Origin of the sequence: Janthinobacterium sp. PSPC3-1, from assembly GCF_049896105.1 — a bacterium.
Taxonomy (GTDB): domain Bacteria; phylum Pseudomonadota; class Gammaproteobacteria; order Burkholderiales; family Burkholderiaceae_D; genus Janthinobacterium.
This window is the reverse complement of the sequence record NZ_JAFCTQ010000012.1, coordinates 112900-169484: the sequence shown is the minus strand read 5'-3', so window position 1 is coordinate 169484 and position 56585 is coordinate 112900. Positions and strand designations below refer to the sequence as shown.

The following is a 56585-nucleotide window of genomic DNA, read 5'->3' as shown; positions in this document are numbered from 1 at the left end:
GCGAGGAGGCGGCGCAGATGCTGGGCGCCAACCGCTGGCGCGTGTTCTGGCGTATTACGTTTCCCCTGATCCGCCCGGGCCTGATCGCTGGCGCCGCCATGGCGTTTTTGATTTCCTTCGACGAAGCGGTGATTTCGCTGTTTGTGTCCGGCACCCAGGTGGTGACCTTGCCCGTGGAAATCTACCGCTATATCGAGTACCGCACCGACCCGCAGGTGGCGGCCCTGTCCGTGCTGCTGATCCTGGTATCGCTGGCGGTCACGGTGCTGATTGAAAAAGTGGTCGGCCTGCGCCGCGCCCTGTAGGACCACCATGCACGCGATTGTCTTGCAGCTGTTTCATGAAGCCAATGCCTTCCTGCCCGAGCGGGTCACGCTGGCCGACTTCCGGCGCCGCCATTATGTGGCCGGCGAGGAAGTGCGCCAGCGTTTCGGCGCCAGCAATAACTGGATGGGCGGCGTGCTGACCGCCCTCGATGATGCGGGCGCGCAGACCACCATCGGCCTGTGTGCGGCCGCGCATCCGGGCGGCATGGTCGACGCCGCCTCGTGGGCCGTAATCGAGGCCGATCTGCTGGCCTCGCTGGACAGCGCGCTGGCCGCGCAGCCGTGTGACGTGGTGCTGTTGCTGCTGCATGGCGCCTTGGTCGTCGAGGACCTCGACGATGCCGAAGGCCGTTTTTGTCAGGCGGTACGCCGGCGCATCGGCCAGCACGTCACGCTGGCCTGCACCCTGGATTTCCACGCCAACCCGGGCCACGCCTTGCTGGCCAGCGCCGACCTGGTGCTGGCCGGCCTGCGCTATCCGCACGACGATACGCGAAAACGCGGCGGCGAACTGGTACAACTGGCCTTGCGCCACCGCGCGGGCGAACCCCTGCGCAGCTGGCATTTCCGCTTGCCGCTGGCCGTGCCAATGCCGGCGCAAAACACCATGGACGAGGGACCGTTTGCCGCGCTGGCCGACTGGTGCCGGCGCCGCACGCAGGCTCATGGTGGTCAAGGCATCATCGATATCGGCTTGCTGGGCGGCTTTCCCTATACCGACAGCGACCGCGGCTGCACCAGCGTGCTGGTCACGGGCAGCGATGGTGATCTCGCCTGCGCCGCGTTTGCGGAACTGGCGGCGCTGGTCTGGCACCATCACGCCGCCCTGCTGGCGCCGTTTCCCGGCCCGGCCCGGCTGCAGGCCGTGCTGGACGATATGCAACACGGCAGCGGCACGCTGGTGCTGGCCGATGTCGGCGACAACCCGGGCGCCGGTGGCGCCGGCAACGATACGCGTCTGCTGTCGCTGCTGCTGGCGCAGCCGTATCCGTTTGCCGCCGGCATCCTGATCGATCCGCAACTGGCGCTGCGGGCGCAATCGGCCGGCGTGGGCGGCACGGTAAGCGTGGCCCAGCATGATGCGGTGGTGCTGCGCACCGGTCCGCTGGCCTACCGCAACACCGGCCCCATGATGACGGGCGAACTGGTCGACGGCGGCCTGGGCGCGGTGCTGCAAGTGAGCAACGGCCAACTGCTGGTATCGAGCGCCCGCATCCAGGCCTACGATAGCGCCGCGTTTAGCAGCCAGGGCGTCACGCTGGCGGATCAGCGCGTGATTTTAATTAAAACCTCGGCCCACTTCCGTGCTTCCTACAGCGCGCTGGCCAGCGCCGGCATCGTGCTGGCCGACAGCGGCGGCTGGGCCTCGCCCGACATGGCGCGCTTCGATCACACGGCGCGGCGGCGCCCCATCCTGCCGTTGGTGCCGCTCGACGCCGCCGCCTGGGATGCCGCCGTGCACTCTGAAATTCAACGCAATCAAGGACAGTCCGAATGAAGCAAGATCCCGAAGAACATGGCCCGGAGCAACTGACGCGCCTGGAACGCCAGTTGCGGCGCGAGCTGGACATGCTGTGCCTGCCCGCCAAGCCCTGGGTCCATCCGCGCAGCCATGACGGCCAGGCCGTCGTCGACGTTCTTGTCGTGGGCGCCGGCATGTGCGGCCTGACGGCCACCGCCGCCCTGCAGTTGCTGGGTGTCGACAAGGTCCGCGTGATCGACCGTGCCCCAAGCGGCGCCGAAGGGCCGTGGGTCACTTTTGCCCGCATGCAGACCCTGCGCTCGCCGAAAATCCTGGCAGGGCCGGCGCTGGGCCTGCCGTCGCTGACCTTCCGCGCCTGGTTCGAAGCGCTGTTCGGTACACCGGCCTGGGACCGGCTCGACAAGATCCCGCGCCCGATGTGGATGGATTACCTGAACTGGTACCGCGCCGTGCTGGGCATCCAGGTGGACAACGATACGGCCTTGACCGGCATCACGGGGCGCGACGACGGCATGCTGGACGTGATGCTGCACGGTCCGCGCGGCGACGAGCGCGTCACGGCGCGGCGCGTGGTGCTGGCCAATGGCCGCGATGGCCTGGGCGGCGCCTATGTGCCGCCGATCGCAGACGCCTTGCCCAAACGCTACTGGTCGCATACCTCGGACGCCATCGATTTCGGCGCCCTGCGCGGCAAGCGCGTGGCCGTGATCGGCGCCGGCGCTTCGGCGATGGACAATGCCGCTACCGCGCTGGAACAGGGCGCGGCCAGCGTCGACCTGTTCGTGCGCCGCACCGACATTCCGCGCATAAACAAATTGACGGGCATCAGCAACCCGGGCCTGGTGCACGGTTTCCTGGGCCTGGCCGACGAGTGGAAATGGAAGCTGCAATCGTATTCGATCTCGACCCACCCGCCGCCGCCGCGCGACAGCACCCTGCGCGTGTCGCGCCATGCCAACGCGCGCTTCCATGTCGGCAGCCCGCTGCTGTCACTGTCCATCGATGCCACGGGTGCGGTGGCGCTGGCCACGCCGAAGGGTCATTACCAGCTCGACCATATCATTTTTGGCACCGGCTTTTGCCAGGACCTGGCATTGCGCCCGGAGCTGGCCGCGCTGGCGCCGCACATCAAACGCTGGCAGGAACGCTATCCGGCCGGCGCCGAAGATGGCCCGGCGGAACTGCGCGAGTCGCCCGACCTGGGCCCCATCTTCGAATTCCAGTCCAAGGGCGCGCCGCAGCCGGGCCTGGCCAGCATCCACTGCTTCAACTATGCGGCCATGCTGTCGCACGGCAAGGTGTCGGGCGATATTCCGGCCGTCAGCACGGGCGCCCAGCGCTTGGCGGCCGGCATCGCCGAGCGTTTCTTCCAGGAAGATATCGCGCTGCACTACCGCGACATGGAAAACTACGACGTGGCCGAGCTGCAGGGCGACGAATGGACTGACGCCGACGCATGATGCAATCAATTACTACTATCGCTACCGACACAATGAGCAACGACGACCTGAGCCTCGATATTTTCTATGGCATCTCCTCCCCCTGGGCCTATATGGGCGCCGAACGGGCCTACCGCATCGCCGAGCAGCACGGCGTACCGGTGCGGCTGCGGCCGATCCGCATCATCCAGGACAATGGCGGCATTCCCCTGAGCCAGCGCCCGGACGCGCGCCAGCGCTATCACGCCACCGAACTGCGGCGCTGGAGCCGGCGCCTGGGCATCGCCCTGAACGTGACGCCGCGCTTTTACCCGTGCCGCACCATCGAGACGGCGGCCCAGGCCGTGATCGCCGCCACCCGCGCCGGCTTCGATGCGCGCGCCTTTTCGTTTGCCATCCAGCGCGCGCTGTGGGCGGAACAGCGCGATATCGCCGACGTGACAACCCTGCGCCAGATCGCCGCCACCACCCTGGGCGAGGCCGGCGCCGACCTGGTCAGCGAGACGCCGCCGGCCGGCGTGGTGGCCGAATGGCAGCAAAACCTGCTGGACGCGCAGACGCTGGGCATTTTCGGCACGCCCACCTATGTTGTCAGGGGCGAACTGTTCTGGGGCCAGGATCACCTGGACTTTGTGGACGAAGCACTGGAACGGGCCAGGCAGCGCTGAACCGCATGCAGGGCGGCTTTCAGCGGTCTTCAGGGGCGGCGCACCGGGTTTTCCGGGCGCCGCCCTTGTTTTTTGACATCAAGCACATGTTGCTCTACGGAATAGCATCTGTGCGGCCCCTGACGGCGATTTTTTTGCAGTAGAATGCAAGAAATTTACTGCTTTCCATGTGCGCCTATCGGTCACCGGGCCTTCCGCAGTTTCACTCTGAACAACGTTTATGTCCAAAAGCCTGCCGCAGAAGCCGATTGAAATCAAGATTTCCACTGTCGTTGCCGTCTCGGCCATCGTGCATGGCGCCGATACGCAGGCGCTCGATGCGGCCTTGCACGACATGACGGGCGGCGTGGCCGACTTTTTCGAGGACGACCTGGCGGTGCTCGACGTGGCCGACCTGGCGCCCGGCGACAGCCCCGTCGACTGGGGCGCGCTGGTGGCCCTGCTGAAAAAATATCGTTTGAACGCCGTTGCCGTGCGCAATGCCGCGCCGGAGATGCATGACGCCATCCTGGCGCAGGGCCTGAGCCTGGACAGTGGCAAGACGCGCGACGATGCGCCGGCCAAGGACGGCCCGACCCTGGCCGCCGAATCCGGCGCCGAAGCGCAGGTGATGGTGATCGACACGCCGGTGCGCGCCGGCCAGCGCATCTATGCGCGCGGCTGCGACCTGATCATCACGGCGGTCGTCAACAATGGCGCCGAGATCATCGCCGACGGCAGCATCCATGTGTATTCCTCGCTGTACGGGCGCGCGCTGGCCGGCGCCTCGGGCAATCCGCAGGCGCGCATCTTCGCGCTGGCGATGGAGCCGGAACTGGTGTCGATCGCCGGCGTGTACCGTACCTTCGAGGATGGCTTTACGCCGGAGATGAAGGGCGGGCCGGCGCAAATTCGCTTGGCTGGCGACAGAATAGAGATACACTCTGTCAAACCGGTCACCCCCGTCAACCGCTCTTGAGCTGGACAACTCCGAGAGATATCTGAAAAGGATTATTTGTGGCAAGAATTATTGTTGTGACGTCCGGCAAGGGCGGTGTCGGTAAAACCACCTCCAGCGCCAGTTTTTCCACTGGCCTGGCCCTGCGCGGCCACAAGACAGCCGTGCTCGACTTCGACGTGGGCCTGCGCAATCTCGACCTGATCATGGGTTGCGAACGCCGCGTGGTCTATGACCTGATCAATGTGATCAATAAAGAAGCGACCCTGAACCAGGCGCTGATCAAGGACAAGCACTGCGACAACCTGTTCATCCTGCCCGCCTCGCAAACGCGCGACAAGGACGCGCTGACCGAGGAAGGCGTGGAACGCGTGTTGAACGACCTGATCAACATGGGCTTCGAATTCATCATCTGCGATTCACCGGCCGGCATCGAACATGGCGCGCTGATGGCGCTGACGTTCGCCGACGAAGCGATCATCGTCACCAATCCGGAAGTATCGTCGGTACGCGATTCGGACCGCATCCTGGGCATTTTGCAAGCCAAGTCGCGCCGCGCGCAGACCGGCGCCGAGCCGGTCAAGGAGCACCTCTTGATTACCCGCTACGCGCCGAAACGGGTGGAATCGGAAGAGATGCTGTCCTACCAGGACGTGCAGGAAATCCTGCGCATCCCGCTGGTGGGCATCATTCCGGAATCGGAACAGGTACTGGCCGCCTCGAATCAGGGCAATCCGGCCATCCACTTCAAGGGCACCGACGTGGCGCAAGCCTACGAAGACGTGGTCTCGCGCTTCCTCGGCGAAGAAGTGGAACTGCGCTTCACCAACTATGAAAAGCCTGGTTTGCTCCAGCGCATTTTTGGGACGAAGTGACATGGCCTTGCTTTCTTTCCTGTTCCCCCCAAAACCGAAAACGGCCAGCGCGGCCAAGGAACGCCTGCAGATCATCATCGCGCGCGAACGCAGCGGCCGCGACGGCCCCGACTTCCTGCCCGCCCTGCACAAGGAATTGATCGAGGTTATCTCCAGGTACACCAAGGTCAACGCCGAAGACATCAAGATCTCGCTCGACCGCCAGGGCAACCTGGAAGTGCTGGACGTCAACGTGGTGCTGCCGGACGCGTAAGAACGGCCGGCAAGCTGCCGCCAGAAACAGCACTATAATCAAAGGGTTGGCGTTGAGTCAGCCCTTTTCGCGTTGTCCCCACGACGCCATTCACTCATGCCGCACTGGAGCCGACATTGAAAATCGAACGGATCACGATCCAGAATTTCCGTTGCTTTGAAAATGTGCAGCTTGCTTTCGATCGCCAACTGACGGTAATCGTGGCGCGCAACGGCCAGGGCAAGTCCTCGCTGCTCGACGCGATCAAGATCGCCTTGTGGCCTTATATTGCAGGATTTGATCTGGCAAGCATCACGCTCGATACCACCGGTATACAGATCGACGATGTATTGCACGAAAAAATGGCGGCGCATCAGATGGAATGGCGCTTGCCGTGTGTGATTGAATCCCATGGCACGGTTGAACCGATGAGTCATGAATCAGCTTATGCCGATCTGGAATGGCACGGCAAACGTGCCCGTGACAGCGTCAAGAAAACCAGCAAGACAAAAAATAATGCTTTTTCCGATGCAATAGCACTGTATGGGTATGCCCAGTATTTGGAGAATCGTATATTCGCCAATGGTCAAGTAAAAGTAGACAATCTGCCCATTCTGGGCTACTACGGCACAGGCCGACTCTGGAGCCAGAAAAAACTGGCCGGCAAATCTGAAAAACTGGACCAGGCATCGCTATCGCGCACCTGGGCTTATCGCGACTGTCTGGCGCCGTCATCGAGCTATACCGATTTTGCGCAGTGGTATACACGCGTCTTCAAGTCCCTGCGTGATGCGCAGATCCGCAATCTGGAAAAAAATCTCGCTCCCGATGCCGCCATCGCCGGCGATCTGATCGCACCCGTGCGCGCCGTGCAGCAAGCCATCGATACCATTCTGCAAGCCCATACCGGCTGGCACACGCTGGAATACAGCGCGGAACACGACGAGCTGGTGCTCGATCATGCGGAGCAGGGCAAGCTGAAGGTCAACCAGTTGAGCGACGGCATCCGCAATATGCTGGCGCTGGTGGGCGATATTGCCTACCGCTGCTACAAGCTCAATACCCACCATGGCGAACAGGCGGCCTTGCTGACGCATGGCATTGTGATGATCGATGAAATCGACATGCATCTGCACCCGGAATGGCAGCAAACCGTGCTGCCCGACCTGCAGCGGGCCTTTCCGAATATCCAGTTTATCGTCACGACGCACAGCCCGCAGGTACTGAGCAGTATTGATGCCAGGTGCATACGCCGGCTCGATTGGGAAAGGGACGAAGACAGCGGACGCAAGCGCATGGTGGTCAATCCCGTCGACCAGCAAACCATGGGCGTGGCCAGTTCGGATGTGCTGGCCAATGTGATGGGTATCGATCCGGTGCCCGATGTCGAGCCGGCACGGCAGCTCAGTCGCTATCTCGCATTAATCCAGCAGAATCTGCATGAGGAACCAGAGGGCAGACAACTGCGGAAAGAACTCAATGAGCATTTTGGGCCGGACCATCCGAAGATGCTCGATTGCGATCGCCTGATCCGCCTGCAGGCGTTCAAGCGCACATTGCCGCTGCGCGAGACGGGCGATGCGTAAGCTGGAACGCGGCTCGGCGCCAACCTGCCTGTCCAGGTATCGGCATGGGGCGAATAACTGGAATGACCTGACTGCCGACGACAGGAAAGAGCTATGGCAGAGCCTCGATGACATGCAAGGCCAGCGCTGCGCCTATTGCGAAGGCGAGCTGCGTGCCGACAAACGGCATATCGAGCATTTTCGCCAGAAGGGACGCGATCCCAAGGTTACTTTCCTGTGGTCCAACCTGTTCGGATCCTGCAATCGGTTCGAGAACTGTGGCAAATACAAGGATGAACTGCCACCGTACACTCCAGCCGACCTGATCAAACCTGACGAAGAAGACCCCGAGCATTTTCTCGTGTTCGTCAGCGATGGCAGCGTGGCGGTGCGGGCAGGATTGACGGCTGCGGAGACAAGACGCGCCAACGAGACGATTCGTATTTTCAACCTGAATGGCGTCTTGCGCGCCATGCGACGCAACGCCATCGCCTCGTATGTCGACCAGGGACTGGAAGTCATGCAGATGGTGGCGTCGGGCGAGTTGACGCGGGATGAGTGCAAAAAACTATACGAGAACGAACTGGCCGCGATCGAGAGCCGCCCCTTTTCGACAGCCATCCGGCACACCATATTACCAATATGATACGATCAGCTTGGCCGCACCGCAATCAGCTCCTGCGCCACCGCGGCGCAGGCGTTGACGTGCTGGTTGCCGATCTGGCGGAACACGGCGTAGCCGAGCGCGGCCGCCACGGCCTGGCCGGCGAAGGGCACGAAGCGGGCCACCTGCTTGCTGGCCAATTTGACGCCGCTGCGCTTGAGCAGGTGGATGATCAGTTCGCGCGTCACCAATTTCCCTACCAGCATGCCGCCCATGCCGATCGCCACGCGATAGGCCATCAGCTTGAACTGCGGGTTCAGTTTTTCGATCTGCTCCGGTGTCAGGCCGAATTCATGGTTGATATCGTTGATCAGCATCGACAGCAGGCCGACGTCCGACATCAGGTCGATGCCCGGAATCGGAATGGCCGAGGTGCCGGCCGACATCAGGGCGCGGCGGCCCACCAGGCGGCGGCAGCGCTCGCGCGCCTGCTCGATTTCGGCCAGGCTGCCCGGTATCAGATTCCAATCGGTGACGGTATTGTCTGGCATACGGTTTCTCCACGCGGTAAAGGCAAGCCCCAGTGTAGCGGAAAGGGACGCCCTTTCGATTTCACTGGACACAGTTGCAATCTCTGTTATATTTCATGAGAGCATTCCTTAACATTACGATAAGCAGCGCTGCCCGTCTGTTTGTTGTTACACATTCCAGCCAAATATGCGAATTGCCGTACTCGATAGCGACCATAGCCAGGCAGAACTAATCTGCCAGGTGCTCACTGCGACAGGACATGCTTGCCATGAATTCCAGAGCGCCAAGGACATGCTGGGGCAACTGCGCAAGGACAGCTGCGACATGCTGATCCTCGACTGGCAGGTCAGCGATCTCGATGGCGCCGAAGTATTGCGCCGTGCACGCGAAAAACTGGCGCCCAAGGCGCCGGTGTTGTTTATGACCAACAGCTCGGGCGAAGACGATATCGTCGCCGGCATCAAGGCGGGCGCCGACGACTACCTGGTGAAACCGCTGCGGCGCAGCGAACTGGCGCTGCGCGCCCAGGCCCTGCTGCGGCTGGCCTATCCCACCCAGAATAGCGCCGAGCAATTGCAATTTGGCAATTACACCTTTGAAACGCGCGCCGGCCGGCTGCTGATGGATGGCGAACCGCTCGACGTGACGCACAAGGAATTTGCCCTGGCGCTGCTGTTTTTCCGCAACCTGGGCCGGCCCTTGTCGCGCGCCTACATCCATGAAGCCGTGTGGCAACGCGAAACGGCCCTGCCGTCGCGCACCATGGATACCCACGTTTCGCGCGTGCGCAACAAGCTGCAACTGAAACCCGAGCATGGCTACCGGCTGGTGCCCGTCTACAGCTACGGTTACCGCCTGGAAAAGCTGAACGCCCAGCCGGCAAATGCCTGAGCCGCGGCGGGCCTGCTCAATCGGCGGGCACAAAGCGCTATAATGTCGGCATAAGTCATCCCACTGCCCTCACATGCAACTGTTAGCCGTCGGCCTCAATCACACCACCGCACCAGTGTCGCTCCGCGAACAGCTGGCGTTTTCGCCTGAGCATCTGGGTCAGGCCGTGGTCGCGGCGCGCACCTGGTTCCAGCGCATCGACTTGCGTGACAATGATGAAGCGGCAATTTTGTCGACCTGCAACCGCACCGAGCTGTATGCGGCCAGCCGGGTGCCGAATCCGCTCGACGCCGGCGCGCATTTCCTGGCCGACTATCACAAGCTCAGCTACAGCGAGCTGCGTCCCCACCTGTACATGCTGCCGCAGCACGACGCCGTGCGCCACACCTTCCGCGTCGCCTCCGGGCTCGATTCGATGGTGCTCGGCGAAACACAGATCCTGGGCCAGATCAAGGACGCGATCCGCACGGCCGATGAAGTGGGCGGCCTGGGCACGTATCTGCACCAGTTGTTCCAGCGCAGTTTTTCGGTCGCCAAGGAAGTGCGCAGCACCACCGAGATCGGCGCCCACAGCGTGTCGATGGCGGCCGCCGCCGTGCGCCTGTCGCAGCGCATCTTCGACAAGATCGCCGAGCAGAATGTGCTGTTCATCGGCGCCGGCGAAATGATCGAGCTGTGCGCCACGCACTTTGCGGCGCAGAATCCGAACAGCATCACGATCGCCAACCGCACCATGGAACGGGGCGAGGCGCTGGCCCACCGTTTCAACGGCAAGGCGATCCGCCTGGCCGACCTGCCGGAAAAGCTGCACCAGTTCGACATCGTCATCTCGTGCACGGCCTCATCGTTACCGCTGCTGGGCCTGGGCCTGGTCGAGCGCGCCATCAAGGCGCGCCGCCACAAGCCGATGTTCATGGTCGACCTGGCCGTGCCGCGCGATATCGAAACGGAAGTCGGCCGCCTGAACGACGTGTTCCTGTACACGGTCGACGACCTGGGCAAGGTGGTGCAGACGGGCCTGGAAAGCCGCCAGGCGGCCGTGGCGCAGGCCGAAGCCATCATCGAGACGCGCGTGCAATCGTTCATGACCTGGGTCGACGACCGCGCCATGGTGCCGGTGATCCAGGATCTGCATGAAAGCAGCGAAACCCTGCGCCAGATGGAAGTCGAACGCGCGCGCAAGATGCTGGCCAAGGGCGCCGATATCGACGCCGTGCTCGAAGCGCTGTCGAAAGGCCTGACGGCCAAGTTCATGCACGGCCCGCAACAGGCCCTGCACCGCGCGCAAGGCGACGAGCGCAAGCAACTGGCCACCCTGCTGCCGAAACTGTTCCGTCCACGCCGTTAGCGCAGAGCGCTGGCCGTCTGCCGGCCCGGCTTTCCAGGCGCGCCCACGTGCGCCCTCCCCGTTCACTTTTATCCCGAATTGCTATGAAACCATCCATGCTGTCCAAGCTCGATCAACTGGCGAACCGCCTGGTTGAACTCGACGAACTGTTGATGCACCAGGACGCCACCTCGAATATGGACAGCTATCGCAAGATGACGCGCGAGCATGCGGAACTCGGTCCGCTGGTGGCGCTGTACCATTCCTACCAGGAAGCGGGCAATGACATCGTCACGGCGCAGGAAATGCTGGCCGACCCCGACATGAAGGAATTTGCCCAGGATGAAATCGAGTCGGCGAAAACCACCATGACGCAGCTGGAACGCGAACTGCAGACCATGCTGCTGCCCAAGGACGCGAATGACGAGCGCAATATTTTCCTGGAAATTCGCGCCGGCACCGGCGGCGACGAGTCGGCCCTGTTCGCCGGCGACCTGCTGCGCATGTACACGCGCTTTGCCGAGCGCAACCGCTGGCAGGTGGAACTGGTATCGGCCTCCGATTCCGACCTGGGCGGCTACCGCGAAGTGATCGTGCGCCTGGTCGGCAATGGCGCGTATTCCAAGCTGAAATTCGAATCGGGCGGCCACCGCGTGCAGCGCGTGCCGGCCACCGAAACGCAGGGCCGCATCCACACTTCGGCCTGCACCGTGGCCGTGATGCCGGAAGCGGACGAGGTGGAAGACGTCAATATCAACCCGGCCGACCTGCGCATCGATACCTACCGCGCCTCGGGCGCCGGCGGCCAGCACATCAACAAGACCGACTCGGCCGTGCGGATTACCCACTTGCCGACCGGTATCGTGGTCGAATGCCAGGACGACCGCAGCCAGCACAAGAACAAGGCGCAGGCCATGAAGGTGCTGGCGGCGCGCATCAAGGACGTGCAGCTGCGCGAACAGCAGTCGAAAGAGGCGGCCACCCGCAAGAGCCTGATCGGCTCGGGCGACCGCAGCGAGCGCATCCGTACCTATAATTTCCCGCAAGGGCGCATGACCGACCACCGCATCAACCTGACCTTGTACAAGCTCGATTTCATCATGGATGGGGATTTGACGGAGCTGACCAATGCACTGGCGGCGGAACACCAGGCGGAATTGCTGGCGGCGCTGGGGGATTGAATTGATGCTGGTGGTGGTGTCGGATTACGCTCCGCTAATCCGACCTACGCTGCATCTCTGTAGGTCGGCTTGGCGCGCAGCGCCTAAGCCGACAAGTTTAAGTATAGGTTAAGCAGCAACATTTTCCGCCTGTGCGAAAATGCATGGCTGAAAATCCGATCCACCTTACCGTGTCGCCCATGAAAAACTCCCGCACCGTCTTACTGATTATCGCCGCCCTGTGCTTCGCCATGCTGGGCGTGGCCATGTATCTGCAGCATGTGATGAACATGGCGCCCTGCCCGCTGTGCGTGATCCAGCGCTATCTGTTCATCGCGATTGCGATTGGCTGCCTGATCGGCGCGGCTTCGAAAACACCGGCGATCGGCGCCACCATCGGCTTGCTGGCCTCGCTGGGTGGCCTGGGCGTGGCTGGCAAGCATCTGTATGTGCTGGCCAATCCGGGCTATTCCTGCGGCATCGATCCGGTGGAAACGGTGCTGAACAAGATTTTCACGGCGCAAACCATGCCTTTCATGTTTGAATCGTACGGCGCCTGCGAAAATGCGGGCGAGGCCTTTATGGGCCTGTCGATTCCGCAATGGGCGTTTGTCTGGTTCGCCATCTTCGCGCTCGGCCTGTTGTGGACCTTGCTGCGCCGCAAAAAATAAACGAAAGCACCATGTCTGAAACATTGATTCCCGCCGGCAGCACCGTCGGCGCCCTGCAGCAGCGTCCGCTACTCGACGCCGTCGATAACCGCATCCTGCTCAGCCATGCGCTGGGCCTGTCGCGCGTGGGCTTGATCACGCAGTCCGAACGCGTGCTGACCGGCGATGAGGCGCAGCGCCTGTCGAACTTGATGGAACGCCGTTTGCGCGGTGAACCGGTGGCCTATATCGTCGGCCAGCGCGAATTTTTCGGCCTGCCGTTTGCCGTCAGCGACGCCGTGCTGATACCGCGCCCCGATACCGAAGTGCTGGTGGAACTGGCGCTGGACCGCTTGCCGCCGGGCGGGCGCGTGCTCGACATGGGCACCGGCAGCGGCGCCATCGCCGTCGCCCTGGCCCATACCCGGCCCGACGCAGTGGTCACGGCGCTGGACGTCAGCAGCGCGGCGCTGGCCGTGGCGCGCCGCAACGCCAGCGCCAACGGCGTCAATATCACCTTCATGGCCAGCGACTGGTTCAGCGCGCTGGGCACGGAAAAATTCGATTTGATCGTTTCCAATCCGCCGTATATCGCCAGCGGCGACCGCCACCTGGCCGAAGGCGATTTGCGTTTCGAGCCGTCCGGCGCCCTGACCGACCATGCCGACGGCCTGTCGGCGCTGCGCACCATCGTCGCCGGCGCCGCGCGCCACCTGGCGCCCAAGGCCTGGCTGCTGATGGAACATGGCTACGACCAGGCCGCTTCGGTGCGCCAGTTGCTGAGCAACGCCGGTTTCAACCAGTCGCAAAGCTGGCGCGACCTGGCCGATATCGAGCGCGTGAGTGGCGCCCGCCACGGCTGACATATTTTCCACACCTTCTCACCCGCTTGACCGCGCAACGCGCCGTTGAGCGTCCAGTTTGCTAAAATATCAAGCGATTCCTGAGCCCGCCAGCACCTGTTTCCCCGGGAGCCAAGCGGGCGGCGCGGCGCTTTTTGGGAGGCCGCCGACGCAGTTGCGCATTTTCGGTTAATCTCAGCACCACATTTTTATTTGCTGTACAAGAAAGGAAGCTCAAATTGCCCAACCTGTTGACTCGCCGCCTGGCATTGCTGACCGAAGATGCCAACCGCGCGCTGCTGGGCGGATTGCGCGGCATCGAGCGTGAAACCCTGCGCGTCGATCACGCCGGCCATCTGGCTTCCACGCCCCATCCTGCCGCCCTGGGTTCGGCGCTGACCCACCCTGAAATCACCACCGACTACGCCGAAGCGCTGCTCGAATTCATCACCCCGGCCGAAGCCGACATCGCCGTCACGCTCGATAAACTCGACACCGTGCACCGCCATGCCTACAGCCGCCTGGGCGACGAACTGCTGTGGAGCCAGTCGATGCCGGGCCAGCTGCCCGATGAAGACCATATAGCGATCGCCAACTACGGCACCTCGAACATGGGCATGCTCAAGCATGTGTACCGGCGCGGCCTGGCGCTGCGCTATGGCAAGGCCATGCAATGCATCGCCGGCATCCATTACAACTACTCACTGGACGAAGGCCTGTGGCAGTTGCTGGCGGCCGATGCCGGCACCAGCACCACCACTGCGGCCACGGTAAAAGACGTGCAATCGGAAAGCTATCTGGCGACGATCCGCAATTTCCGCCGCTACAGCTGGCTGTTGATGTATCTGTTCGGTGCCTCGCCGGCGCTGGCGTCCGGCTTCTTGCGCGGCCGCCCGCACAAGCTCGACACCCTGTCCGATGACACCCTGTATTTGCCGTATGCGACCAGCCTGCGCATGAGCGACCTGGGCTACCAGAACGACGCCCAGTCGGGCCTGCGTCCGCACGAAAACAGCCTCGACGATTACGTCAACGCGCTGACGCACGCCGTCAACGACCCGTATGCGCCGTATGCTGAACTGGGCACCAAAAAAGACGGCGAATGGATACAGCTGTCGACCAACGTGCTGCAGATCGAGAACGAATACTATTCGACCATCCGCCCCAAGCGCGTGATCCGCACCGGCGAGCGGCCGATCCAGGCGCTGTGCCTGCGCGGCGTGCAATATATCGAAGTGCGCTGCATGGATGTCGACCCGTTCGAGCCGGTCGGCATCAGCCTGCCGACGGGCCGCTTCCTCGACGCCTTTCTGCTGTTCTGCGCCCTCGACGAGAGCGCGCCGATCTCAAGCGAACAGAGCGCCTGCTACACGGCCAACTTTGCGCGCACCGTCAAGGAAGGCCGCAAGCCGGGTCTCACACTGCGCCGCGACGGCAAAGAGATCGGCCTGCAAGCCTGGGGCCAGGAACTGCTGGCGCGCATCGCGCCGGTGGCGGCCTTGCTGGACGCGCGCCATGGCGGCACCGAACACGCCGACAGCCTGGCGGCGCAAGCGGCCAAACTGCTGGACCCGGACGCCACGCCGTCGGCGCGCGTGCTGCGCGAACTGCGCGCCAACGGCGGCTCGTTTGCCGCCTTCGGCCTGCGGCAAAGCGAGCGCCATGCGGCGTTTTTCCGCGAGCAGCCGCCAACGGCCGAACAGAGCGCATACTTCGACCAGCTGGCGTTTGATTCGCTGGCCGAACAGCGCGCCATGGAAGCGGCGCCGCAAGGCAGCTTTGACGACTATGTCGCTTCCTACCGCGCCAGCACCCTGTGTGCGCACTCCTGACTCTCTAACCTCCTGCAAAGCGCCCGATGCTGACCTTCTATAATGAATTGCACAGCCAGCATCGGGGCCGCTTCGAGATGTTTCGCGGTGAAATCGTGCCCTGCTTCGAGACCCCGGAACGGGCCGACATGGTGGTGGCCGAACTGGGCCGGCGCAACCTGGGCCGCATCGTCACGCCGCACGGCGTGCCGCTGACTTCCCTGGAACGCATCCACACGCCGCGCTACCTGCATTTCTTGCGCCACGCCTGGCACGACTGGCTGGCGCTCGACCCCGACAACGCCAACCGCGACGCCGTGCCGTCGGTCTGGCCGGTGCGCACCTTGCGCAGCGATATCGAGCCCGACAATTTCACGGCCAAGCTGGGCCTGTATTCGATGGACAACGGCACGCCGCTCACAAGCGGCACCTGGACCGCCGCCAAGACGGGCGCCGACTGCGCCGTGAACGCGGCCCACGCGCTGCGCCTCGGCGAACGGGCGACGTTTGCCCTGACGCGCCCGCCGGGCCACCATGCGGGCGCCGATTTTTTCGGCGGCTACTGCTTTCTCAATAACGCCGCGCTGGCGGCCCAGCACCTGCTCGACGACGGCGCGCGCCGGGTCGCCATCCTCGACCTCGATTACCACCACGGCAACGGCACCCAAAGCATTTTCTATGCGCGCAACGACGTGCTGTTCGTCTCCATGCACGCCGACCCGCGCCAGGAATATCCGTTCTACCTGGGCCACGCCGACGAGACCGGGATTGATGCCGGCCTCGGCTACAACGTCAACCTGCCGCTGCCGGCCGGCTGCCCCACCACGCAGTGGTTCACCACCCTGGAAACGGCCTGCCTGCGCATCAATATGTACGCGCCCGACGCGCTGGTGGTGTCGCTGGGCGTGGACACCTATGTCGGCGACCCGCTGTCGCATTTCGCCCTGCAAAGCGGCGATTACCTGCGCCTGGGCGAACGGCTGGCTTATCTGAACCTGCCGACCGCGTTTATCCTCGAAGGGGGCTATGCGGTCAAGGAGCTGGGCATCAATGTGGTCAATGTGCTGGAAGGGTTCGAGACGGCGGAATAGATTGCGGTGGTGTGTCGGGTTGCGCGCTGCGCGCTAACCCGACCTACCCGACCTACGTATGACAGCGTAGGTCGGATTAGGCCGCAGGCCGTAATCCGACACCATGGTTGGCTTATTACATATTCCGGAACAGCGCCATGAACGGCTGGCTCACCGTCAGCGTCTCCGGCCGCGTTTTCAGGCGCAGCAGGCCGCGCCCCATCTCGTCGCGCGATACCGACGCCACCGCCTTCATGTTGACGATGGTCGAGCGGTGGATCTGCTTGAAGACGGCCGGGTCGAGCGAGTCGAGCAGTTCGCGTATCGGTTTCCTCAGCAGGGATTCGCCGTCCGCCGTCATCACCGCCGTGTACTTGGTGTCGGACTGAAAATAGGCGATATCGTCGACCATGATCAGCTTGGTGTCCTTGCCGCTGCTGGCCGTCAGCCACACCAGCGGCGGCGCCTTGGCCACCGACGGCAAGGCGCCCGTCAATTGCTGCAACAATGCCGCCAGGGCCGCATCGGGCGCAGTTCCGGACATGGTTCCCTTGGCCGCGCGCGCCTCGATGCGTTCGCGGCAGGCCTGCAGGCGCGGCCGCGCCACCGGTTTCAACAGATAGTCGACGGCGCCCTTGTCGAAGGCGGCGATCGCGTACTGGTCATAGGCGGTGATGAACACCACCTGGGTCGATGGGCTGGCCTCAAACGCGCCGGCCGCCACTTCCAGGCCACTCAAGCCCGGCATGCGGATATCGAGAAACGCCACGTCGGGCTGGAAGGTGGCGATCGCTTCGAGCGCCGTGCCGCCGTCGTCGCAGGCGGCCACCACGCGCAATTCGGGCCACACTTCCGACAACAGCGTCAGCAGCGCTTCGCGCAGCAGGGTTTCGTCTTCGGCGACGACACAAGTGAAGGACCTAGCCATATGCCGCTCCCCTGGCCGCGCTGTCCGGCACTGTGATGGTGGCGGCCACGCCACCGGGGAAATTCGACACGATGCTGAACAGCGCCGCGTCGCCGTAGGTCAGGCGCAGCCGTTCGCGCACATTGCGCAGGCCGATGCCGGTGCCGCCGCCATGGTCGCTGAAACCCTGGCCGTCGTCGGCCACCGTGATGGCCACCGTGCCCTCGCCGGCGCGCGCCAGTATCCACACGGTGCCGCCGCCGCTTTTCGGCTCCAGCCCGTGCTTGATGGCGTTTTCCACCAGGGTCTGCAGCATCATCGGCGGCAGTTCCACCTGCTTCAAATACTGCGGCACTTCGATCTGCAGATTGAGCCGGCTGCCCATGCGGATTTTCAAAATGTCGAGATAGGCGCGGGCCCTATCCAGCTCGATGCCGATGGTCGACATGGCGTTTTCGGTGCGCGGCAGGGAGTGGCGCAGGTATTCGATCAGATTGCCCAGCATCTCGTCGGCGCGCGCGGGATCGGAGCGCGTCAGCAGCTGGGCGCTGGCCAGGGTGTTGTACAGGAAGTGCGGCTCGACCTGGGCGTGCAGCAGGCTCAGCTTGGCCACCGTCAGTTCCTTTTCCGTCACCGTCTGGCGCGCCTCGGCCTGCTCGCCGCGGCGGCGCTGCGCCACCCGGCGCGTGATCGCCCGCGTCACCGCTTCCGCGTTTTCCAGGTTGGTGCCTTGGTCGACCAGGAACCAGTCGGTCCAGGCGGTGCGCGCCGGCTCGCAGATCAGGGTCACGCTGCCCGCTTCGCCATTCGGCGTGACGGTGGCCAGGATCTGGTTCGGGCGCGGTTCAAGAAAATTGAGCAGATGCCAGCGCGGCGAACCCGCATTGGTATAGGGTGCCGGACGGCGCACGCGGGCCTGCACCTGCAGGCTGTCACGCGCGCTTTCCTGCATCTCGCTGCCCGGCAGTTCGCGGATGGCCGCGTCGATCAGGTCGAATGTTTCGCCGGCCTCGAACGGCACTTCGATCTGGCGCCGCTGGCGGCAGGACAGGGTGGCGCCATTGACCTGGCCGGCGATCAGGCGCACGCGGCGCACATGCGAAAACGCATTGAGGGCGGCAAAGGCGCCCAGCAGGCTGGCGGTGGCGACCACAAAACCTTCAAAATGGGCACCATGCGGCAGCAGGCCGTTGAGCACGATCGAGGCGATCAGCGCATAAGCGGCGAGACTGGCCAGCGCAAGGCGGAAGATAAAGAAGAAGCTGGTCATGATGGTGTCCTGGAGGCGTTGAAGTGAGCCCAGATTAGCAATCAGGGCCAGCCGCGGTGCCCATTATGCGACGAAAGGCATGGATGGGCGACGAAAGCGCAATTTTCAACAGTCGACATCATGCGCGCGGTGGCGCCGTCGACGCGCGCGTGACCAGCACCGGATCGCGGCTGCGGATCACCTGTGGCGCGTCGGGCGCCTGCTCGATCAGTTTCAGCAGCAGATCGATGCCCTGCTCGGCCATTTCGGCCGATGGAATCGCCACCGTGGTCAGCGCCGGGCGGGTCTGGCTGGCCAGCTCGATATCGGTGATGCTGACCACCGAAATATCTTCCGGCACGCGCAGTCCCAGCGCCGCCACCGCGTTCAAGACCCCCAGCGCCGGCAGGTCGTTCGACACGAACAGCGCGCTCAAGTTGGGCCGCTGCCCCAGCAGCGCCAGCGCCGCATCGTAGCCGCTCTGGTAGGCGTCGCTGCAAAAGCGCACATTCGCCTGCACCGGGCGCAGCTGCGCCTGCTGCAACGCTTCGCGGTAGCCGTCGTAGCGGCCATTGTGGATGCCGCCCTTTTCGCTGGCGATAATGGCACCGATGCGGCGGTGCCCAAGCGCCAGCAGATGTTCGGTGGCGATGCGCCCGGCCATGCGCGAATCGAAGGCCACGCACGGGATCGGCGGCGGTGCATCGGGAAACTCCCACACGGCCACCACCACCGGCGTACCGCCGGCCTGGATCGCCAGCAGCTCGTCGATGCGCAGGTCGCCATTGTTGGCCACCAGGATGCCGTCCGACAGCGAACCGGCCACTTCGCCGAGGAAACGCGCGCCGCCGTCTTCTTCGTAATCGGTATTGCAGACCAGCAGATAGCGGCCGTGGCGGCGCGCCGCATGCGTGGCCTGCAAGGTAAATTCCGGATAAAACGGATTGGTGATGCAACCCAACAACAGCGCCAGGGTGGGCGCGCGCCGCTCGACCAGCGCGCGCGCCGTCAGGTTGGGCCGGTAGCCGTTGGCGTCGACCACCTGCATGACTTTTTCGCGCGTTTTTTCGCCGACTCTCCCCTTGCCGCGCAACACATTCGACACCGTCATCGGCGTCACGCCAGCCAGTTCGGCGACATCCTTGATGGTCAACATCTGGCCCCGGCGCTTGCTCATATCCATCCTTATCTGGCCGCGGCATGGTGCCGCCGGCGTTGTTGCACACGACAATAAATTTGTTGCCAATGGTACCGCACGGTGTTAATGTTCAGGCACAAAAATAACTATTCACCGTTTCGTGTCGGCCTTCGGGCCGTTTTTCGAGTGAATTTGATTTAACGTTAAATCAATCTGAGGAGACACAGTGGCAGCGATTACCCTGCGGGGCATTTCCAAGGCATACGGTGCGCATGCACCGGTACTGCGCAACGTCGATCTCGAGATCGGCGAACATGAATTCTGTGTTTTTCTGGGCCCTTCGGGCTGCGGCAAGTCGACCTTGCTGCGCATCATTGCCGGCCTGGAAGACCCCAGCAGCGGCGACATTTCCATCGGCGGCAAGGTCGTCAACGCTGTGCCGCCGGCCGAGCGTGGCGTGGCGATGGTGTTCCAGAGCTACGCCCTGTTTCCCCACATGACGGTGGCCGAAAACATCGGTTTTGGCCTGACCCTGGCCAAGGTCGACAAGGCCGAAGTGCGCCGCCGCGTGGCCGACGCGGCCAAGGTGCTGCAGCTCGAACCGCTGTTGGACCGCAAGCCGCGCGCCCTGTCCGGCGGCCAGCGCCAGCGCGTGGCGATCGGCCGCGCCATCGTGCGCGAGCCGGGCGTGTTCCTGTTCGACGAACCGCTGTCGAACCTCGACGCCACCCTGCGCGGCCAGACCCGCGTCGAGATCGCCCATGTGCACCAGCGCTTCGCCAAGTCGAGCACCGTCTACGTGACGCACGACCAGATCGAAGCGATGACCCTGGCCGACAAGATCGTGCTGCTGCGCACCGGTGCGGACGCGCAGCAAGGCAGCGTGGCCCAGGTGGGCGCGCCGCTGGAGCTGTACCACCGCCCCAACAGCCTGTTCGTGGCCGGCTTTATCGGCTCGCCGCGCATGAATTTCCTGGCCGCCAGCGTGGCCGATATCGACGGACAAGGCGTGCTGCTGCGCGTGGCCGGCGGTCCCGATGCGCCACCGTCGCTGGTGCGCGCCCATGTCGATGGCGCTGGCCTGAGCGTCGGCGATACGGTGACCCTGGGCGTGCGGCCCGAGCACTTCCTGCCCTGCGACAACGCGGGTGCGCCGAACTGCCTGACGCGCCAGGTCACCCTGACCGAGCGCCTGGGCGAACAGAGTTATCTGCACTTGCAGGCCGATGGCCGGCACACCCTGCTGGCCAAGGTGCAGGGCGACACGCCGGTGCGCGCCGGTGCCACCGTCAGCCTGCAGATCGATGCCGATTGCTGCCATGTGTTTGGCGCCGATGGCATGGCCGTACCCCACCTCAAAAACTATAAACAGGAGACAGTATGAAAATTTCGCTTACCCCGCTGCGCTTGTCCGCCTTGTGCGCCGCACTGCTGATGGGCGGCATGGCCCAGGCCGGCGAGATCGCCGTCAACCTGGCCTTCAAGGGCGCCAACCAGCGCGCCTTCTGGGACCAGACCATCGCCGCCTTTCAAAAGGCCAACCCGGACGTGAAAGTGAAAGCCGCCTTTATCGAAGAGGAAGCGTATAAAGTGCAATTGCCGGGCTGGCTGACCAGCGAAGCGCCCGACATCATCAAGTGGCATGAAGGCGAGCGCATCCGCTATTACGCGCAGCGCGGCCTGCTGGAAGACCTGAGCGCCGACTGGCAGAAAAATGGCTGGGACAAATCGTATGCGGCGCTGGCCGACGCGGCCAGTTTCAATGGCAAGAAGTACTCGCTGCCGACCGATTATTTTTCCTGGGGCGTGTTCTACCGCAAGGACCTGTTTGCCAAGGTCGGCATCAAGGGCGAGCCGGCCACCTGGGCCGAATTTCTGGACGCCTGCAAGAAACTCAAGGCGGCCGGCATCGCGCCAATCAGCGTCGGCGGGCGCGACTCCTGGACCCTGGCCGTCTGGTTCGACTACCTGAATTTGCGCCTGAACGGCCACGCCTTCCACATGCAGCTGATGAATGGCGAAGTCGCCTACACCGATGCGCGCGTGAAAAAAGTCTATGAGGCGTGGCAGACGCTGATCGACAACAAGTATTTCATCGACGCGCCGCTGTCGTACAGCCTTGACTCGGCCCAGCCCCTGCTGACCCAGGGCAAGGCCGCGATGATGTTGATGGGCACCTTCATTTCCGGCGGCCTGCCCGACGCCACCCGCGCGCAGACCGGCTACTTCCGCTTTCCCGTGATCGACCCGAAAGTGGCGCTGGCGGAAGACGGCTCGACCGACTCGCTCAATATCCCGGCGCGGGCGAAAAACAAGGTCGACGCGCGCCGCTTCCTGGCCTTTGTCAGCACGCCCGAGGTCAATGCGCGCCTGGCGCAGACCTTCGGTTCGCTGCCGGCCAATAACCAGGCGGCGCTTCCCGACGACCCGATCGCCAAGACGGGGCTGGCCATCCTGACCAGCAGCCCGGGCGGCATCGCCCAGTTCTATGACCGCGACATGAACAAGGAAATGGCCGACGAAGGCATGAAGGGCATGCAGCGCTTTATCAGCGATCCGTCCAAGCTGAACGACATCCTGGCGCGCATGGAAGCGGCCCGCAAGCGCATCTATCGCAAATAAAGACCTTGTCATGGCGCGCCGCCATCTGGCGGCGCGCCTTTCCGAAAGCATCTATGTCCGCAACCTTCAACGCTCCGCTGGCGCGGCGCCGGCGGCGTGCCGCCCTGTGGTTCCTGCTGCCGGCCTGCACCATGTTCGCCGTGTACGTGATCTACCCCATCCTGAGCAGCATCGTGCTCAGCTTTTACGACTGGGACGGCGTCGGCGCGCGCACCTTTGTCGGCCTGGCCAACTACCGCGAACTGGCCGCCTCCGAAACGTTTTATACGGCCCTGAAAAACAATGTGCTGTGGCTGATGCTGTTCCTGCTGGCGCCGCCGATCGGCCTGCTGTTCGCGCTGTACCTGAACCAGGCGGTGCGCGGCATCCGCCTGGTCAAATCGCTGTTTTTCGCGCCGTTCGTGGTCTCCGGCGTGGTCATCGGCCTGGTCTTCAGCTGGTTCTACGACCCCGCTTTCGGCCTGCTGAAAGTGATCATGGGCCATGGCATTCCGGTGCTGGGCGAGGAATCGATGGCCACCTTCGGCATCATCGCCGCCGCGCTGTGGCCGCAAGTGCCGTTCTGCATGATTCTGTTCCTGACGGGGCTGACCAGCCTGAACCCGGAAATCATCGAGGCGGGCCGGCTCGAAGGCGCGAAAGGCTGGCAGCTGCTGCGCCATGTGGTCCTGCCGCAGCTGCATTCCGTGTCGTTCATGGCCGTCACGCTGACGGTGGTGGGCGCCTTGCGCAGCTTCGACCTGATCGCCGTGATGACGGGCGGCGGGCCGTACGACAGTTCGACCGTGCTGGCCTACTTCATGTACGACCAGGCGATCAAGTACTTCCGTTTCGGCTATTCGGCCGCCATCGCGGTGGTGCTGTTCCTGTGCATGCTGGTCTTCATCGTCTACCAATTGCGCCGCCTGCTGCGCTCAGAAAACTGATAGGGGGAAACCATGTATCCGATGCCCATTACTCAATGGAAACCAGGCAACCGCCTGCTGTACAAGCTCTCCCTGCCGGTGGCCTTGCTGATCTGGCTGCTGCCCCTGCTGGCCGTCATGCTGACCTCGGTGCGCACTTCGGCCGAGCTGGTGCAAGGCAATTACTGGGGCTGGCCGCGCGAGTTCGGCGCCTGGGACAACTACCGCACCGTGCTGCTCGATTCGCCGATGCTGCACTACGCCTGGAACAGCTGCCTGATCACCTTCCCGTCGGTGCTGGGCGCCATCGTGCTGTCGGCCATGGCCGGCTTTGCGCTGGCGACGTATCCGTTCCGCGGCAACACCATGGTGCTGGCGACCTTTGTGGCGGGCAACTTCGTGCCGATCCAGATCCTGATGATCCCGGTGCGCGAACTGACCTTGCAGCTGGGCCTGTTCAACAGCGTCAGCGGCCTGATCCTGTTTCACCTGTCGTTCCAGACCGGCTTTTGCACCCTGTTCCTGCGCAACTTCATCAAGGAGCTGCCGTATGAACTGATCGAAGCGGCGCGCGTCGAAGGCGCCACCGAATGGCAGCTGTTCCACAAGGTGGTGCTGCCGCTGATCCGCCCCGCGCTGGCGGCGCTGGCGGTGCTGGTGTTCACCTTTGTCTGGAACGATTACTTCTGGGCCCTGTGCCTGACCCAGGGCGATGCGGCCGCCCCGCTGACGGTGGGCGTGGCCGGCCTGAAAGGCCAATGGACCACTTCCTGGAACCTGGTCTCGGCCGGTTCCCTGCTGGCGGCCCTGCCCTCGGTGCTGATCTTCTTTGCGATGCAAAAACATTTTGTGGCAGGCCTGACGTTCGGCGCCACCAAAGGCTGAAGCCATCAACTAACTTTTAAGGAAAACAAGATGAAAATTGGTGTCGATTATTACCCAGAACATTGGGACGTGGCGGTATGGGAAGACGATGCGCGCCGCATGCAGGCGGCCGGCATTACCCTGGCGCGGCTGGCCGAGTTTGCCTGGTCGCGGCTGGAACCGGTCGAAGGCCAATACGATTTCGCCTGGCTGGACCAGGCCATCGAGACCCTGGGCCGTTACGGCGTGCAGGTGGTGCTCGGCACGCCGACGGCCACGCCGCCGAACTGGCTGGTGGAAAAATGCCCGGACGTGCTGCCGCTGAATGCCCAGCGCCAGCCCATGTATCCGGGCGTGCGCCTGCACCGCTGCTACAACAGCCCCTCGCTGCGCCGTCATACCGAGCTGATCGTCGAGCGCCTGACGCGGCATTACGGCCGGCATCCGAACGTGATCGGCTGGCAGACCGACAATGAAATGATCGGCCATGAAAGCCACAGCGACGGCGCCACGGCAGACTTCCGCCGCTGGCTGCAGCAGCGCTATGGCGACCTGGCCACCCTGAACGCGGCCTGGGGCACGGTGGTGTGGAGCGGCGAATACAGCGCCTGGTCGCAAGTGACCACGCCGCTGGGCGGCTCGCCGCACCTGAACCCGTCATACCTGCTCGACTTCCAGCGCTTCTGTTCCGATTCGGTGGCCGACTTCAACCGCTTCCAGGCGGGCCTGATACGCGCCAATTGTCCGAACCAGTTCATTACCCACAATCTGTGGGGCTATCCGGTCATCAACGATTATTACGACCTGTTCGACAGCATGGATTTCGTCTCGGTCGATTACTATCCGAGCACCGACCTGAACAGCGACGCCAAGGCGAATATCTATCATGGCGCACTGACCCTGGACCTGACGCGCGGGGTGAAACGCGCCAACTTCTGGGTGATGGAGCAACTGAGCGGCACGCCGGGCTGCTGGCATCCGATGTCGCGCACGCCCCATCCGGGCATGATACGCGCGCACGCCTGGCAAAGCATCGCCCGCGGCGCCGACACCATCGTGCATTTCCGCTGGCGCACGGCGCGCGTGGGCGCGGAACAGTTCTGGCATGGCCTGCACGACCACCATGGCCAGCCGGGCCGCCGCTTCGAGGAATTCACGGGCTTCAGCCGGGAAGTGGCAAGGCTGGCGCCACTGCTCGACGGCAGCACCATCAAGAACGACGTGGCGCTGCTGTTCTCGCACGAACAGCTCAACGCGCTACGCATCCAGCCGCAGTCGGACGGTTTTGACTACCTGGCCAACTTCAAGCGCCTGCACCGGGGCTTCGTCAAGCTGGGTATCGGCACCGACGTGATCAACTGGCGCGAAGAACTCGACGGCTACCGCCTGGTGGTGGCGCCGTATCTGTTCCTGATGGAGCCAGGCATCGCCGACAAGCTGCAGCGCTTTGCCGCCGCCGGCGGCACGGTGATACTGACCACCCGCAGCGGCGTGAAAACCATGCAGAACGTGTGCCAGCCCGAGCGCCTGCCGGGCCTGCTGAGCGCACTGGCCGGGGTCGAAGTCGACGAATACGATCCGGTCGGGCGCGACGCGCAGCGCATCGATTTCGGCGCCGACGGCGCGTTTTCCTGCAGCCAGTGGTGCGACCTGCTGACGCCGACCACGGCCACCACGCTGGCCACCTACGCCAGCGACTATTTCGCCGGCCGCGCGGCGGTGACGAAAAACAGCTACGGCCAGGGCACCGCCTATTACCTGGGCACGGTGCTGGACGACGAAGCGTATGCCATGCTGCTGCGCAAGCTGGTGCTGGAACTGGGCATAGCCCATGTGCCGGACCTGCCGCCTGGCGTGGAATTGTCGGTGCGCGGCGGCCCGGCCGGCAAGCTGCTGTTCGTGATCAACCTTGGCAAGGAGGCGCAAGTGGTGGCCCTGGCGCCGCGCGCCTATGTCAGCGCGCTCGATGGCGCCACGCATCAGGACAGCGTCAGCTTGCCGGCAATGGGGGTCGAGATACTGCACCTGTAAGCAGGCAAGTAAGGGCCGGCGGCGAACCATCGCTGCCGGCCCGATTCTTTTTTAAGAAATCGCTTGCAATTAAATAGTGCGCGATATATATTGTGTGCATGGACGCCGCATTACAGATGTTGCAGACGGGCTTCCCGGGTAACACCCCAGTAAACAAGTAGCACACTATTTAGTCGTTAACTATTTAAATCAAGGAGCACTACCATGTCGATCCAACAAGTCCTGTACCGCGCCCAAGCCACCGCCACCGGAGGCCGCGAAGGCCGTGCCGTGTCGTCCGATAACGTGCTCGACGTGAAACTGACCACGCCAAAAGAACTGGGCGGCAATGGCGCCGTCGGCACCAATCCTGAACAACTGTTCGCCGCCGGCTACTCGGCCTGCTTTATCGGCGCGATGAAATTCGTCGCGGGCCGCGACAAGATCGCCCTGCCAGCGGACCTGGCTATCACCGGCACGGTCGGCATCGGCGCCATCGAAACCGGCTTCGGCATCGAAGTGGAACTGAAAATCTCGCTGCCGGGCGTGGAACGCGCCGCCGCCGAAGCGCTGGTCGCCGCCGCCCATATCGTGTGCCCTTACTCGAACGCCACCCGCGGCAATATCGACGTCACTTTGACCATCGTGTGAGGGCACGGCAAGCCAGAGGATGACTAATCAAAAAGCCACGCTGCCCGAAAGGCAGCGCGGTTTTTTTTCGTCTGCCGCTTTAAAATGGCGCTCTTTCCCCGACAAACTGGACTAGCGATGATCACCTGGCAATGGCAAACCTTCGACGAACTTGGCCCCCACTCCCTGTATGCGGTGCTGGCGCTGCGCCAGCGCGTGTTCGTGCTGGAACAGCAATGCCTGTATCCGGACCTGGACGGCCATGACCAGGCCGCCATGCATCTGCTGGGCTGGCAAACCGTCGATGGCCAGCGGCAGCTGGCGGCGTACTTGCGCGTGCTGGCGCCAGGCGCCAAATATGTGGAGATGTCGCTGGGCCGCGTGCTGACAGCGCCCGAGGCGCGCACCACCGGCGCCGGCAAGCTGCTGCTGGCGGAAGGCATCGCGCGCGCCGTGCGCCTGCATGCCGGCCATGCGATCCGCATCGGCGCGCAGCAATACCTGGAGCGCTTTTATCAGTCCTTCGGTTTCGTCACCGTCAGCGCGCCCTACGATGAAGATGGCATCCAGCACATCGACATGCTGCGCGCGGCGCAAACCGCATGACGACCGCGCTGATTTCCTGGAGCGGCGGCAAGGATTCCTGCCTGGCCCTGTGGCGTGCGCGCGCCGCCGGCATGGCGGTGCCACTGTTGATTACGGCGATGGATGAGGACGGGCGCAAGTCGCGCTCGCACGGCGTGCCGCCCGAGCTGCTCGAAGCGCAGGCGGCCAGCCTGGGTGCGCGCCTGCAGCGCTATCACGCCAGCTGGGCCAGCTACGAGGAACAATTCATCGCCATGCTGCGCGCGGCGAAAGCCGAGGGCATAGCCCATGCGCTGTTTGGCGATATCGACCTGCAGCCGCACCGCGACTGGGAAGAAAAAGTCTGCGCAGCGGCCGGCCTGCAGGCCCATTTGCCGCTGTGGGGAGAAAACCGCCTGGCGCTGGTCGAGGAATTTCTGGCGGCCGGCTTCAAGGCCATCGTCGTGTGCATCAACGGCAACCATTTATCGCCGGACTTTTGCGGGCGCGAATTCGACGCCGCCTTCCTGGCCGACCTGCCACCGGGAGTGGATGCCTGCGGCGAGAATGGCGAGTTCCATACCTTTGTCTACGACGGCCCGGCCTTCGTCGCACCGGTGGCGCTGCAGCGCACGCAGGTGCTGCGCTACGATGCGCCGCAGGATCTCGGCGGCGCCACCTATTATTTCCAGGAACTGGCGCCCGCGTAAAGCGTGGCAAACGTGGTTTGCAATGCAAAACGGGCGGCCCGCAGGCCGCCCGTTGTTGCTTGTCCAGCAGCCGCTACATCAAGGCTTGGTGACGGTGACCAGGCTGACGTCGAATACCAGGCCGGCATAGGCCGGGATGGTCGGCAGGCTGCCGGTCGGGCCATAGCCCAGGTCCGACGGAATCGTCAGGCGGCGCGTGCCGCCCACCTTCATGCCGACCAGGCCCTGGTCCCAGCCCGGAATGACCCGGCCCTTGCCCAGCACGACTTCAAAACCGACGCCTGGCTTGGTGGCGTCGAACTGGGTTCCCTTGTTGTCGGTCTTGCCCGAGTTGTACAGCCAGCCGGTGTAGGTGACGATCAGGGTGTCGCCGACGGCGGCTTGCGCGCCCGTGCCCACCGTCAGGTCAGTGACGATCAATTCCTTCACCTGCGTGGCCGGATCGATGACGACTTCCTTTTTGTCGTTCGCGGCGCTGCCGCAAGCGGTCAAGGCAAAGGCACAAGCGACAGAAGCGATCAACTGAAATACCGATTTCATGGTTTCCCTTTAAATATTGGAGTGTGACTGAAGCCCGTACGATGCGGACCGTGCGGGCTGCAGTTTAACAGGAGTCACTGGGGCAACTTGTAAGCAGACGTAAGCAGGCCGGCAAATGCGTGGTTCCTGCAACACTGTCAAGCTGGCAAGTGCCCCCTGCCCCTCAGATTTCCACCTGCGTACCCAGTTCGATCACCCGGTTGCTGGGGATCTGGTAATAGTCGGCCGCCGTGCGCGCATTGCGCGACATGGTGACGAACAGGTGCTCGCGCCACGGCATCATGCCGGCGCCCGGCGTCGAGATGATGGTCTGGCGGGCGATAAAGAACGAGGTTTCCATCATTTCAAAGGTGAAGTCGCCACCCTCGCCTTGTGCCAGCGCCAGCGCGGCGGGAATGTCCGGCTCGTCCTTGAAGCCGTAATGCACATTGACCTGGTAGCACTGGTGGCCCAGGTCGAGCACATTGACCTGCTCGTTTCGCGGCACCCAGGGTTCCTCGTGCATGAAGACCGTCAAAAAGATCACGCGCTCATGCAGCACCTTGTTGTGCAGCAGGTTGTGCAGCAGCGCATGGGGCACGCCGTCGCTCTCGCCGCGCAGGAAGATCGCCGTGCCCGGCACCCGCAACGGCGGCGCGATGAACAGCGAAGCGAGGAAATCGTCGAGCGGAATCGCATGTTTTTCCAGGTTGTCGAACACCAGCTGGCGGCCGCGCTTCCAGGTCAGCATGACGATGAACAGGATCGAGCCCAGCAGCAACGGGAACCAGCCGCCGTGGAACAGTTTCAAGGCGCTGGCCGACACCAGGCTGACGTCGATGATCAGGAAAAAGCCGGTCGCGGCCCAGCACAGCGCCAGGTTCATCTTCCAGCGGTAGCGGATCACGAAGAAGGTCAATATGGTGGTGCACAGCATGGTGGCGGTGACGGCAATGCCATAGGCGGCGGCCAGGTTTTCCGAGGAACCGAAACCGACCACGGCCAGCAGCACCACGCACAGCTGCAGCCAGTTGACGGCCGGGATGTAGATCTGGCCGATTTCGCTTTCCGAGGTATGGCGCACGCGCATGCGCGGCAAAAAGCCCAGCGCGATGGCCTGCTTGGTCATCGAGAAGGTGCCGGAAATGGTCGCCTGCGAGGCGATCACGGTGGCCATGGTCGACAGGATCACCAGCGGATACACGCTCCAGGAACCGAGCTGCTGGTAGAAGGGATTCGATACCGCTTCCGGATGAGCCAGCAGCAGGCCGCCCTGGCCCAGGTAGTTCAGCGCCAGCGCCGGAAAGGCGATCAAAAACCAGGCCAGGCGGATCGGCTTCTTGCCGAAGTGGCCCATGTCGGCGTACAACGCCTCGGCGCCCGTCAGCGCCAGCACCACCGCGCCCAGTGCGACAAACGCGACAAAGCCGTTTTCCATCAGGAAGGTGGCCGCATGCATGGGGTTCAGCGCCGCCAGCACGTGCGGCGACTTGATGATGTTGAGCACGCCCATGATGGCCAGCGCGGCAAACCACAGCACCATGATGGGCGCGAAATAGCGGCCGATGCCGGCCGTACCGTGCGATTGCACGGAGTACAGGGCCACCAGCACCACCATCGTCAGCGGCACCACGTAGGGACTGAAGGCGGGCGTGGCCACTTCCAGGCCCTCGATCGCCGACAGCACGGAAATGGCCGGCGTGATCACGCTGTCGCCATAGAACAGGGTGGCGCCGAACACGCCGATCACCATCAGCGGAAAATGCCAGCGCGACAGCTTGCTGACGGACGACAGCACCAGCGCCATCAAGGCCATGATGCCGCCTTCGCCACGGTTGTCGGCGCGCAGCACCAGGGTCACGTACTTGAGGGAGACGATCAGGGTCAGGCCCCAGAAGATCAGCGAGACGATGCCCAGCAGGTTGTTGTGGGTCAGCGCCAGGCCGTGGGCCGGGTCGAACACGGTTTTCAGGGTGTACAGCGGGCTGGTGCCGATATCGCCGTAGACTATGCCGACGGCCGCCAGCGTCATGCCGGCCAGGCCGCTTTTTTTATGTTCCGACGTCAAGGTTGCACCCGTTTTTGTTTTGTTGCATCGCACAATATGATAGGTATTAGCAAATAGCAAGAGTATTTTTGCATGATTCCGGGCTGCCCCAAGGTCGTTTGTTTTTGGCTGCGATGCACTTGTGCGCGGCGTCGCGGCCCTCGATTTGTTGCCATTCTACGCTGCCCCGGTGCCGCCCGGCAGGGCATATTGATTTCAGCGATAATGACAGACTGTCTACTCTCTTTGTGAAGCCAATCATGAATCCAGGCATGTTGTACGCCTCGCTCGCCTTTTTGTGCTGGGGCCTGTTTCCACTGTACTTCCATGCCCTGGAAGAAGTCGCACCGCAGGAAATCCTCGCCCACCGCATGGTCTGGTCGCTGCTGTTCCTCGGCATCATGCTGACCGTGCGCCGCCAGTGGGGCTGGCTGCGTACCTTGAAAAGCCAGCCGAAGGTGGTGGCCAGCTTCGTTGCCAGCGCGTTTTTATTGTCGGCCAACTGGTTCATCTATATCTGGGCCGTCAACAACGGCCATGTGGTCGACGCCAGCCTCGGCTATTTCATTACGCCGCTGATCAATGTGATGCTGGGCTTCCTGCTGCTGCACGAACGCCTGCGCCGGGCGCAATGGCTGGCCATCGCGCTGGCCGCCTGTGGCGTGGCCTGGCTGACCTGGCAGGCGGGGCAAGTGCCATGGATCGCCCTGCTGCTGGCGGCCACCTTTGGCGGCTACGGCCTGCTGCGCAAGACGGCCGCGCTGGGCGCGCTGGAAGGCCTGTCGTTCGAGACGATGATCCTGTTCCCGCTGGCGCTGGCCTATATGCTGTGGCTGACCTGGCATGGCCAGAGCGGCTTCGTCAATACGGACTCGAACGGCACCCGCGCGCTGCTGCTGGCTTCCGGCCCGATCACGGCGATTCCGCTGCTGATGTTTGCGGCCGGCGCGCGGCGCCTGCCGCTGGCCGTGCTGGGCCTGCTGCAATATATCGCCCCCACCGGCCAGCTGCTGATCGGCGTCTGGGTCTTCCATGAGTCGTTCACCCAGGAGCGCATGCTGGGCTTTATGGTGATCTGGGCCGCGCTGGCGCTGTATGCCTGCGAAGGGCTGTGGATGTCGCGCCGGGCCCGCCTGGCGGCTTAGCTTGTTGACGGACAACGCTGGCCGGAAGCGGGCGTTTACCGTATCCTGTTCGTCTTTGTATAACACCCGAGATTTCTAATGGCTAATTACGTCTACACCATGAATCGCGTGGGCAAGATCGTCCCGCCCAAGCGCCAGATCCTGAAAGATATTTCCCTGTCGTTTTTCCCAGGCGCCAAGATCGGCGTGCTGGGCCTGAACGGTTCCGGTAAATCGACCCTGCTGAAAATCATGGCCGGCATCGATACCGACATCCAGGGCGAAGCCGTGCCGATGCCGGGCCTGAATATCGGCTACCTGCCGCAGGAACCGCAACTCGATCCGGAAAAAACCGTGCGCCAGGAAGTCGAATCGGGCCTGGGCGAAGTGTTCGAAGCCCAGGCCAAGCTCGAAGCCGTGTACGCCGCCTATGCCGAGGAAGATGCCGATTTCGACGCCCTGGCCAATGAGCAGGCACGCCTGGAAGCGATCATCTCGACTTCCGACGGCGGCAACCTGAACCTGCAACTGGAAATGGCGGCCGATGCGCTGCGCCTGCCGCCATGGGACGCGAAAATCGGCGTGCTGTCCGGCGGTGAAAAGCGCCGCGTGGCGCTGTGCAAGCTGCTGTTGTCGAAACCGGACATGCTGCTGCTCGACGAGCCGACCAACCATTTGGATGCGGAATCGGTCGACTGGCTGGAACAATTCCTGCTGCGCTTCCCGGGCACCGTGGTGGCCATCACCCACGATCGCTACTTCCTCGACAACGCGGCCGAGTGGATCCTGGAACTGGACCGTGGCAGCGGCATTCCATGGAAGGGGAATTACTCGACTTGGCTGGAACAGAAGCAAGCCCGTCTGAAACAGGAAGAAGCCACCGAATCGGCACGCCAGAAAGCGCTGCAGAAAGAATTGGAATGGTCGCGCCAGAATCCGAAAGCGCGCCAGGCCAAGTCGAAAGCCCGCCTGGCACGCTTCAACGAGCTGTCCGAGCACGAATACCAGAAGCGCAATGAAACCCAGGAGATCTTCATCCCCGTGGCCGAGCGCCTGGGCAATGAAGTGATCGAGTTCAAGAACGTGACGAAAGCGTTTGGCGACCGCCTGCTGATCGACGACTTGAGCTTCACGATCCCGGCCGGCGCCATCGTCGGCATCATCGGCCCCAACGGCGCCGGTAAATCGACCTTGTTCAAGATGATCACCGGCACGGAACAGCCGGACAGCGGCGAAGTGGCCATCGGCCAGACGGCGCGCGTGTCGATTGTCGACCAGAATCGCGGCGACTCGCTGTCGGACAGCAAGACCGTGTTCCAGGACGTCTGCGGCGGCGCCGACATGCTGACCGTGGGCCGCTTTGAAATGCCGTCGCGCGCCTACCTGGGCCGCTTCAACTTCAAAGGTGGCGACCAGCAAAAAATCGTCGGCAACCTGTCGGGCGGTGAACGCGGCCGTCTGCACCTGGCGAAAACGCTCTTGATGGGCGGCAACGTCCTGCTGCTCGATGAACCGTCGAACGATCTGGATGTGGAAACCTTGCGCGCGCTGGAAGATGCGCTGCTGGAATTTGCCGGCAGCGTGATGGTCATTTCCCACGATCGCTGGTTCCTCGACCGTATCGCCACCCATATCCTGGCGTTCGAAGGCGATTCGCAAGTGAAATTCTTCGACGGCAACTATCAGGAATATGAAGCCGACAAGAAGAAACGCCTCGGTGAAGAAGGCGCCAAGCCGAAACGCATCCGCTACAAGCCGCTGACCGTCTAAGTTTTACGGTCATGCAATGCAAAAAGGCAGTCACCTTGGTGACTGCCTTTTTTTTCAGCACTGCTACAAATTAAAAATTGTAGCGGGCGCCAACTGCCAGGCCGGTAGCCTTGTGGCCTTGATCCGCGCTCTTGCCGAAGTGTTCCACTTCCGCCGTCAGCGAGACTTTCTCGTTGATGGCGTACTGCGCGCCCAGCGAGGCATACACGCCGGTCTTGTTCTCGCCGCGGATGCCGGTCGACAGGCCGGAGCCGCTCAGGCTGTTGTCGACGCGGGCGACACCAAGCTTGCCGAACACGCCGACTTTTTCAGTAACGGGCATGGTGGCCTTGCCGGCCAGGTAGTAGCCGTGCGAATCGCTTTTCACATTGCCGCCGGCGCCGGCGCCATTGACGTAGCTGTAGTCCTTGCTGCCGAAGTCGGCATAACCGCCCTCGACCGCCCAGGTCTGGTTCAGGTCGTAACCGGCAAAGACCTTGCCGCCGGCCTTGGCGCCGCTGTGGTTGTCGGCGCTGGTGGCGCCCGGGACACTGAAATCATAACGGTTGGCGGTGACGCCGACACCGACGTAGGGACCTTCGGCATGGGCCGCGCTCATGGCGGACAGGGCGGTTGCGGATGCGATCATTGCAAACAGGATCTTTTTCATCATGTTCTCTCTTAAATAAGTTGAATTGCCTGGATTCGCAGTTCAGCGAAATGCGATGTGTCCACAATAGCACTGTGAAAAACACACGTCCGTCTCCATTCCGTAAGAAATGTGACGAGATGTAAGCCAGGCAGTCCAACTGGAAATAAGGCAGAAATGAGCCAAGTTAAGCTAACTTAAGCGAAACTTAAGAGAACTAAGAAAAATAGATCTTCAGGAATACGCTTCCGCCATCGTCATCACGCGCGGCGTAATGGCGATGCCATGCTGCGCGAACAGGGCTGTGATGTCGGCCAGGTTTTGCACGCATTCTTCGCTTTTCCAGCCCTTGAAGATGTCGGTGCCGTCTTTCTGGAAATGCAGGTCCAGCACCTGGCAGCCATCCTTGTGCAGATACGACGAACTGTAAACATTGCCAAAGCCCAGCGCCGCCAGCTGATCGAGCAAGGCTTGCGGCGCATGGTCGGGATTGGTGGCAAGGAATACGCCGAAGGTCTTGCCGGGTGGCTTGGCGGCGATATCGACCTCATAAATGCCGGGCGCCTTGCTGCTGGACGTCGTCTTTAAAAATAACATGGAACACTCCCTGCGCGTGCTGTCTCGCGCCTGAAGCAGGCGCCATGACTGGGGCGGTGCGCTTGATTCCCAGCTTCAAATGTTATTTCCAATCGGCACCTTTGTCGACAACGCGGCGCTTTTATTTGGTAAGTTGTGGTTATCTGGCCGCTGATTGCCTGTTCTTCCTTTCAAGATTGCCCGTTAGCATTGCATCAATACAAACGCTGCTGCATACTTTTGCCTTGCGCGCGCCAGCCCGACCTTTCAGAACCTCCATGCGTCTCTTGTCGAACAAATACCGTTTGCTGCTCCTGCTGACCTTGATCCTGGCGGCCGGCTTCGTCGCCACCAGCATGGCCAGTTACCTGGCGTCGCGCAAGGCCATCGAACACGGCATCGCCGACCAGACCTTGCCGCTGACGGGCGACAATATCTATTCCGAGATCCAGAAAGACATGTTGCGCCCTGTCTTTATCTCCTCGCTGATGGCGCACGACACCTTCGTGCGCGACTGGATACTGGCCGGCGAAAACGACAGCCGGCAAATCGTGCGCTACCTGGCCGAAGTAAAAAAGAAATACGGCGCCATCACCAGCTTCCTGATTTCCGACAAGAGCAGCAAATATTATTACGCCGAAGGCACGCTCAAATCCGTCAGCCCGAAAGCCGAGCGCGACGTCTGGTACTACCGCGTGCGCGACATGAAGAACGCGGACTATGAAACCAATGTCGATATCGACATGGCCAACCGCGACAGCATGACGATCTTCATCAACCACCGCGTCTATGATTACGACGGGCGCTTTATCGGCGCCACCGGCATCGGCCTGACCCTGGCCACCATGAGCCATATCATCGACCGCTACCAGGCGCGCTTTCACCGCAATATCTATTTTGTCGACGGCAAGGGCGCCATCGTGCTTGCTGGAAAAAGCATGCGCGACAGCCACCGTGGCCAGGGCAATATCCGCAGCCTGCCCGGCGTGCGCGAGATCGCCGGCCAGATTCTCAACCGGCAGACCGAACCGACCCATTTGTCCTACCAGTTCGAGCACGCGCAAATCCTCGTCAACTCGCGCCATATCCCGGAACTGGGCTGGTACCTGGTGGTCGAGCAAAATGTCAGCGATGAGGTCAAGTCGCTGCAAAGCGTGTTCATCCTGAACCTGGCCATCAGCTTTGGCGTGACCCTGCTGGTGCTGCTGCTGACCTTGCTGACGGTGAACCGCTACCAGCAGCGCATCGAGCGCATCGCCTCCACCGACGCGCTGACAGGCTTGCTGAACCGCAAGTCGCTGGAACTGCTGTTCCAGCGCGCCATGCTGCTGTCCAAGCGCACGGCCCAGCCCATGTCGGCCATCCTGTTCGATATCGATTTCTTCAAGCGCGTGAACGACACGCATGGCCACCTGTGGGGCGACAAGGTGATCCTGGGCGTGGCCGACGTGGCGCGCGCCACCGTGCGCGAGAGCGACGTCATCACGCGCTGGGGCGGCGAGGAATACCTGGTGCTGCTGAACAATTGCAGCCTGGCGCAGGCGATGCAAGTGGCCGAAGCCTTGCGCGCGGCCGTCGCCGGCCACGATTTCGGCCTGCCCCAGCCGCAAGTGCCGGTGACCATCAGCCTGGGCGTGACCGAATACCGGCATGACGACAGCGAATCGGCCTTCTTTTCACGCGCCGACAGCGCTCTGTACCAGGCCAAGGAGGCCGGCCGCAACCGCGTGGCAGCGGCTTGATTACTGCCCGCGCTTGCGCCGGGCCAGGTCCACGGTAGGCGCCACCAGCGCCGCATACAAGTCGCCGGTGGCCGCATCCCACTGCGCCACCGCCTGCTGCTGGCGCGCCACGGTGGCCATGTCGCCGCGTGCGATCGGACCGGTCAGCGCCGGCGCCGCGCCCAGGCGCAGCACATTGGCCACCGTTTCCGTCACCAGCGGGCCGGCCAGCTCGCGCGCCACCGCTTCCGGAATGCCGGCCGCCTGGTAGGCGCGCAGCGAGGCGTCGAGCACCGTCACCAGGTAATTGCTGGCGAACACGGCGGCTGAGTGATACAGGGTCTTGGCGGCGGCGGCTATCGGCACCGGGCGCGCGCCGATGGCGGTCAAGGCCGGCGTCAAAAAGGCCAGCGCCAGCGGATCACCCTCGATGCCGCAATAGGTGCCGTCAAAACTGCCCGCCACCTGGCCTGGGTCGGCAAAGCTGCGGATCGGATGCACGCTGGCGACCGAGGCGCCGGCCTGCGTGGCCGCCAGCAGCAGGCTGGACGCCAGCGCGCCGCTGCAGTGAAACACGATCGCGCCGCCTTGCCCGCCCTCGGCCACCAGCGCCGCGCAGGCCGGCACGATCTGGTCGTCCGAGACGGCCAGCATGGTGACGTCGGCGCGCCGCAAGGCGGCATAAGTGTCGACCGGTGTCCCCGCGCCGATAAAATCGACGGCATCGCGCGCCGACTCCATCGAGCGCGTCAGCACGTCCTGCACCGCGATGCCTTCCACGCCGGCCAACAGGCGGCCCAGCACCCGGCCCACATGGCCGGCGCCGATGATATTGAAGATCACGTTCATGCTGGTTAAAAGCGGGAACCCGGCTGCTGCAGGAACGCGCGTTCTTCCGGCGTGGAGTCGCGGCCAAGGATGGCGTTACGGTGCGGGAAGCGGCCGAAGCGGGCAATCACTTCCTGATGGCGCTGGGCATAATCGAGCATGCTCTCGTAGCCTTCGCGCGCCTGCGCCAGCAGCTGGAACAGCTCCACCGCGCGCGCCTGCATCACCAGGTCTTCCGCATGCTCGAAAGGCATGTAGACAAACGCGCGCAAGGTCGGCTCCAGCTGCTGGTCCTGGCCGCTTTGCGTGAGCGCCACGGCCAGTTCCAGGGCCTGCGGATCGCCGGCAAACGCGCGCGGCGTGTCGCGGTACACATTGCGCGTAAATTGGTCGAGCACCAGGATCAGGGCCAGCGCGCCGCGCGGCGTGGCGGCCCAGTCGCGCAGGCCGCCATCGATGGCGGTGTCGATCAGCGCGCCGAAGCGCTCGCGGATCTGCGCGTCGAAGGCGTCGTCCTTGCGGAACCATTCGGCGCGCGACTGGCCGTGGCCGGGATTGTCGGGGGCGAGAAACCAGAAATCGAGTACGGCTTGGGCCTGTGCATCCATGATCATTTGTCTACCTTGTCTTAGTTGCGGGCATGCGACAGCTGGAAGCCGGCGATGCCGTCGAAAGCGGCCAGCTCGGCCGACATGGCGGACAGGCTGGCGCCCGTGTTCTTGCCATGCGCGATGGCGACGAAACGCCATTCCTGCATGCCGTCGGTGCTGCCGATGGTCAGCGAGCCGCCCGCGATGTCGTAGCCGCGCTTGGCGGCCATGCGCCGCAGCGCATCTTCGCGTGGCACGAAGTCGCGCTTGAAGCGCATGGTAATGGCCACGGCATGGCGCGAGGGCAGCCAGTTCTCCAATTTTGACAGAAAAATCATCGCCATCGCGCACAGGAAGGCCAGGCCCATGGCCGACAGGTAAAAGCCGATGCCGACCATGATGCCGATCACCGACGAGGCCCAGATCGAGGCGGCCGTCGTCAGGCCGCTGATATTGAAGCCTTCGCGCATGATCACGCCGGCGCCCAAAAAGCCCACGCCGGTGACAATGCCCTGGATCACGCGCGTGGGGTCGCTGCCGACGATGCTGCCATGGCCGCCGTACCAGAACTCCGGATAGCCGCCCAGCACCGTCAGCGCGGCCGACGCCATGCATACCAGGCCGTAGGTGCGCATGCCCGCCGCGCGCCCGTGATACGAGCGCTCGTAACCCACCAGCAGGCCCAGCGCCAGCGCGCCGAGCAGGTTCAGCAGGATCACGCCATTGGTCGCCAGCTCGGCCGGCGACCAGTAGGCGCGCAGGAAGTCGATGGTCGGCATCGCCTACGGTTTCTTGCTCAGCTGCTTTTCAAACGCCACATCGAGCTTGCTGACCCGGCGCGCCTTTTGCGGCCCCAGCGCGTTGACAAAGGCGACAAAGGCGTCCAGTTCCAGCGGCGCGCACAAGGGCGGCAAGCCCGGTCCCTCGGTCAGGAAAAACAGCTCGTCGCCGGTGCGCGCCATGGTGTACAGGCGGTTGCCGGTGCGTTCCTTGAGCCGCTCGATGGCGGAGGTGGCGCGTGTCGATCGCATCAGATGGCTCCCGTGCGTTGTTCCAGCCACGCCAAGGCGTCGCCTGCCAGGTGCGGCGCCAGGCGCGCGCGCACGATGGCGTGATAGTCGTTCAGCCAGGCCGCCTCGTCGTCGCGCATCAGGCTGCGTTCGATGCAGCGCGTGTCGATCGGGCACAGGGTGAGCGTTTCAAATTTCAGGAATTCGCCGAACTGCGACGAGCCGGCCGGCACGTTCAATACCAGGTTTTCGATGCGGATGCCCCATTGGCCGGGGCGGTAGATGCCCGGTTCGACCGACGTGATCATGCCCGGCTCCATCGCCGTCTGCGGCTCCGGCAGGCTTGATTGCGAGATCGACTGCGGTCCTTCGTGGACATTCAGGAAAAAGCCCACGCCGTGGCCGGTGCCGTGGCCGAAATCGATGCCCTCTGCCCACAGCGGCGCGCGCGCGATGGCGTCCAGCATGGGCGATTTCACGCCGCGCGGGAACTGCGCGCGCGACAGCGCGATCATGCTGCGCAAGACCAGCGTGAAATCGCGCCTGTGTTCGGCGGTGATGGCGCCCACCGGCACCACGCGCGTGATATCGGTGGTGCCGCCCAGGTACTGGCCGCCCGAATCGATCAGCAGCAGGCCATTGCCTGCGATGGTCGCTTCGCTGCCTTCCTGCGCGTGGTAATGCATGATGGCGCCGTGGTCGTTGAAGCCGGCGATGGTGCCGAAACTGGGGCTGACAAAACCGCTGCGCCGGGCGCGTGCCGCCGTCAGGTGCTGGTCGACACCGATTTCCGTCAGCGGCGCGCGCTGCGGATCGGCCAGGGTGGTATCGAGCCAGCTGAAAAATTCGCACAGGGCCGCGCCATCCTGCTCCATCGCGGCGCGCACATGGGCCGCTTCGCTGTCGGTCTTGCGCGACTTGGCCAGGGTGGTGGGGTTGATCGCCTCGATCACGCGCACGGCGCCGGCCACCGCCTGGCGCGTGCCGTACGTGACGCGGCGCGGGTCGAGCAGCAGGCTGGCACCGGCCGGCAAGGCCGCCAGCGCGTTTGCGGCCTGCGCGTAGGGCGCCACGTCGACGCCCTGCTGTTCCAGCACTGCGCGCAGGGCCGCAGGCAGCTTGCCGTCGGCGACAAACAAGGTGGCGCGCTCCGGTCCCACCAGCGCATGGGCCAGGAACACGGGGTTGTAGCTGACGTCGGCGCCGCGCAGGTTGAACAGGTACGCGATATCGTCCAGCGTGGAGATCATATGGTGGCTGGTGCCGTGCACCGTCATGGCCGCGCGCAGCGCCGCCAGTTTTTCAGCACGCGGCAGGGCCGGATACGGCGCGCCATGCTCGAAGATGGCGGCGGTGGGCAGCACCGGGCGATCGGTCCATACGGTGTTCAGCAGGTCCAGATCGGTGCGCAGCGTGACGCCTGCCACCAGCGCCTGCTGCAGCAGGCGCGCATTGGCCAGGCCCAGCACGGCGCCGTCGACCGCCACCGTCTGGCCGGCTTGCATGGTGCTGCCCAACCAGTTGATAAACAGCACGCTGGCGCCGGACGGGATTTTTTTCAGCTCGATGCCGCTGCCGGCCAGTTCGTTTTCCGCCTGCTCCCAGTAGCGGCCATCGGTCCACACGCCGGCAAAGTCCTGCGTGACGACCAGGGTGCCGACCGAGCCCGTAAAGCCCGAAAGCCATTCGCGGCCCTGCCAATGCGCCGGCAGGTATTCGGACAGATGCGGATCGGCCGACGGCACGATCAAGGCATCGATCTGCTGGTCGCGCATGGCGGCGCGCAAGGACGTCAAACGGGAGGCGGGATTACTGTGAACGGATGTCTGCATGGCGGCGAAAAGGTGCGGTGCTGGGAAGCGATCATGATACTCCGATTGCCGGCGATGCTGTACTCACACCGCTTGCTGCGCGATCAGGTCGGCGATCTGTCCGGCCGCCGGTGTTTCGGCGGCCATGGCCGCCGCCACCCTGGCGCAGGCGGCAGCGACGGCGGGATCCTCCAGCAGGCCCGCCAGGGCGCGGGTCCAGGCGCGCGGCGGCGCATCGGGCAGCACCGTGGCGGCCACGCCCAGGCGCCGCAGCCGCGCGGCATTGTCGGGCTGGTCGAAGGCGAACGGCACGATCAATTGCGGCTTGCCGGCCGCCAGCACGGTGGCGCTGGTGCCGATGCCGCCATGGTGCACGAACGCCACCGCCAGCGGCGCCAGCAGATCGAATGGCGCATACGCCGCATGGTGCACGCTGGCGGGCAAGGCGGCCGGCAGTTGTTCGCGGTAGGGCGTGACCACCACCACCCGCAAGCCCAGGCTGGCCGCGGCGGCCAGCGCGCGGGAAATAAAAGGGCCGCCATGCGCCATGGCCGAACCGGGCGTAACGACGATGGGAGGGCTGCCCGCGTCGATAAAGCGCTGCAGGGCAGGCTCACACTGGCCCTCGCTGGCCGGCATGCGCGGAAAGCCGGTACAGACGGTATTGGGCGGCCAGTCCGGCTGTGGCGCGGCAAACCAGGCGGGAAAGGCGCAGATCACCTGCTGCGGCGAATGCAGCCAGCGGCTCATCACGCGCCGCACGGGAGCAAGATTCAGGGTGGCGCGCAGGCGGTTGATGTCGGGCCGCACGACAGGATCGAGCATCAGCCGTTCCACCAGCGCCAGCGCCAGCCGCACGGCCCAGCGTGGCCAAGAGCGTGGCCAGTGCAGGCCGCGCCGCACGGAGGTGTCATGCGCCGTCAGAAAGCACGATGGCGCCAGGTGCACCGTTACCAAAGGCACGCCCTGCGCTTCCTGCAGCAGCCGTCCCGTCAGCCCCAGGGTGCTGGCGACGATCAGGGTTGGCGCCTCTTTTACCAGCGCCAGCTGCTGCGCATAGGCGGTGGGCAAATGGCGCGCCATATGCTTCCAGATGGTGGCAAAGCCCTTCACCGGATGCCACAGGTCGGCATCGTTCACGCTGGCGTCCAGCTCCTGCTGGCTCAGGCCCGACACAAAACGCAGGCCTGCCGCTTCCACGCGCGCCTGGAAGTTCGCCGTGGCCACCAGGGTCACGTCGTGGCCGCGCGCGCGCAGCGCCTGGCCGATGACGATGAATGGATAGACATCGCCGGCGCTGCCGACGGCCAGGATCAAAATGCGGATCGTCTTCAACGCTTGAGCAGCTGGCCGGCAAGGCCCGCGATTTTTTCCAGCAGCGCCTCGTCGTGCGGCAGCCAGGGCATGGCGCCCAGCTTGCCGCCCTTGGCAGCGACGTCGATGACCACTTCGGCGCCGTCCAAGGTGACCCTGGCGGTGGCCAGATGGATCGCGTGCCGGCCCACCGTCAGGTGATGCGGCTCGAGCGCCATGCGCCCCGCGTCGATCTGCTGTGCGAATACCTGCGCCAGCACGATACGCCGCATGCCCGCCATCGGTCCCGGTGCTAGGTCGGCCAGGAAAGACAGGCGCTGCTCGCGCTGGGCGTCGGGCGCTTCCTCCACCAGCGCCAGCGCGCTGGCGCTGACCAGCAGATCCACCGCGCGGCACGCTTCGGAATACGCCACCGGCGCCATCGGCAGCATCGGCGCAGGCGCCAGCCCGTTTGAGGTGCAGGCGCCGCCCGCCCCCGGATACACGCGTCCGTCGATGCGCAGCAACACGCGCCAGGCGCCGAACTGGCGCGACAGGCCTTCATCGTGGTCCAGCCTCCAGCCTTCGCGGCGCGCCAGTCCCAGCAAGGTGCGCAGCGACAGCTGGTAGCCGGCAAATGGGGCACCGCCGTCGCCGGGCGATTCATATATTTCGCGATACACCTGGCGCAGCGGCTGGCGCACGCGCCGCCGCGTGACCAGCGCCTGCCAGGCGGCGCGCTCCTCTGCGCTGCCGTGCAAGGGGTGCCACAGGCCAATGTCGCCGTCTTCAGGCAATGTCAGCGGCTGGCCCTGCGCATCGATGGCACCCTCGCCATCGAGCATGAAAACCTGCCCATCGCCGGTACGCCAGACCAGCGCGCGCGCCACCGTGTCGATATCGGCGTCACCGCGCAAAGTGCGCCACTGCTCCAGGCCCAGCCACACTTCGCTGGCATAACCCGCTTCCAGGCGGCGCGCCAGCATGGCCTGGCGCCGCTTGCCCATGGGGCCGGGCATGCCGACCCGCCAGGCGATATCGGGCCGCTCGGCCAGCGCCCGTTCGGCCGGTTTCAGATTGCGTTCCAGCTTCTTGCGGATGCCCGCATGGCGCACCTGGGCCAGCGCCGTGCGCAGGGCCAGCAGGCTTTCCGGCGTGGGAATGGTTTCCACCGCATGACCCAGCGCCATCGCCAGCGACTGCGACGGCGCGCTTTTTGCCGCGCCGGGCGCCACGCACGCCAACGGCAGCAAGACGGTGATGACGGGCCGGAACCAGTCGTCATCGCGGTAGGAGGCCACCCGCGCGGCGCGCGCCAGCACCGGCGAGTCTGCCGTGGCAAAGGCGGCGTCGGCCGCATACGGCACGCTGCCTTCATGGATGGCGGCGATATGGCGCGCCGCCTGTTCCAGTATCGTGCGCGCAAAATCGACATATGGCGCGTCGTCGGCCAGCACTTCGGCCGGATCCGCCTGGCCGATGCTGTCGCGGTTCCAGTGGCCGCTGTAGCGCGAACCGGCCAGCGCCAGCAGGGAAGCCTGCGCCAGTTGCGGCAGCACGGCCAGTTCCTGCAAGGTCAAGGGCATGGCATAGCGCGCATGGCGCTCGTCCATCATCTGCGCGAATTGGACCGGGGCATCACCGCCGGCCAGGCGCGCCAGCAGCCAGGCGGCATAATGCTGCTCGCCCCAGTGCTTCGGTTCATCCAGGATGCGCAGGGCCAGCTGCGCGCTGCCCTCGGGCGCCTCGCCATGCAGGCAGGCCAGGCAGCCAATCGCATAGTCCCAGTCGTGCACGCGGGCCGCGTCGAGCGCATCGAGAAAGATATCACCCGCCAGCGCCGGCGCCAGATTCATGCCGGTGGCCTGTTCCAGCAGGGCCAGCGCCAGTGCACGGCGCGCCGGATCGTCATGGCCGAAGCCGGAAGCGCGGTGCAGCGCGCCCCAGACCACACCCAGTTCCTCTGGCGTCCAGCCGGTGAAATCGACGGGCGGCCCCGTAAAATGTGCATGGTCGACCGGGGCGCCATCGAGGCGGGCGCGCAGGGCGTCGGCACGCGCAAAATCAGGTGGCATCATCGGCCTCGTAGCGGCGCAAGCCATCCAGATCGAGCACGCGGATGCCGCCGTAATCGAGGCGCAGCAAGCCCTGTTTTTCCAGCACCTGCAAGGCCTGGTTGGCGCGCTGGCGCGACGAGCCGGAGAGCAGGCCGATTTCTTCCTGCGACAGCTGCACCAGGGTGTCCACGCCCGGGTACAGATGCGAGTTGAACATCGACGCCAGGCAGCGCGCCACGCGCGTGTTCAGGTCCAGCAGGCGGTCGTTTTCCACCATGCCGATGAACTGGCCCAGGCGCTCGTTCAGCTGCATCAGCAGGAAGCGCGTAAACGGCAAGCTGGTATCGAGCAGCCAGTGAAAAGTGGATGCCGGCAGGCGCGCCACGCGCGTGTCGCGCAGGGCCATCGTATCGTATTTGCGGATCTCGTTTTTCAGCAGCGAGCCTTCGCCAAACCAGCTGCCGGGCGGCACGCCGATAAAGGTCATGGCCTTGCCGGAAGCGGAAAAATTATTCATCTTGACCATGCCGCTGATGACGCCGATCCAGTACTCGGCCGGCTCGCCCTTGCGGCACACAAAGCCGCCTTTCGGCACAAACGCTTCCACGGTATCGGCTTCCACGCGCGCCAGTTGAGCGGCGTCAAGCAACTGCGCCCAGTTGGCTGCGCGCACGGCTTCCTTGAGACTGATATCGGCTGATTTCATTTGTGCGATGCACCATCGAAAAGTGGGCAAATGTCCCCGAAAAGACAACTCGTCATTCCTACGCAAGCTACTATCATTGCACAAACGCCTTACACATAAAAACACAGAGTGCCACACAACGAGGTGGCGCCTGAGACACGCAACAGGAGACACTGGTGCAAAACAACACAGCAATGCCGACTTTTCCCCGGCGCCTGGTGCAGCATGGCGCCGTCCGTCCCGACAAACCCGCCTTTCGCGAAAAATACCTGGGCATCTGGCAAACCTGGACCTGGCAGGACGTCAACGCGGAAGTGCGCGCCCTCGCCTGCGGCCTGGCCGCCATCGGTTTCCAGCGCGGCATGAACCTGGCCATTATCGGCGACAACCGCCCGCGCCTGTACTGGGCCATGCTGGCCGCGCAGAGCCTGGGCGGCGTGCCGGTGCCCCTGTACCAGGATGCGCCGGCGGCCGACATGGCGTATGTGCTGCAGGACGCGCATATCCAGTATGCCATCGTCGAAGACCAGGAACAGGTCGACAAGCTGCTCGAACTGAAAAACCTGTATCCGCACGTGGCGCATATCGCCTATGACGATGAACGCGGCATGCGCCACTACCACCAGCCCGAGCTGATTTCGTTTGCCGGCCTGCAGGCGCTGGGCCGCGAGTACGACCGCGCCCATCCTGGCTTTTTCGAGGCGGCGGTGGAAGCGGGCCGCGGTACCGATTCGGCCGTGATCCTGTACACCTCGGGCACCACCGGCAAACCGAAAGGCGTGTGCCAGAGCCACGCCGCGCTGCTGTCCGCTGGCGAAGGCTGCGTCGCCTTCGACCAGCTGACCGACGACGAAGATATCCTGTCCTATTTGCCGATGGCCTGGGTCGGCGACTGCCTGTTTTCGCTGGCGCAGGCGATGGTGGCAGGGTTTACCGTCAACTGCCCCGAGTCCGGCGACACGGTGATGATCGACATGCGCGAAATCGGCCCCACCTGTTACTTTGCGCCGCCGCGCGTGTTTGAAAACATGCTCACCAGCGTGATGATACGGATGGAAGACGCCAGCAGCATCAAGCGCCGCGTGTTCAGCCATTTCATGGACGTGGCCAGGCGCTGCGGCGCGCAGATTTTGGACGGCAAGCCGGTCGCGCTGATGGATCGCCTCAGCTACCAGTTGGGCAATGTACTGGTCTATGGTCCATTGAAAAACGTGCTGGGACTGTCGCGCGTGCGCGTGGCGTACACCGCCGGCGCCGCCATCGGCCCCGACCTGTTCCGCTTCTACCGCTCGATCGGCGTCAACCTCAAGCAGCTGTACGGCTCGACCGAAACCTGCGCCTACGTATGCCTGCAACCGGACGGCAATATCAAGTTCGACAGCGTCGGCCTGCCGGCGCCCGGCGTGGAAGTGAAACTGGCGGCCAATGGCGAAGTGCTGGTCAGGTCGCCGGCCACCATGAGCGGCTATTACCACCGCCCCGAGGCCACCGCCGAAGTGATCGACGCCGACGGCTATTTCCATACGGGCGACGCGGGCGTGTTCGACAGCGAAGGCCATTTGAAAATCATCGACCGCGCGGCCGACGTCGGCAAGATGAATTGCGGCGCCATCTTCGCGCCCAACTATATCGAAAACAAGCTCAAGTTCTTCCCCTTCATCAAGGAAGTGGTGGCCTTCGGCCATGGCCGCGACCAGGTGTGCGCCTTTATCAATATCGATATTGAAGCGGTCGGCAACTGGTCCGAACGGCGCGGCATTGCGTATGCCGGCTATACCGACCTGGCCGCGCGCGAGGAAACCTATGGCCTGATCCGCGACTGCATCGAGCAGGTCAATGCGGAACTGGCGGCCGATCCGTTGATGGACCGCACCCAGGTGCACCGCTTCCTGGTGCTGCACAAGGAGCTGGACCCCGATGACGACGAGCTGACCCGCACGCGCAAGGTGCGCCGCAAATTCATCGCCGAAAAATACGCGGTGCTGATATCCGCCCTGTACGAGGGCAAGACCTCGCAGTTCATCGAGACCCAGGTCAAATTCGAGGACGGCCGCACTGGTTCCACCAGCGCCGACCTGCATATCTGGACCAGCAAAACCTGGCCGGCCCTGGGCCTGGCAGCATGATGGAGCACGGCACGATGCTAATGAATGAACCCGACGTCCACTTCGGCACCGAGCGCAAGACCGGCCCCGTGATCCTGGACCTGAAAAATATCTCCCTGTCGTTCGGCGGCGTCAAAGCGCTGACAGACATTTCCTTCGACGTGAAGCAGCACGAGATCCGCGCCATCATCGGCCCGAACGGCGCCGGCAAAAGCTCGATGCTCAATGTGATCAACGGCGTGTACCGTCCGCAGCAGGGCGAGATCATCTACCGCGGCGAACACCGGCGCGGCATGGACTGCTACGAGGCCGCCAAGTCCGGCATCGCGCGCACCTTCCAGAACATCGCGCTGTTCAAGGGCATGACGGTGCTGGACAACATCATGACCGGCCGTAACCTGAAAATGAAATCGAACTTTTTGCTGCAGGCCCTGTACTGGGGACCGGCGCGGCGCGAGGAAATCGAGCACCGCAGGAAGGCCGAAGAGATCATCGACTTCCTGGAAATCCAGGCCATCCGCAAGACGCCGGTGGGGCGCCTGCCCTACGGCCTGCAAAAGCGCGTCGAACTGGGCCGCGCGCTGGTGGCCGAACCGGAAATCCTGCTGCTGGACGAGCCGATGGCCGGCATGAACGTGGAAGAAAAACAGGACATGTGCCGCTTTATCCTCGACGTCAACGACCAGCTGGGCACGACCATCGTGCTGATCGAGCATGACATGGGCGTGGTGATGGATATCTCGGACCGCGTGGTGGTGCTCGACTACGGCCGCAAGATCGGCGACGGCACGCCGGACGAAGTGCGCAGCAACCAGGATGTTATCAACGCCTATCTCGGCGTCGCCCATTAGGACTCATCGGACATCTTATGAATATCAATTTTTTCTTTGAAGTGCTGATCGGCGGCCTGCTGTCGGGCGTGATGTATGCGCTGGTGGCGATCGGCTTCGTGCTGATCTACAAGGCCTCGGGCGTGTTCAATTTTGCCCAAGGCGCCATGGTGTTCTTTGCCGCCCTCACCTGCGTCGGCATCATGGACAAGTTCGGCCTGTCGCTGTGGCTGGCCATTCCGCTGACGATGGTCACCATGATCGTGTTGGGCATGGCGATCGAGCGGGTGGTGCTGCGCCCGCTGGTGAACCAGCCCGAGATTACCCTCTTCATGGCCACCATCGGCCTGGCGTTTTTCATCGAGGGCCTGGCGCAGCTGATGTGGGGTTCGCAGGTGCATAAACTGGACCTGCCGATCGAAGACGTGCCGATGCAGTTTTTGATGGATCACTTCAACATCATCATCTCGCAGTTCGACGTGGTGGCGGCCGGCATCTGCGCGCTGCTGGTGATCTGCCTGGCCCTGCTGTTCTCGAAAACCAAGGTGGGCCGCGCCCTGCGCGCGGTGGCCGACGACCACCAGGCCGCGCTGGCGGTGGGCATTCCGCTGCAGCGCATCTGGGCCGTGGTGTGGGGCGTGGCGGGCCTGGTGGCGATGGTGGCGGGCCTGCTGTGGGGCGCGCGCAACGGGGTGCAGTTCGCGCTGACCTTTATCGCCCTCAAAGCGCTGCCGGTGCTGATCCTCGGCGGCTTTACCTCGGTGCCCGGCGCGATTGTCGGCGGCCTGATTATCGGTGCCTCGGAAAAGCTGGCGGAAGTGTATATCGGCCCGATGGTGGGCGGCGGCATCGAAGGCTGGTTCCCGTATGTGCTGGCGCTGCTGTTCCTGCTGGTGCGCCCGGAAGGCCTGTTCGGCGAAAAAATCATCCGCCGAATATAACGCACGCAAAAACACGTAGGTCGGATTAGGCGGGGCCGCCGAGGCCGCAGGCCGTAATCCGACAAACACCACAACAGCGAACAAAGGACCACCCATGATCTACCGTGAAGCCGGACAATTCAAGACCAGCTACCAGGACGACAACCAGATCTTCCCGATCCGCCAGGACCGCCTGGCATTGACGGCGACCCTGATCGCCGCCGTCTTCCTGCTGCCGTATTTCGCCTCGCCCTACATCCTGTCGGCGATCATGATCCCGTTCCTGATCTTCGCCCTGGCCGCACTGGGCCTGAACATCCTGACCGGTTATGCCGGCCAGCTGTCGCTGGGCACGGCCGCTTTCATGGCCGTCGGCGCGTTTGCCTCGTATAACTTCATGGCGCGCCTGCCCGGCCTGCCGCTGCTGGTGTCGTTCATCCTGGGCGGCCTGTGCGCGGCCATGGTCGGCATCGCGTTCGGCCTGCCGTCCCTGCGCATCCGCGGCTTCTACCTGGCCGCCTCCACCCTGGCGACCCAGTTCTTTGTCGTCTGGTGCCTGACCAAGATCCCGTACCTGACCAACTACAGCTCCTCGGGCGTGGTGACGGTGCAGGGCATGCAGATCCTCGGCTACCAGTTCGACACGCCGCAAAGCAAATACCTGCTGGTGCTGGCCATCGTGGCGGGCATGGCGCTGCTGGCCAAGAACATGATCCGCTCGAACGTGGGCCGCTCGTGGATGGCGGTGCGCGACATGGACATGGCGGCCGAGGTGATCGGTTTCAGATTGATGCGCACCAAGCTCTTGGCGTTCGCCGTCAGCTCGTTCTACTGCGGCGTGGCCGGCGCCCTGTATGCCTATGCCTACCTGGGCACGGTGGAGCCGGAAGCGTACAACCTGGACCTGTCGTTCCGCATCCTGTTCATGATCATTATCGGCGGCGTCGGTTCGATCCTCGGCTCCTTCCTCGGCGCCGCCTTTATCGTGCTGCTGCCGGTGTTTTTGAACATCGTCGCGCACGGCCTGGCGCTGCCCACCAGCGTCGCCTCGAACCTGGAACTGATGGTGTTCGGCGCGCTGATCATCTTCTTCCTGATCGTCGAGCCGCATGGCCTGGCCAGGCTGTGGCAGATCGCGAAAGAAAAGCTTCGCTTATGGCCGTTCCCGCACTAACTTTTTGCAGTCGATGTCGCTTGAATTGAAAACCAAATAAAACAAGAGGAGACACAATGAAACACATCAAATCGCTCATGCTGGCCACCGCCTTTGCCACCGCCGCATTGACCATTGCCGGCACCGCGCAGGCGCAAGTCCAAGAGCAGTACATCGCCCTGCCGTCCTACCGCGTGGGGCCGTATGCGGCCGGCGGCTCGGGCTTTTACGGCGGCATCATCGATTACTTCAACCTGGTCAACCAGGCCGGCGGCGTCAATGGCGTCAAGATCAGCTGGGAAGAATGCGAAACCGAATACAACCCGTCGCGCGGCGTGGAATGCTATGAACGCCTGAAAACCAAGCAGGGTGGCGCCACCCTGGTCGAAACCCTGTCGACCGGCGTCGCCTACGGCATCCTCGACCGCGTGGCGCAGGACAAGATCCCGATGACCATGATCGGCTACGGCCGCTCGGACGCGGCCAACGGCAAGGTCTTCCCGTATGTGTATCCGCTCATCTCCAGCTACTGGAGCCAGGCCGCCGCCATGATCAAATACCTGGGCGACAAGGAAGGCGGCATGGACAAGCTGAAAGGGAAAAAAATCGTCCACCTGTACCACGATTCGGCCTTCGGCAAGGAGCCGATGCCGGTGCTCGACGCGCTGTCGAAGCAGTATGGTTTTGAACTGATCAAGATTCCGGTCGCGCCGCCAGGCAGCGAACAGCAGTCGCAATGGCTGCAGATCCGCCAGGCCAGGCCCGATCACGTGATTTTGTGGGGCTGGGGCGTGATGAATTCGGTGGCCATCAAGACGGCGCAGCGCAACGGTTTCCCGCGCGAGAAAATGCTGGGCGTGTGGTGGGCCGGTTCCGAGGAAGACACGATCCCGTCGGGTGACGCGGCCAAGGGCTACAGCGCCATGAGCTTCAACACGCCTGGCAATTACCCCGTGCTCGACGATATCCGTAAAAAACTGTACGCGTCCGGCAAGGGCAACCTGGCCGACCAGTCGCGCATCGGTTCCGTGTATCACATGCGCGGCGTGACGGCCGCCATCCTGTGGGTCGAAGCGATCCGCACGGCGCAGGACAAGTTCGGCAAGGGCAAACCGGTCACCGGCGAGCAGCTGCGCTGGGGCCTGGAAAACCTGAACGTCGACGACGCGCGCCAGAAAGCCGTCGGCGCGCTGGGCATGTTCCCCACCGTGAAAACCAGCTGCGATGACCATGAAGGTTCGGGCGCCGTGAAGGTACAACAGTGGGACGGCAAGAAATGGACGGCCATCACGCCGAAGTGGATCGTCGGCGACAAGGCCCTGGTGCGCAAACTGGTCGAGGAATCGTCCGGCAAGTATGCGGACGAGAAGAAGATCACGCCGGCTTGCATGAAGTAAGCAGCGGTCGCGGTGGTGTCGGATTACGGCCTGCGGCCTAATCCGACCTACGCCGGCCGACACCGCATCCCGTAGGTCGGATTAGCCGAAGGCGTAATCCGACAAGCAACAATACAATATGAAAACGAAGCAGCCATGACACCCACTGCCACGCAAACGTCAGCCATTCCGCCGCCCTATTTGTCGGTCAACAATATCGAAGTCATCTACGACCATGTGATCCTGGTCCTGAAGGGCGTGTCGCTGCAGGTGCCGCAGGGGAAAATCGTCGCCCTGCTAGGCGCGAATGGCGCCGGCAAGTCGACCACCCTGAAAACGATCTCGACCCTGCTGCGCGGCGAACGCGGCGACGTCACCAAGGGCGAAGTGCAATTCAAGGGCGAACGGGTCGACCAGCTGACGCCGAATGAACTGGTGAAACGGGGCCTGTCGCAGGTGATGGAAGGACGCCACTGTTTCGGCCATTTGACCATCGAGGAAAACCTGCTGACGGGCGCCTACACGCGCAGTATTTCGCGCGCGGAGCTCAAGGATGCGCTGGAGAAGGTGTATCACTATTTTCCGCGCCTGAAAACGCGGCGCAGCAGCCAGGCCGGCTATACCTCGGGCGGCGAGCAGCAGATGTGCGCCATCGGCCGCGCGCTGATGGCCAGGCCGTCGATGATTTTATTGGATGAGCCGTCGATGGGCATCGCGCCGCAGATCGTCGAAGAGATCTTCGGCATCGTCAAGGACCTGAACCACAAGGAAAACGTGTCGTTTTTGCTGGCCGAGCAGAACACCAACGTGGCGCTGCGCTATGCGGACTTCGGCTATATCCTGGAAAACGGCCGCGTGGTGATGGAAGGCCAGGCCCAGGACCTGGCCAGCAATGAAGACGTCAAGGAATTCTACCTGGGCGTCTCCAGCGCCGGGCGCAAGAGCTTTCGCGACATGAAGTTCTACCGCCGCAGGAAACGCTGGCTGGCCTGAACAAAAAACCCTCACCTGCAACGCGCCTGGCCATCACGGATCGCCGGGCGTGCGGATCAACACGCACTGACATTGGAGAAGTACCGACATGACCGATACGCTCGACAGCCTGGAAACGCGCACCTTCGAGGCGCGCGAAAGCGAATTGATGGCCGGCCTGCCGCAGCTGATCGCGCGCGCGCAAGCGGCCCCCGGCTGGGCGCGCATCCTGGCCGGCGTCAACGCCAGCGACATCAGCAGCCGCGAGGCGCTGGCGCGGCTGCCCGTCACGCGCAAGTCCGACCTCAAGCAATTGCAGCAGCAAGAACTGCCGTTCGGCGGGCTCAATACCACGCCGAAAAACGCCCTGGCGCGCGTGTTCGTCTCGCCCGGCCCCATCTTTGATCCCGAAGGGCGCGGTGCCGACTGGTGGCGCTTTGCGCGGCCCATGTATGCGGCCGGCGTGCGCGCCGGCGGCCTGTTGCAGAACTGCTTTTCGTACCACTTCACGCCGGCCGCCTTCATGGTCGAAGGCGGCGCCGCGCGCATCGGCTGCACCGTAATCCCGGCCGGCATCGGCCAGACGGAAATGCAGGTACAGGCGATGGTGGACCTGAAGCCAGACACCTATATCGGCACGCCGTCATTTTTGAAACTGATCATCGAAAAGGCGCGCGAGATGGGCGCCGACATCAGCAGCGTCAAACAGGCCGTGATGGGCGCCGAAGCGCTGCCCGAATCCCTGCGCAGCTGGTTCGCCGCCAACGGCGTGCCGCATGTGTTCCAGACCTACGCCTCGGCCGACATCGGCAGCATCGCCTATGAAACGGCCAGCAACGGCAAGCTCAATCCGGGCATGGTGGTCGATGAAAACGTGCTGTTGGAAATCGTCCATCCGGGCAGCGGCACGCCGGTCGCCCCCGGCGAAGTGGGCGAAGTGGTGGTCACCGTCTTCAATGCCGATTATCCGCTGATCCGCTTTGCCACCGGCGATCTGTCGGCCGTGCTGGTCGACGCGCCGGCCTCGCCGTGCGGGCGCACCAATACCCGCATCAAGGGCTGGATGGGCCGCGCCGACCAGACCACCAAGGTGCGCGCCATGTTCGTCCATCCGTCGCAGGTGCATGAAATAGCGCGCCGCCATCCGCAGATCATCAAGGCGCGGCTGGTGGTATCGGGACGCATGGCCAACGACGAGATGACCCTGCATTGCGAAACGGACCAGCTGGACGATGGCGCGGGGGTGGAAGACATTATCGCGTCGATTCGCGAACTGACCAAGCTGCGCGGCGAGGTGCGGCTGGTGGCCCGCGGCAGTTTGCCGCTGGACGGGAAAATCATCGACGACGTGCGCGACTACACATAGCGCCATAGCACGCATGGGCCAAATTGCGGGATAATATCGGCATTAACCATCAGCCCTGTTCATCGCCATGCAAGAGTCCATGCAAGAATTTCATCACAACCGTGCCCGCGATCTGCTCAAGAACGCGGAGCTGCTGTTCGACCAGGACGCCGTGCAGGCGTCGATCACGCGCATGGCCGAAGTGCTCAATGCGCGCTACAACGCCGAGGGCACCAAGGACTTCCCGCTGGTGCTGGGCGTGATGGGCGGCGCGGTCGTGTTTACCGGCAATCTGCTGCCACAGCTGAGCTTCCCGCTGGAGTTCGACTACATTCATGTGAGCCGCTACGGCGACGACGACAAGGGTGGCGAAGTGGTGTGGAAAGTCATCCCGCGCTCGAACGTGGCGGGCCGCACCGTAATCGTGCTCGACGATATCCTCGACGAAGGCGAAACGCTGGCCCACGTCAAGCAGCGCCTGCTCGACATGGGCGCCGCCGAAGTCATCCTGGCCGTGTTTGCCGACAAAGCCATCGGCAAGAAAAAACCGGTGCAGGCCGATATCGTCGGACTGGTGATCCCGAACCGCTTCGTGGTCGGCTTCGGCATGGATGCGTACGGCTACTGGCGCAACCTGCCGGGGCTGTGGGCGATCAAGCCCGAGGATTTGAAGCAGGAGTGATTGGGGTGGCTGTTGTCGGATTACGCTGTGCTAATCCGACCTACCTGTTGCGACGATCGTAGGTCGGATTAGCGGCGGCACGCCGCGTAATCCGACACCACCACTACAGCTTCAACCGCGCCCGTGCAGCATCGTATTCGGCCGTCAAACGCGCCACCATCTCGGCCACCGTCGGCACATCATCCATCAGGCCCACGCCCTGCCCTGCGCCCCAGATATCGCGCCAGGCCTTGGCGCTGCCCGAGCCGAAATTCATCGCCGTCTTGTCCGCTTCCGGCAGCGCTTCCGGGTCCAGCCCGGCCGCCTCGATCGATTTTTTCAAATAATTGCCGTGCACGCCAGTAAACAGATTCGTGTAGACGATGTCGGCCGCGGCGGAATCGACGATGGCGTCGCGGTAGCCGTCGCTGACGTTCGACTCTTTCGTCGCCAGCCAGCGCGAACCGATATACGCGAAGTCGGCGCCCATCGCCTGCGCGGCCAGCACGGCGTCGCCGGTGGCAATCGCACCGGACAGCGCCAGCGGGCCGTCGAAGAATTTGCGCACTTCGCCCACCAGCGCGAATGGCGACAGGGTGCCCGCATGGCCGCCAGCGCCGGTCGCCACCAGAATCAGCCCATCGACACCCGCTTCCAGCGCCTTTTTCGCGTGGCGGATCGAGATCACGTCATGCAGCACGATGCCGCCATAGCTGTGGATGGCGTCGAGCATCTCCTTCGGCGGCGCGCGCAGCGAGGAAATGATGATGGGGATTTTATGCTTGACGCACACTTCCACGTCGTGCGCGAGGCGGTCGTTCGACTGGTGCACGATCTGGTTGACGGCGATCGGCCCCACTTTTTTATCGGGGTTGGCGGCCTGGAAGGCGGCCAGCTCGGCCTGCAGGTCGGTCAGCCAGGTGTCGAGCAATTCGGCCGGGCGCGCGTTCAGCGCCGGGAACGAGCCGACGATGCCGGCCTTGCACTGCGCCGCGACAAGGGCCGGACCGCTGGCGATGAACATCGGCGAGGCGATAACGGGAAGGGACAGGTTTTGCAGTGCTGCAGGCAATGCCATGGCGGACTCGCTGAAAAGTTGATCGGACGAACAGATTAAATACCAGAACAACGATTATAGATTAAAAAAAGTACGGTCGTGCTCTATTTTTAGTCCATCCGTTTTCAACCTTCGTTCAGCAGATACGCCCCCTCTATCCTGGCCGCCGCCGCGCGCACCAGCTGCGCCACCGCCCACTCGGCCAGGGCCTCGGTTTCCTGGCGCAGGAAGCGGCGGTTCGCCTCGCGGAACAGCGGCATCGCCTGCAATAGCGCCGGCACGTCGGCGAGCAGGATGCGCTGGCGCTCGAGCAGCAGGAATTTGAGCAGCACCTTGACGGCGTTTTGCGCGTTGCGCGCCGGCTCGGACGCCAGATAGTCCAGGCGCGAAAAGGCGCGCTGCAGCGCCCCGTTGATATCCGTGAACGGCCGGCCGTGGCCCGGTATCACCACCGCCACGTCCAGCCCGGCGATCAGCTCCAGGGTGGCGCGCGCCTCGGCAAAACCCGATGCGCCCTCCAGCTCCGGAAAGATCACGCCAAAGCCGTTTTCCCACAGCGCGTCGGCCGACACCAGGATGCCCTCGGCGGCGCAGTAAAAGATCAATGAATGGGGGTCGTGGCCCGGTGCGCCCAGCGCCTGCCATGCCAGGTCGGCCAGGGTCAAGCGGTCGCCCGGCGCAGTGGTGGCGTCGAAGCCGAAGCGCGGGCATTGCTGGCCGGTGGCCAGAAAGCTGAGCGCATCGACGTCCCAGGCGCGCACCTTGTCCGCTTCCGACACGGGAATCGCCGTGTGGCAGCCATATTCGGCCTGCAGCAGCGCGTTGCCGCCGCAATGGTCCGAATGCAGATGGGTGTTGAACAGCCGGTCCAGAGGCCGGCCTTGCAGGCTGTGGCGCAGCAGCGCCAGGGTTTGCGGCGCATGCGTGACATAGCCGCTGTCGATCAGCGCTACCTCGTCGCGGCCGTGCAGCACGATATTGTTCGACGACAGCCAGCCGCGCTCGAACACTTCGATGGAGTCGGGCAGCAACGTCATGGCGCTCTCAGTAATCGGGTTCGAAATCGAGCAGCGACTCGCGTCCCGGCAACTGGGCCCAGACGGCCCGCTTGAAGTCGTCGTCGGCCTTGCCCCAGGCGATGATCTCGTCGAGCGTGCGCAGACAGCCTTCGCACAAGCCGCTGTCGCGGTTCATCTTGCACAGGCTGATGCAAGGCGATGGCACCGGTGCGGGCAGGTCGGCGGAAAGTGCGGGAGAAGTCTGGGCCATCGTGAAAAGCATCTGTCAATTGAGGCATTCATTATGCCGCGAAACGCCCGCAGGGTGGGACAGTCGCAAAAACACTGACAGAGTGGCAAGAGTGCACACTTTTTGAGACTGATTTCACATTCTGTAGGACAAGACCCAGTACCAAAATCAGACGGGAAGGACTTGACTGGTATTATTTCAGGCCTATACTACCATCCATACAGATGGCAATTGGATGCCACATGGAGT

At 63.6% G+C, this 56585-nt stretch carries 54 protein-coding genes (1 of these 54 running past the window's edge); 35 read left to right on the top strand and 19 right to left on the bottom strand.

Translation table 11 applies throughout. The annotated features are described in order from the left end of the window. The 9 genes from ACP7B7_RS15180 to ptuB form a co-directional block, all read left to right on the top strand. A protein-coding gene (locus ACP7B7_RS15180) for an ABC transporter permease (protein WP_426077172.1) crosses the window boundary here: on the top strand, positions 1–305 show its final stretch. The gene continues 484 nt to the left of window position 1, outside the view; only the last 305 of its 789 coding nucleotides appear in the window; its start codon lies off the left edge, out of view; it ends in the stop codon at positions 303–305. Between the two features lie 7 nt (positions 306–312). Beyond that, positions 313–1824: a M81 family metallopeptidase gene (locus ACP7B7_RS15175; RefSeq protein WP_426077171.1), complete on the top strand. Its 1512-nt coding sequence runs from the start codon at positions 313–315 to the stop codon at positions 1822–1824. Continuing rightward, a complete protein-coding gene (locus tag ACP7B7_RS15170; RefSeq protein ID WP_426077170.1) occupies positions 1821–3269 on the top strand; it encodes an NAD(P)-binding domain-containing protein in 1449 nt (482 codons plus the stop codon). The genes ACP7B7_RS15175 and ACP7B7_RS15170 overlap by 4 nt, the downstream gene beginning before the upstream one ends. A gap of 32 nt (positions 3270–3301) precedes the next feature. After that, positions 3302–3916, top strand: a complete 615-nt coding sequence (locus ACP7B7_RS15165; RefSeq protein ID WP_426077169.1) for a 2-hydroxychromene-2-carboxylate isomerase — start codon at positions 3302–3304, stop codon at positions 3914–3916. 220 nt (positions 3917–4136) lie between these two features. Further along, a complete protein-coding gene (minC, locus tag ACP7B7_RS15160) occupies positions 4137–4874 on the top strand; it encodes a septum site-determining protein MinC (protein ID WP_426077168.1) in 738 nt (245 codons plus the stop codon). Between the two features lie 38 nt (positions 4875–4912). Continuing rightward, complete coding sequence (minD, locus tag ACP7B7_RS15155; RefSeq protein WP_426077167.1) at positions 4913–5728, top strand: septum site-determining protein MinD; 816 nt, start codon at positions 4913–4915, stop codon at positions 5726–5728. 1 nt (position 5729) lies between these two features. Beyond that, positions 5730–5981, top strand: a complete 252-nt coding sequence (gene minE, locus ACP7B7_RS15150; protein ID WP_426077166.1) for a cell division topological specificity factor MinE — start codon at positions 5730–5732, stop codon at positions 5979–5981. A 116-nt stretch (positions 5982–6097) separates the two neighbouring features. Further along, complete coding sequence (locus ACP7B7_RS15145) at positions 6098–7546, top strand: AAA family ATPase (protein WP_426077165.1); 1449 nt, start codon at positions 6098–6100, stop codon at positions 7544–7546. Continuing rightward, positions 7539–8171 (top strand): retron Ec78 anti-phage system effector HNH endonuclease PtuB, encoded by a 633-nt coding sequence (gene ptuB, locus ACP7B7_RS15140; RefSeq protein WP_426077164.1) that lies wholly within the window; start codon positions 7539–7541, stop codon positions 8169–8171. Before ACP7B7_RS15145 ends, ptuB begins: the two co-directional genes overlap by 8 nt. A gap of 5 nt (positions 8172–8176) precedes the next feature. Here ptuB and ACP7B7_RS15135 read toward each other — a convergent pair whose 3' ends face one another. After that, positions 8177–8680, bottom strand: a complete 504-nt coding sequence (locus ACP7B7_RS15135) for a hypothetical protein (RefSeq protein WP_308923337.1) — start codon at positions 8678–8680, stop codon at positions 8177–8179. Between the two features lie 166 nt (positions 8681–8846). On the opposite strand from ACP7B7_RS15135, the gene ACP7B7_RS15130 reads away from it, so the two are divergent. The 7 genes from ACP7B7_RS15130 (at position 8847) to ACP7B7_RS15100 (ending at position 16432) form a co-directional block, all read left to right on the top strand. Continuing rightward, complete coding sequence (locus ACP7B7_RS15130) at positions 8847–9551, top strand: response regulator transcription factor (protein ID WP_426077163.1); 705 nt, start codon at positions 8847–8849, stop codon at positions 9549–9551. Between the two features lie 73 nt (positions 9552–9624). Beyond that, positions 9625–10899: a glutamyl-tRNA reductase gene (gene hemA, locus ACP7B7_RS15125; RefSeq protein ID WP_308923335.1), complete on the top strand. Its 1275-nt coding sequence runs from the start codon at positions 9625–9627 to the stop codon at positions 10897–10899. Between the two features lie 83 nt (positions 10900–10982). Further along, positions 10983–12059, top strand: a complete 1077-nt coding sequence (gene prfA / locus ACP7B7_RS15120) for a peptide chain release factor 1 (protein WP_308923334.1) — start codon at positions 10983–10985, stop codon at positions 12057–12059. A 179-nt stretch (positions 12060–12238) separates the two neighbouring features. Further along, positions 12239–12709 carry a disulfide bond formation protein B gene (locus ACP7B7_RS15115; protein WP_308923333.1) on the top strand — a complete coding sequence of 157 codons (471 nt, stop codon included), beginning with the start codon at positions 12239–12241 and terminating at the stop codon, positions 12707–12709. An 11-nt stretch (positions 12710–12720) separates the two neighbouring features. Then, positions 12721–13551: a peptide chain release factor N(5)-glutamine methyltransferase gene (gene prmC / locus ACP7B7_RS15110; RefSeq protein WP_308923332.1), complete on the top strand. Its 831-nt coding sequence runs from the start codon at positions 12721–12723 to the stop codon at positions 13549–13551. A gap of 218 nt (positions 13552–13769) precedes the next feature. Continuing rightward, complete coding sequence (gene gshA, locus ACP7B7_RS15105; protein ID WP_308923331.1) at positions 13770–15362, top strand: glutamate--cysteine ligase; 1593 nt, start codon at positions 13770–13772, stop codon at positions 15360–15362. A 26-nt stretch (positions 15363–15388) separates the two neighbouring features. After that, positions 15389–16432, top strand: a complete 1044-nt coding sequence (locus ACP7B7_RS15100; protein ID WP_308923330.1) for a histone deacetylase family protein — start codon at positions 15389–15391, stop codon at positions 16430–16432. A gap of 115 nt (positions 16433–16547) precedes the next feature. Here the strand turns inward: ACP7B7_RS15100 and ACP7B7_RS15095 are convergent, their stop codons facing one another. From ACP7B7_RS15095 to ACP7B7_RS15085, 3 genes are all read right to left on the bottom strand, one after another. After that, positions 16548–17339 (bottom strand): LytR/AlgR family response regulator transcription factor, encoded by a 792-nt coding sequence (locus tag ACP7B7_RS15095; protein WP_426077162.1) that lies wholly within the window; start codon positions 17337–17339, stop codon positions 16548–16550. Next, positions 17332–18588, bottom strand: a complete 1257-nt coding sequence (locus ACP7B7_RS15090; protein WP_426077161.1) for a sensor histidine kinase — start codon at positions 18586–18588, stop codon at positions 17332–17334. The genes ACP7B7_RS15095 and ACP7B7_RS15090 overlap by 8 nt, the downstream gene beginning before the upstream one ends. A 118-nt stretch (positions 18589–18706) precedes the next feature. Further along, on the bottom strand, positions 18707–19744 hold the full coding sequence (locus ACP7B7_RS15085; RefSeq protein WP_308923327.1) for a LacI family DNA-binding transcriptional regulator: 1038 nt from the start codon (positions 19742–19744) through the stop codon (positions 18707–18709). Between the two features lie 187 nt (positions 19745–19931). Here ACP7B7_RS15085 and ACP7B7_RS15080 point away from each other — a divergent pair, with 187 nt between their 5' ends. The 8 genes from ACP7B7_RS15080 to ACP7B7_RS15045 all read left to right on the top strand — a co-directional run bounded on the left by ACP7B7_RS15080 (position 19932) and on the right by ACP7B7_RS15045 (position 28010). After that, positions 19932–21089, top strand: a complete 1158-nt coding sequence (locus tag ACP7B7_RS15080; RefSeq protein ID WP_308923326.1) for an ABC transporter ATP-binding protein — start codon at positions 19932–19934, stop codon at positions 21087–21089. Next, positions 21086–22327, top strand: coding sequence for an ABC transporter substrate-binding protein (locus ACP7B7_RS15075; protein ID WP_426077160.1), 1242 nt, complete (start codon positions 21086–21088; stop codon positions 22325–22327). The genes ACP7B7_RS15080 and ACP7B7_RS15075 overlap by 4 nt, the downstream gene beginning before the upstream one ends. Before the next feature lie 53 nt (positions 22328–22380). Beyond that, the gene (locus tag ACP7B7_RS15070; protein WP_426077159.1) at positions 22381–23253 is read left to right on the top strand and encodes a carbohydrate ABC transporter permease; all 873 of its coding nucleotides are present in this window, start codon (positions 22381–22383) and stop codon (positions 23251–23253) included. 12 nt (positions 23254–23265) lie between these two features. Then, positions 23266–24117, top strand: coding sequence for a carbohydrate ABC transporter permease (locus ACP7B7_RS15065; protein ID WP_308923324.1), 852 nt, complete (start codon positions 23266–23268; stop codon positions 24115–24117). Positions 24118–24147: 30 nt separating this feature from the next. Further along, entirely contained in the window at positions 24148–26127 is a 1980-nt protein-coding gene (locus ACP7B7_RS15060) for a beta-galactosidase (protein ID WP_426077158.1), read from the top strand. 204 nt (positions 26128–26331) lie between these two features. After that, on the top strand, positions 26332–26757 hold the full coding sequence (locus ACP7B7_RS15055; protein ID WP_308923322.1) for an organic hydroperoxide resistance protein: 426 nt from the start codon (positions 26332–26334) through the stop codon (positions 26755–26757). Positions 26758–26874: 117 nt separating this feature from the next. Continuing rightward, the gene (locus ACP7B7_RS15050) at positions 26875–27342 is read left to right on the top strand and encodes a GNAT family N-acetyltransferase (protein ID WP_426077157.1); all 468 of its coding nucleotides are present in this window, start codon (positions 26875–26877) and stop codon (positions 27340–27342) included. After that, positions 27339–28010 carry a diphthine--ammonia ligase gene (locus ACP7B7_RS15045; RefSeq protein WP_426077156.1) on the top strand — a complete coding sequence of 224 codons (672 nt, stop codon included), beginning with the start codon at positions 27339–27341 and terminating at the stop codon, positions 28008–28010. Before ACP7B7_RS15050 ends, ACP7B7_RS15045 begins: the two co-directional genes overlap by 4 nt. A 78-nt stretch (positions 28011–28088) precedes the next feature. Here the strand turns inward: ACP7B7_RS15045 and ACP7B7_RS15040 are convergent, their stop codons facing one another. Together ACP7B7_RS15040 and ACP7B7_RS15035 are read right to left on the bottom strand one after the other, a co-directional pair. Then, positions 28089–28550 (bottom strand): FKBP-type peptidyl-prolyl cis-trans isomerase, encoded by a 462-nt coding sequence (locus ACP7B7_RS15040; protein WP_426077155.1) that lies wholly within the window; start codon positions 28548–28550, stop codon positions 28089–28091. Positions 28551–28713: 163 nt separating this feature from the next. Continuing rightward, positions 28714–30597, bottom strand: coding sequence for a potassium transporter Kup (locus tag ACP7B7_RS15035; RefSeq protein WP_426077154.1), 1884 nt, complete (start codon positions 30595–30597; stop codon positions 28714–28716). Positions 30598–30836: 239 nt separating this feature from the next. Between ACP7B7_RS15035 and rarD the strand changes: the two genes are divergently transcribed. Both rarD and ettA read left to right on the top strand, forming a co-directional pair. Further along, positions 30837–31721, top strand: coding sequence for an EamA family transporter RarD (rarD, locus tag ACP7B7_RS15030; RefSeq protein WP_308923317.1), 885 nt, complete (start codon positions 30837–30839; stop codon positions 31719–31721). A gap of 78 nt (positions 31722–31799) precedes the next feature. Beyond that, entirely contained in the window at positions 31800–33470 is a 1671-nt protein-coding gene (gene ettA, locus ACP7B7_RS15025; protein WP_308923316.1) for an energy-dependent translational throttle protein EttA, read from the top strand. 70 nt (positions 33471–33540) lie between these two features. Here the strand turns inward: ettA and ACP7B7_RS15020 are convergent, their stop codons facing one another. Together ACP7B7_RS15020 and ACP7B7_RS15015 are read right to left on the bottom strand one after the other, a co-directional pair. Next, positions 33541–34122 (bottom strand): porin family protein, encoded by a 582-nt coding sequence (locus ACP7B7_RS15020; RefSeq protein WP_308923315.1) that lies wholly within the window; start codon positions 34120–34122, stop codon positions 33541–33543. Positions 34123–34332: 210 nt separating this feature from the next. Next, positions 34333–34695 (bottom strand): hypothetical protein, encoded by a 363-nt coding sequence (locus tag ACP7B7_RS15015; RefSeq protein ID WP_308923314.1) that lies wholly within the window; start codon positions 34693–34695, stop codon positions 34333–34335. A 257-nt stretch (positions 34696–34952) separates the two neighbouring features. On the opposite strand from ACP7B7_RS15015, the gene ACP7B7_RS15010 reads away from it, so the two are divergent. After that, on the top strand, positions 34953–36416 hold the full coding sequence (locus ACP7B7_RS15010) for a sensor domain-containing diguanylate cyclase (protein ID WP_426077153.1): 1464 nt from the start codon (positions 34953–34955) through the stop codon (positions 36414–36416). On the opposite strand, the gene ACP7B7_RS15005 is transcribed toward ACP7B7_RS15010, so the two are convergent. From ACP7B7_RS15005 to ACP7B7_RS14970, 8 genes are all read right to left on the bottom strand, one after another. After that, positions 36417–37244 carry a Rossmann-like and DUF2520 domain-containing protein gene (locus ACP7B7_RS15005; protein WP_308923312.1) on the bottom strand — a complete coding sequence of 276 codons (828 nt, stop codon included), beginning with the start codon at positions 37242–37244 and terminating at the stop codon, positions 36417–36419. Positions 37245–37249: 5 nt separating this feature from the next. Continuing rightward, positions 37250–37837 (bottom strand): DUF924 family protein, encoded by a 588-nt coding sequence (locus tag ACP7B7_RS15000; protein ID WP_308923311.1) that lies wholly within the window; start codon positions 37835–37837, stop codon positions 37250–37252. A 14-nt stretch (positions 37838–37851) separates the two neighbouring features. Next, complete coding sequence (locus ACP7B7_RS14995; RefSeq protein WP_065307809.1) at positions 37852–38592, bottom strand: MgtC/SapB family protein; 741 nt, start codon at positions 38590–38592, stop codon at positions 37852–37854. Between the two features lie 3 nt (positions 38593–38595). Then, entirely contained in the window at positions 38596–38844 is a 249-nt protein-coding gene (locus ACP7B7_RS14990; RefSeq protein ID WP_308923310.1) for a hypothetical protein, read from the bottom strand. Next, positions 38844–40655, bottom strand: coding sequence for an aminopeptidase P family protein (locus ACP7B7_RS14985; protein ID WP_308923309.1), 1812 nt, complete (start codon positions 40653–40655; stop codon positions 38844–38846). Before ACP7B7_RS14985 ends, ACP7B7_RS14990 begins: the two co-directional genes overlap by 1 nt. Before the next feature lie 63 nt (positions 40656–40718). After that, positions 40719–41969 (bottom strand): glycosyltransferase, encoded by a 1251-nt coding sequence (locus tag ACP7B7_RS14980; protein WP_308923308.1) that lies wholly within the window; start codon positions 41967–41969, stop codon positions 40719–40721. Beyond that, positions 41966–44005 (bottom strand): DUF4132 domain-containing protein, encoded by a 2040-nt coding sequence (locus tag ACP7B7_RS14975; protein ID WP_426077152.1) that lies wholly within the window; start codon positions 44003–44005, stop codon positions 41966–41968. Before ACP7B7_RS14975 ends, ACP7B7_RS14980 begins: the two co-directional genes overlap by 4 nt. After that, on the bottom strand, positions 43992–44690 hold the full coding sequence (locus ACP7B7_RS14970) for a Crp/Fnr family transcriptional regulator (protein WP_426077151.1): 699 nt from the start codon (positions 44688–44690) through the stop codon (positions 43992–43994). Before ACP7B7_RS14970 ends, ACP7B7_RS14975 begins: the two co-directional genes overlap by 14 nt. Before the next feature lie 173 nt (positions 44691–44863). Here ACP7B7_RS14970 and ACP7B7_RS14965 point away from each other — a divergent pair, with 173 nt between their 5' ends. The 8 genes from ACP7B7_RS14965 (at position 44864) to ACP7B7_RS14930 (ending at position 54052) form a co-directional block, all read left to right on the top strand. Then, a complete protein-coding gene (locus ACP7B7_RS14965; protein WP_426077188.1) occupies positions 44864–46795 on the top strand; it encodes an AMP-binding protein in 1932 nt (643 codons plus the stop codon). Positions 46796–46809: 14 nt separating this feature from the next. After that, the gene (locus tag ACP7B7_RS14960) at positions 46810–47625 is read left to right on the top strand and encodes an ABC transporter ATP-binding protein (RefSeq protein WP_426077150.1); all 816 of its coding nucleotides are present in this window, start codon (positions 46810–46812) and stop codon (positions 47623–47625) included. Between the two features lie 23 nt (positions 47626–47648). Beyond that, the gene (locus ACP7B7_RS14955) at positions 47649–48545 is read left to right on the top strand and encodes a branched-chain amino acid ABC transporter permease (protein ID WP_308925631.1); all 897 of its coding nucleotides are present in this window, start codon (positions 47649–47651) and stop codon (positions 48543–48545) included. A 94-nt stretch (positions 48546–48639) separates the two neighbouring features. Continuing rightward, positions 48640–49698: a branched-chain amino acid ABC transporter permease gene (locus tag ACP7B7_RS14950; RefSeq protein ID WP_308923304.1), complete on the top strand. Its 1059-nt coding sequence runs from the start codon at positions 48640–48642 to the stop codon at positions 49696–49698. Positions 49699–49754: 56 nt separating this feature from the next. Next, the gene (locus tag ACP7B7_RS14945; RefSeq protein ID WP_426077149.1) at positions 49755–51074 is read left to right on the top strand and encodes an ABC transporter substrate-binding protein; all 1320 of its coding nucleotides are present in this window, start codon (positions 49755–49757) and stop codon (positions 51072–51074) included. A gap of 135 nt (positions 51075–51209) precedes the next feature. Continuing rightward, the gene (locus ACP7B7_RS14940; RefSeq protein ID WP_426077148.1) at positions 51210–52046 is read left to right on the top strand and encodes an ABC transporter ATP-binding protein; all 837 of its coding nucleotides are present in this window, start codon (positions 51210–51212) and stop codon (positions 52044–52046) included. A gap of 88 nt (positions 52047–52134) precedes the next feature. After that, positions 52135–53391, top strand: a complete 1257-nt coding sequence (locus ACP7B7_RS14935; RefSeq protein WP_426077147.1) for a phenylacetate--CoA ligase family protein — start codon at positions 52135–52137, stop codon at positions 53389–53391. 79 nt (positions 53392–53470) lie between these two features. Continuing rightward, positions 53471–54052 (top strand): hypoxanthine-guanine phosphoribosyltransferase, encoded by a 582-nt coding sequence (locus ACP7B7_RS14930; protein ID WP_308923300.1) that lies wholly within the window; start codon positions 53471–53473, stop codon positions 54050–54052. A gap of 103 nt (positions 54053–54155) precedes the next feature. Here ACP7B7_RS14930 and ACP7B7_RS14925 read toward each other — a convergent pair whose 3' ends face one another. The 3 genes from ACP7B7_RS14925 to ACP7B7_RS14915 form a co-directional block, all read right to left on the bottom strand. Then, positions 54156–55109: an NAD(P)H-dependent flavin oxidoreductase gene (locus ACP7B7_RS14925; RefSeq protein WP_426077146.1), complete on the bottom strand. Its 954-nt coding sequence runs from the start codon at positions 55107–55109 to the stop codon at positions 54156–54158. Between the two features lie 104 nt (positions 55110–55213). Continuing rightward, on the bottom strand, positions 55214–56125 hold the full coding sequence (locus tag ACP7B7_RS14920; protein WP_426077145.1) for an MBL fold metallo-hydrolase: 912 nt from the start codon (positions 56123–56125) through the stop codon (positions 55214–55216). Positions 56126–56132: 7 nt separating this feature from the next. Next, on the bottom strand, positions 56133–56357 hold the full coding sequence (locus tag ACP7B7_RS14915) for a DUF1289 domain-containing protein (protein WP_426077144.1): 225 nt from the start codon (positions 56355–56357) through the stop codon (positions 56133–56135). Positions 56358–56585: the final 228 nt, after the last annotated feature.

What these genes read in the sequence shown, in the direction of transcription:
- ACP7B7_RS14970 (WP_426077151.1), bottom strand. Translation starts at nt 44,690, where the DNA reads ATGAAATCAGCCGATATCAGTCTCAAGGAAGCCGTGCGCGCAGCCAAC.
- ACP7B7_RS15010 (WP_426077153.1), top strand. Translation starts at nt 34,953, where the DNA reads ATGCGTCTCTTGTCGAACAAATACCGTTTGCTGCTCCTGCTGACCTTG.
- hemA (WP_308923335.1), top strand. Translation starts at nt 9,625, where the DNA reads ATGCAACTGTTAGCCGTCGGCCTCAATCACACCACCGCACCAGTGTCG.
- ACP7B7_RS15085 (WP_308923327.1), bottom strand. Translation starts at nt 19,744, where the DNA reads ATGAGCAAGCGCCGGGGCCAGATGTTGACCATCAAGGATGTCGCCGAA.
- ACP7B7_RS15045 (WP_426077156.1), top strand. Translation starts at nt 27,339, where the DNA reads ATGACGACCGCGCTGATTTCCTGGAGCGGCGGCAAGGATTCCTGCCTG.
- ACP7B7_RS15020 (WP_308923315.1), bottom strand. Translation starts at nt 34,122, where the DNA reads ATGATGAAAAAGATCCTGTTTGCAATGATCGCATCCGCAACCGCCCTG.
- ACP7B7_RS14990 (WP_308923310.1), bottom strand. Translation starts at nt 38,844, where the DNA reads ATGCGATCGACACGCGCCACCTCCGCCATCGAGCGGCTCAAGGAACGC.
- ACP7B7_RS15005 (WP_308923312.1), bottom strand. Translation starts at nt 37,244, where the DNA reads ATGAACGTGATCTTCAATATCATCGGCGCCGGCCATGTGGGCCGGGTG.
- ACP7B7_RS15070 (WP_426077159.1), top strand. Translation starts at nt 22,381, where the DNA reads ATGTCCGCAACCTTCAACGCTCCGCTGGCGCGGCGCCGGCGGCGTGCC.
- ACP7B7_RS15075 (WP_426077160.1), top strand. Translation starts at nt 21,086, where the DNA reads ATGAAAATTTCGCTTACCCCGCTGCGCTTGTCCGCCTTGTGCGCCGCA.
- ettA (WP_308923316.1), top strand. Translation starts at nt 31,800, where the DNA reads ATGGCTAATTACGTCTACACCATGAATCGCGTGGGCAAGATCGTCCCG.
- ACP7B7_RS15170 (WP_426077170.1), top strand. Translation starts at nt 1,821, where the DNA reads ATGAAGCAAGATCCCGAAGAACATGGCCCGGAGCAACTGACGCGCCTG.
- ACP7B7_RS15095 (WP_426077162.1), bottom strand. Translation starts at nt 17,339, where the DNA reads ATGGCTAGGTCCTTCACTTGTGTCGTCGCCGAAGACGAAACCCTGCTG.
- ACP7B7_RS15090 (WP_426077161.1), bottom strand. Translation starts at nt 18,588, where the DNA reads ATGACCAGCTTCTTCTTTATCTTCCGCCTTGCGCTGGCCAGTCTCGCC.
- ACP7B7_RS15000 (WP_308923311.1), bottom strand. Translation starts at nt 37,837, where the DNA reads ATGATCATGGATGCACAGGCCCAAGCCGTACTCGATTTCTGGTTTCTC.
- ACP7B7_RS15060 (WP_426077158.1), top strand. Translation starts at nt 24,148, where the DNA reads ATGAAAATTGGTGTCGATTATTACCCAGAACATTGGGACGTGGCGGTA.
- ACP7B7_RS15040 (WP_426077155.1), bottom strand. Translation starts at nt 28,550, where the DNA reads ATGAAATCGGTATTTCAGTTGATCGCTTCTGTCGCTTGTGCCTTTGCC.
- ACP7B7_RS14975 (WP_426077152.1), bottom strand. Translation starts at nt 44,005, where the DNA reads ATGATGCCACCTGATTTTGCGCGTGCCGACGCCCTGCGCGCCCGCCTC.
- prmC (WP_308923332.1), top strand. Translation starts at nt 12,721, where the DNA reads ATGTCTGAAACATTGATTCCCGCCGGCAGCACCGTCGGCGCCCTGCAG.
- ACP7B7_RS14995 (WP_065307809.1), bottom strand. Translation starts at nt 38,592, where the DNA reads ATGCCGACCATCGACTTCCTGCGCGCCTACTGGTCGCCGGCCGAGCTG.
- ACP7B7_RS15165 (WP_426077169.1), top strand. Translation starts at nt 3,302, where the DNA reads ATGAGCAACGACGACCTGAGCCTCGATATTTTCTATGGCATCTCCTCC.
- ACP7B7_RS15015 (WP_308923314.1), bottom strand. Translation starts at nt 34,695, where the DNA reads ATGTTATTTTTAAAGACGACGTCCAGCAGCAAGGCGCCCGGCATTTAT.
- ACP7B7_RS15055 (WP_308923322.1), top strand. Translation starts at nt 26,332, where the DNA reads ATGTCGATCCAACAAGTCCTGTACCGCGCCCAAGCCACCGCCACCGGA.
- ACP7B7_RS14915 (WP_426077144.1), bottom strand. Translation starts at nt 56,357, where the DNA reads ATGGCCCAGACTTCTCCCGCACTTTCCGCCGACCTGCCCGCACCGGTG.
- ACP7B7_RS14920 (WP_426077145.1), bottom strand. Translation starts at nt 56,125, where the DNA reads ATGACGTTGCTGCCCGACTCCATCGAAGTGTTCGAGCGCGGCTGGCTG.
- ACP7B7_RS14985 (WP_308923309.1), bottom strand. Translation starts at nt 40,655, where the DNA reads ATGCAGACATCCGTTCACAGTAATCCCGCCTCCCGTTTGACGTCCTTG.
- ACP7B7_RS14945 (WP_426077149.1), top strand. Translation starts at nt 49,755, where the DNA reads ATGAAACACATCAAATCGCTCATGCTGGCCACCGCCTTTGCCACCGCC.
- ACP7B7_RS14930 (WP_308923300.1), top strand. Translation starts at nt 53,471, where the DNA reads ATGCAAGAATTTCATCACAACCGTGCCCGCGATCTGCTCAAGAACGCG.
- minC (WP_426077168.1), top strand. Translation starts at nt 4,137, where the DNA reads ATGTCCAAAAGCCTGCCGCAGAAGCCGATTGAAATCAAGATTTCCACT.
- ptuB (WP_426077164.1), top strand. Translation starts at nt 7,539, where the DNA reads ATGCGTAAGCTGGAACGCGGCTCGGCGCCAACCTGCCTGTCCAGGTAT.
- ACP7B7_RS15115 (WP_308923333.1), top strand. Translation starts at nt 12,239, where the DNA reads ATGAAAAACTCCCGCACCGTCTTACTGATTATCGCCGCCCTGTGCTTC.
- ACP7B7_RS15130 (WP_426077163.1), top strand. Translation starts at nt 8,847, where the DNA reads ATGCGAATTGCCGTACTCGATAGCGACCATAGCCAGGCAGAACTAATC.
- ACP7B7_RS15050 (WP_426077157.1), top strand. Translation starts at nt 26,875, where the DNA reads ATGATCACCTGGCAATGGCAAACCTTCGACGAACTTGGCCCCCACTCC.
- ACP7B7_RS14925 (WP_426077146.1), bottom strand. Translation starts at nt 55,109, where the DNA reads ATGGCATTGCCTGCAGCACTGCAAAACCTGTCCCTTCCCGTTATCGCC.
- ACP7B7_RS15065 (WP_308923324.1), top strand. Translation starts at nt 23,266, where the DNA reads ATGTATCCGATGCCCATTACTCAATGGAAACCAGGCAACCGCCTGCTG.
- minE (WP_426077166.1), top strand. Translation starts at nt 5,730, where the DNA reads ATGGCCTTGCTTTCTTTCCTGTTCCCCCCAAAACCGAAAACGGCCAGC.
- ACP7B7_RS14960 (WP_426077150.1), top strand. Translation starts at nt 46,810, where the DNA reads ATGCTAATGAATGAACCCGACGTCCACTTCGGCACCGAGCGCAAGACC.
- ACP7B7_RS14950 (WP_308923304.1), top strand. Translation starts at nt 48,640, where the DNA reads ATGATCTACCGTGAAGCCGGACAATTCAAGACCAGCTACCAGGACGAC.
- ACP7B7_RS15135 (WP_308923337.1), bottom strand. Translation starts at nt 8,680, where the DNA reads ATGCCAGACAATACCGTCACCGATTGGAATCTGATACCGGGCAGCCTG.
- ACP7B7_RS15100 (WP_308923330.1), top strand. Translation starts at nt 15,389, where the DNA reads ATGCTGACCTTCTATAATGAATTGCACAGCCAGCATCGGGGCCGCTTC.
- rarD (WP_308923317.1), top strand. Translation starts at nt 30,837, where the DNA reads ATGAATCCAGGCATGTTGTACGCCTCGCTCGCCTTTTTGTGCTGGGGC.
- ACP7B7_RS14940 (WP_426077148.1), top strand. Translation starts at nt 51,210, where the DNA reads ATGACACCCACTGCCACGCAAACGTCAGCCATTCCGCCGCCCTATTTG.
- ACP7B7_RS14935 (WP_426077147.1), top strand. Translation starts at nt 52,135, where the DNA reads ATGACCGATACGCTCGACAGCCTGGAAACGCGCACCTTCGAGGCGCGC.
- prfA (WP_308923334.1), top strand. Translation starts at nt 10,983, where the DNA reads ATGAAACCATCCATGCTGTCCAAGCTCGATCAACTGGCGAACCGCCTG.
- ACP7B7_RS15175 (WP_426077171.1), top strand. Translation starts at nt 313, where the DNA reads ATGCACGCGATTGTCTTGCAGCTGTTTCATGAAGCCAATGCCTTCCTG.
- ACP7B7_RS14965 (WP_426077188.1), top strand. Translation starts at nt 44,864, where the DNA reads ATGCCGACTTTTCCCCGGCGCCTGGTGCAGCATGGCGCCGTCCGTCCC.